The organism is Acinetobacter sp. IK40 (genome assembly GCF_035615075.1).
Taxonomy (GTDB): domain Bacteria; phylum Pseudomonadota; class Gammaproteobacteria; order Pseudomonadales; family Moraxellaceae; genus Acinetobacter; species Acinetobacter courvalinii.
This window is the reverse complement of record NZ_JANBOE010000011.1, coordinates 57,672-114,562: the sequence shown is the minus strand read 5'-3', so window position 1 is coordinate 114,562 and position 56,891 is coordinate 57,672. Positions and strand designations below refer to the sequence as shown.

At 43.6% G+C, this 56,891-nt stretch carries 58 protein-coding genes, 4 tRNA genes and 2 pseudogenes (1 of these 64 only partly in view); 44 read left to right on the top strand and 20 right to left on the bottom strand.

Annotated features, from left to right (window positions below; translation table 11 throughout):
• Positions 1 to 71 precede the first annotated feature (71 nt).
• From MSG93_RS17640 to MSG93_RS17625, 4 genes are all read right to left on the bottom strand, one after another.
• Positions 72 to 524, bottom strand: a complete 453-nt coding sequence (locus MSG93_RS17640; protein ID WP_005227427.1) for an RrF2 family transcriptional regulator — start codon at positions 522 to 524, stop codon at positions 72 to 74.
• An 80-nt stretch (positions 525 to 604) separates the two neighbouring features.
• Positions 605 to 1,816, bottom strand: coding sequence for an NO-inducible flavohemoprotein (hmpA, locus tag MSG93_RS17635; RefSeq protein ID WP_199973253.1), 1,212 nt, complete (start codon positions 1,814 to 1,816; stop codon positions 605 to 607).
• A 141-nt stretch (positions 1,817 to 1,957) separates the two neighbouring features.
• On the bottom strand, positions 1,958 to 3,508 hold the full coding sequence (locus MSG93_RS17630; RefSeq protein WP_032868656.1) for a helicase HerA-like domain-containing protein: 1,551 nt from the start codon (positions 3,506 to 3,508) through the stop codon (positions 1,958 to 1,960).
• A gap of 31 nt (positions 3,509 to 3,539) precedes the next feature.
• The gene (locus MSG93_RS17625) at positions 3,540 to 4,724 is read right to left on the bottom strand and encodes a PLP-dependent transferase (RefSeq protein WP_324622778.1); all 1,185 of its coding nucleotides are present in this window, start codon (positions 4,722 to 4,724) and stop codon (positions 3,540 to 3,542) included.
• Between the two features lie 169 nt (positions 4,725 to 4,893).
• On the opposite strand from MSG93_RS17625, the gene MSG93_RS17620 reads away from it, so the two are divergent.
• From MSG93_RS17620 to MSG93_RS17465, 32 genes and pseudogenes are all read left to right on the top strand, one after another.
• Positions 4,894 to 5,622, top strand: coding sequence for a type 1 glutamine amidotransferase (locus MSG93_RS17620; RefSeq protein ID WP_324622777.1), 729 nt, complete (start codon positions 4,894 to 4,896; stop codon positions 5,620 to 5,622).
• Between the two features lie 226 nt (positions 5,623 to 5,848).
• Positions 5,849 to 6,160, top strand: coding sequence for a 30S ribosomal protein S10 (gene rpsJ / locus MSG93_RS17615; protein WP_000070912.1), 312 nt, complete (start codon positions 5,849 to 5,851; stop codon positions 6,158 to 6,160).
• Between the two features lie 58 nt (positions 6,161 to 6,218).
• Positions 6,219 to 6,857 carry a 50S ribosomal protein L3 gene (rplC, locus tag MSG93_RS17610; RefSeq protein WP_004657674.1) on the top strand — a complete coding sequence of 213 codons (639 nt, stop codon included), beginning with the start codon at positions 6,219 to 6,221 and terminating at the stop codon, positions 6,855 to 6,857.
• Between the two features lie 11 nt (positions 6,858 to 6,868).
• Entirely contained in the window at positions 6,869 to 7,471 is a 603-nt protein-coding gene (gene rplD, locus MSG93_RS17605) for a 50S ribosomal protein L4 (protein ID WP_004641072.1), read from the top strand.
• Positions 7,468 to 7,788 (top strand): 50S ribosomal protein L23, encoded by a 321-nt coding sequence (gene rplW / locus MSG93_RS17600; RefSeq protein WP_004641070.1) that lies wholly within the window; start codon positions 7,468 to 7,470, stop codon positions 7,786 to 7,788. Before rplD ends, rplW begins: the two co-directional genes overlap by 4 nt.
• A gap of 11 nt (positions 7,789 to 7,799) precedes the next feature.
• Positions 7,800 to 8,624 carry a 50S ribosomal protein L2 gene (gene rplB / locus MSG93_RS17595; protein ID WP_004660349.1) on the top strand — a complete coding sequence of 275 codons (825 nt, stop codon included), beginning with the start codon at positions 7,800 to 7,802 and terminating at the stop codon, positions 8,622 to 8,624.
• A 13-nt stretch (positions 8,625 to 8,637) separates the two neighbouring features.
• Positions 8,638 to 8,913 (top strand): 30S ribosomal protein S19, encoded by a 276-nt coding sequence (gene rpsS / locus MSG93_RS17590; RefSeq protein ID WP_004775885.1) that lies wholly within the window; start codon positions 8,638 to 8,640, stop codon positions 8,911 to 8,913.
• A gap of 11 nt (positions 8,914 to 8,924) precedes the next feature.
• Positions 8,925 to 9,254, top strand: coding sequence for a 50S ribosomal protein L22 (gene rplV / locus MSG93_RS17585; RefSeq protein WP_004657676.1), 330 nt, complete (start codon positions 8,925 to 8,927; stop codon positions 9,252 to 9,254).
• Position 9,255: 1 nt separating this feature from the next.
• Positions 9,256 to 10,072, top strand: a pseudogene (gene rpsC / locus MSG93_RS17580) (30S ribosomal protein S3).
• Positions 10,012 to 10,425: a 50S ribosomal protein L16 gene (gene rplP / locus MSG93_RS17575; protein WP_004657678.1), complete on the top strand. Its 414-nt coding sequence runs from the start codon at positions 10,012 to 10,014 to the stop codon at positions 10,423 to 10,425. Before rpsC ends, rplP begins: the two are co-directional and overlap by 61 nt.
• Entirely contained in the window at positions 10,425 to 10,622 is a 198-nt protein-coding gene (rpmC, locus tag MSG93_RS17570; RefSeq protein ID WP_000849927.1) for a 50S ribosomal protein L29, read from the top strand. The genes rplP and rpmC overlap by 1 nt, the downstream gene beginning before the upstream one ends.
• Positions 10,619 to 10,876: a 30S ribosomal protein S17 gene (rpsQ, locus tag MSG93_RS17565; RefSeq protein WP_004657679.1), complete on the top strand. Its 258-nt coding sequence runs from the start codon at positions 10,619 to 10,621 to the stop codon at positions 10,874 to 10,876. The genes rpmC and rpsQ overlap by 4 nt, the downstream gene beginning before the upstream one ends.
• Positions 10,877 to 10,968: 92 nt before the next feature.
• The gene (gene rplN, locus MSG93_RS17560) at positions 10,969 to 11,337 is read left to right on the top strand and encodes a 50S ribosomal protein L14 (protein ID WP_004657680.1); all 369 of its coding nucleotides are present in this window, start codon (positions 10,969 to 10,971) and stop codon (positions 11,335 to 11,337) included.
• Between the two features lie 9 nt (positions 11,338 to 11,346).
• The gene (rplX, locus tag MSG93_RS17555) at positions 11,347 to 11,664 is read left to right on the top strand and encodes a 50S ribosomal protein L24 (RefSeq protein ID WP_004804115.1); all 318 of its coding nucleotides are present in this window, start codon (positions 11,347 to 11,349) and stop codon (positions 11,662 to 11,664) included.
• Positions 11,665 to 11,679: 15 nt separating this feature from the next.
• Positions 11,680 to 12,216, top strand: a complete 537-nt coding sequence (rplE, locus tag MSG93_RS17550) for a 50S ribosomal protein L5 (protein WP_004775884.1) — start codon at positions 11,680 to 11,682, stop codon at positions 12,214 to 12,216.
• Positions 12,217 to 12,225: 9 nt separating this feature from the next.
• A complete protein-coding gene (gene rpsN / locus MSG93_RS17545) occupies positions 12,226 to 12,531 on the top strand; it encodes a 30S ribosomal protein S14 (RefSeq protein ID WP_004641050.1) in 306 nt (101 codons plus the stop codon).
• Positions 12,532 to 12,542: 11 nt separating this feature from the next.
• Positions 12,543 to 12,938 (top strand): 30S ribosomal protein S8, encoded by a 396-nt coding sequence (gene rpsH / locus MSG93_RS17540; RefSeq protein WP_004775883.1) that lies wholly within the window; start codon positions 12,543 to 12,545, stop codon positions 12,936 to 12,938.
• Positions 12,939 to 12,951: 13 nt separating this feature from the next.
• On the top strand, positions 12,952 to 13,485 hold the full coding sequence (rplF, locus tag MSG93_RS17535; protein WP_004657685.1) for a 50S ribosomal protein L6: 534 nt from the start codon (positions 12,952 to 12,954) through the stop codon (positions 13,483 to 13,485).
• Between the two features lie 14 nt (positions 13,486 to 13,499).
• Positions 13,500 to 13,850: a 50S ribosomal protein L18 gene (gene rplR / locus MSG93_RS17530; protein ID WP_004775881.1), complete on the top strand. Its 351-nt coding sequence runs from the start codon at positions 13,500 to 13,502 to the stop codon at positions 13,848 to 13,850.
• A gap of 2 nt (positions 13,851 to 13,852) precedes the next feature.
• Positions 13,853 to 14,350: a 30S ribosomal protein S5 gene (gene rpsE, locus MSG93_RS17525; RefSeq protein WP_004657688.1), complete on the top strand. Its 498-nt coding sequence runs from the start codon at positions 13,853 to 13,855 to the stop codon at positions 14,348 to 14,350.
• 6 nt (positions 14,351 to 14,356) lie between these two features.
• A complete protein-coding gene (gene rpmD / locus MSG93_RS17520; RefSeq protein WP_000849088.1) occupies positions 14,357 to 14,533 on the top strand; it encodes a 50S ribosomal protein L30 in 177 nt (58 codons plus the stop codon).
• A gap of 3 nt (positions 14,534 to 14,536) precedes the next feature.
• Positions 14,537 to 14,977, top strand: coding sequence for a 50S ribosomal protein L15 (gene rplO / locus MSG93_RS17515; protein ID WP_005227407.1), 441 nt, complete (start codon positions 14,537 to 14,539; stop codon positions 14,975 to 14,977).
• A 45-nt stretch (positions 14,978 to 15,022) separates the two neighbouring features.
• Complete coding sequence (secY, locus tag MSG93_RS17510; RefSeq protein WP_171067682.1) at positions 15,023 to 16,342, top strand: preprotein translocase subunit SecY; 1,320 nt, start codon at positions 15,023 to 15,025, stop codon at positions 16,340 to 16,342.
• A gap of 21 nt (positions 16,343 to 16,363) precedes the next feature.
• Positions 16,364 to 16,480: a 50S ribosomal protein L36 gene (gene rpmJ / locus MSG93_RS17505; RefSeq protein ID WP_000867907.1), complete on the top strand. Its 117-nt coding sequence runs from the start codon at positions 16,364 to 16,366 to the stop codon at positions 16,478 to 16,480.
• Positions 16,481 to 16,587: 107 nt separating this feature from the next.
• Positions 16,588 to 16,944: a 30S ribosomal protein S13 gene (gene rpsM / locus MSG93_RS17500; RefSeq protein WP_000090815.1), complete on the top strand. Its 357-nt coding sequence runs from the start codon at positions 16,588 to 16,590 to the stop codon at positions 16,942 to 16,944.
• A gap of 19 nt (positions 16,945 to 16,963) precedes the next feature.
• Positions 16,964 to 17,350, top strand: coding sequence for a 30S ribosomal protein S11 (gene rpsK / locus MSG93_RS17495; protein WP_004281491.1), 387 nt, complete (start codon positions 16,964 to 16,966; stop codon positions 17,348 to 17,350).
• 12 nt (positions 17,351 to 17,362) lie between these two features.
• Positions 17,363 to 17,989 (top strand): 30S ribosomal protein S4, encoded by a 627-nt coding sequence (gene rpsD, locus MSG93_RS17490; protein ID WP_004775874.1) that lies wholly within the window; start codon positions 17,363 to 17,365, stop codon positions 17,987 to 17,989.
• Positions 17,990 to 18,007: 18 nt separating this feature from the next.
• The gene (locus MSG93_RS17485) at positions 18,008 to 19,015 is read left to right on the top strand and encodes a DNA-directed RNA polymerase subunit alpha (protein WP_004660372.1); all 1,008 of its coding nucleotides are present in this window, start codon (positions 18,008 to 18,010) and stop codon (positions 19,013 to 19,015) included.
• Between the two features lie 18 nt (positions 19,016 to 19,033).
• Positions 19,034 to 19,399, top strand: coding sequence for a 50S ribosomal protein L17 (gene rplQ / locus MSG93_RS17480; protein WP_004641032.1), 366 nt, complete (start codon positions 19,034 to 19,036; stop codon positions 19,397 to 19,399).
• A 263-nt stretch (positions 19,400 to 19,662) separates the two neighbouring features.
• Positions 19,663 to 20,181 carry a tetratricopeptide repeat protein gene (locus MSG93_RS17475; protein ID WP_324622688.1) on the top strand — a complete coding sequence of 173 codons (519 nt, stop codon included), beginning with the start codon at positions 19,663 to 19,665 and terminating at the stop codon, positions 20,179 to 20,181.
• A gap of 327 nt (positions 20,182 to 20,508) precedes the next feature.
• Positions 20,509 to 21,999: a flavin-containing monooxygenase gene (locus MSG93_RS17470; RefSeq protein ID WP_005227403.1), complete on the top strand. Its 1,491-nt coding sequence runs from the start codon at positions 20,509 to 20,511 to the stop codon at positions 21,997 to 21,999.
• 124 nt (positions 22,000 to 22,123) lie between these two features.
• Positions 22,124 to 22,627 (top strand): DUF2059 domain-containing protein, encoded by a 504-nt coding sequence (locus MSG93_RS17465; protein ID WP_324622687.1) that lies wholly within the window; start codon positions 22,124 to 22,126, stop codon positions 22,625 to 22,627.
• A 51-nt stretch (positions 22,628 to 22,678) separates the two neighbouring features.
• Here MSG93_RS17465 and MSG93_RS17460 read toward each other — a convergent pair whose 3' ends face one another.
• A complete protein-coding gene (locus tag MSG93_RS17460; protein ID WP_324622686.1) occupies positions 22,679 to 23,851 on the bottom strand; it encodes an acyl-CoA dehydrogenase family protein in 1,173 nt (390 codons plus the stop codon).
• 188 nt (positions 23,852 to 24,039) lie between these two features.
• Here MSG93_RS17460 and MSG93_RS17455 point away from each other — a divergent pair, with 188 nt between their 5' ends.
• The 6 genes from MSG93_RS17455 to MSG93_RS17430 all read left to right on the top strand — a co-directional run bounded on the left by MSG93_RS17455 (position 24,040) and on the right by MSG93_RS17430 (position 29,596).
• A complete protein-coding gene (locus MSG93_RS17455; protein ID WP_005227398.1) occupies positions 24,040 to 24,297 on the top strand; it encodes a succinate dehydrogenase assembly factor 2 in 258 nt (85 codons plus the stop codon).
• Positions 24,284 to 24,679 carry a hypothetical protein gene (locus MSG93_RS17450; RefSeq protein ID WP_324622685.1) on the top strand — a complete coding sequence of 132 codons (396 nt, stop codon included), beginning with the start codon at positions 24,284 to 24,286 and terminating at the stop codon, positions 24,677 to 24,679. The genes MSG93_RS17455 and MSG93_RS17450 overlap by 14 nt, the downstream gene beginning before the upstream one ends.
• Positions 24,680 to 24,886: 207 nt before the next feature.
• On the top strand, positions 24,887 to 25,090 hold the full coding sequence (locus tag MSG93_RS17445) for a hypothetical protein (RefSeq protein ID WP_004775862.1): 204 nt from the start codon (positions 24,887 to 24,889) through the stop codon (positions 25,088 to 25,090).
• A 358-nt stretch (positions 25,091 to 25,448) separates the two neighbouring features.
• The gene (locus MSG93_RS17440; RefSeq protein WP_324622684.1) at positions 25,449 to 26,552 is read left to right on the top strand and encodes a hypothetical protein; all 1,104 of its coding nucleotides are present in this window, start codon (positions 25,449 to 25,451) and stop codon (positions 26,550 to 26,552) included.
• A gap of 77 nt (positions 26,553 to 26,629) precedes the next feature.
• Positions 26,630 to 27,208, top strand: coding sequence for a rhombosortase (rrtA, locus tag MSG93_RS17435; RefSeq protein ID WP_324622683.1), 579 nt, complete (start codon positions 26,630 to 26,632; stop codon positions 27,206 to 27,208).
• A 183-nt stretch (positions 27,209 to 27,391) separates the two neighbouring features.
• Positions 27,392 to 29,596 (top strand): TRAP transporter large permease subunit, encoded by a 2,205-nt coding sequence (locus tag MSG93_RS17430; protein WP_005259810.1) that lies wholly within the window; start codon positions 27,392 to 27,394, stop codon positions 29,594 to 29,596.
• Positions 29,597 to 29,655: 59 nt separating this feature from the next.
• Here MSG93_RS17430 and MSG93_RS17425 read toward each other — a convergent pair whose 3' ends face one another.
• The gene (locus tag MSG93_RS17425) at positions 29,656 to 30,531 is read right to left on the bottom strand and encodes a DMT family transporter (RefSeq protein ID WP_324622682.1); all 876 of its coding nucleotides are present in this window, start codon (positions 30,529 to 30,531) and stop codon (positions 29,656 to 29,658) included.
• Positions 30,532 to 30,622: 91 nt separating this feature from the next.
• Positions 30,623 to 31,402, bottom strand: a complete 780-nt coding sequence (locus tag MSG93_RS17420; protein ID WP_324622681.1) for a helix-turn-helix transcriptional regulator — start codon at positions 31,400 to 31,402, stop codon at positions 30,623 to 30,625.
• 117 nt (positions 31,403 to 31,519) lie between these two features.
• Between MSG93_RS17420 and MSG93_RS17415 the strand changes: the two are divergent.
• A pseudogene (locus MSG93_RS17415) lies at positions 31,520 to 32,434 on the top strand (DMT family transporter).
• A gap of 49 nt (positions 32,435 to 32,483) precedes the next feature.
• On the opposite strand, the gene MSG93_RS17410 reads toward MSG93_RS17415, so the two are convergent.
• The 3 genes from MSG93_RS17410 to MSG93_RS17400 are packed head-to-tail and all read right to left on the bottom strand — an operon-like array spanning position 32,484 to position 35,232.
• Positions 32,484 to 32,936 carry a hypothetical protein gene (locus MSG93_RS17410; RefSeq protein WP_324622680.1) on the bottom strand — a complete coding sequence of 151 codons (453 nt, stop codon included), beginning with the start codon at positions 32,934 to 32,936 and terminating at the stop codon, positions 32,484 to 32,486.
• A gap of 11 nt (positions 32,937 to 32,947) precedes the next feature.
• Positions 32,948 to 33,154, bottom strand: coding sequence for a YheV family putative metal-binding protein (locus MSG93_RS17405; protein ID WP_004775846.1), 207 nt, complete (start codon positions 33,152 to 33,154; stop codon positions 32,948 to 32,950).
• A 38-nt stretch (positions 33,155 to 33,192) separates the two neighbouring features.
• Positions 33,193 to 35,232 (bottom strand): M3 family metallopeptidase, encoded by a 2,040-nt coding sequence (locus MSG93_RS17400; protein ID WP_324622679.1) that lies wholly within the window; start codon positions 35,230 to 35,232, stop codon positions 33,193 to 33,195.
• Positions 35,233 to 35,544: 312 nt separating this feature from the next.
• Here MSG93_RS17400 and MSG93_RS17395 point away from each other — a divergent pair, with 312 nt between their 5' ends.
• Entirely contained in the window at positions 35,545 to 35,958 is a 414-nt protein-coding gene (locus MSG93_RS17395; protein WP_324622678.1) for a putative four-helix membrane protein, read from the top strand.
• Positions 35,959 to 36,018: 60 nt separating this feature from the next.
• Here the strand turns inward: MSG93_RS17395 and rnr are convergent, their stop codons facing one another.
• A complete protein-coding gene (gene rnr, locus MSG93_RS17390; RefSeq protein ID WP_324622677.1) occupies positions 36,019 to 38,457 on the bottom strand; it encodes a ribonuclease R in 2,439 nt (812 codons plus the stop codon).
• Between the two features lie 260 nt (positions 38,458 to 38,717).
• Here rnr and MSG93_RS17385 point away from each other — a divergent pair.
• The 3 genes from MSG93_RS17385 (at position 38,718) to MSG93_RS17375 (ending at position 39,018) form a co-directional block, all read left to right on the top strand.
• Positions 38,718 to 38,807: transfer RNA gene (locus MSG93_RS17385), tRNA-Ser, on the top strand.
• Between the two features lie 11 nt (positions 38,808 to 38,818).
• Positions 38,819 to 38,895, top strand: a tRNA-Arg gene (locus MSG93_RS17380).
• Between the two features lie 46 nt (positions 38,896 to 38,941).
• A tRNA-Arg gene (locus MSG93_RS17375) sits at positions 38,942 to 39,018 on the top strand.
• A gap of 106 nt (positions 39,019 to 39,124) precedes the next feature.
• Here MSG93_RS17375 and MSG93_RS17370 read toward each other — a convergent pair.
• From MSG93_RS17370 to MSG93_RS17340, 7 genes are all read right to left on the bottom strand, one after another.
• Positions 39,125 to 40,171, bottom strand: a complete 1,047-nt coding sequence (locus MSG93_RS17370) for an AbrB family transcriptional regulator (protein ID WP_324622676.1) — start codon at positions 40,169 to 40,171, stop codon at positions 39,125 to 39,127.
• An 82-nt stretch (positions 40,172 to 40,253) separates the two neighbouring features.
• Positions 40,254 to 41,750 (bottom strand): tripartite tricarboxylate transporter permease, encoded by a 1,497-nt coding sequence (locus MSG93_RS17365; protein ID WP_005283043.1) that lies wholly within the window; start codon positions 41,748 to 41,750, stop codon positions 40,254 to 40,256.
• Between the two features lie 14 nt (positions 41,751 to 41,764).
• Positions 41,765 to 42,208 carry a tripartite tricarboxylate transporter TctB family protein gene (locus MSG93_RS17360; RefSeq protein WP_324622674.1) on the bottom strand — a complete coding sequence of 148 codons (444 nt, stop codon included), beginning with the start codon at positions 42,206 to 42,208 and terminating at the stop codon, positions 41,765 to 41,767.
• Between the two features lie 93 nt (positions 42,209 to 42,301).
• Positions 42,302 to 43,297, bottom strand: a complete 996-nt coding sequence (locus MSG93_RS17355; RefSeq protein ID WP_324622673.1) for a tripartite tricarboxylate transporter substrate binding protein — start codon at positions 43,295 to 43,297, stop codon at positions 42,302 to 42,304.
• Positions 43,298 to 43,695: 398 nt separating this feature from the next.
• Positions 43,696 to 44,802, bottom strand: coding sequence for a porin (locus tag MSG93_RS17350; protein WP_324622672.1), 1,107 nt, complete (start codon positions 44,800 to 44,802; stop codon positions 43,696 to 43,698).
• A gap of 388 nt (positions 44,803 to 45,190) precedes the next feature.
• Positions 45,191 to 48,838, bottom strand: a complete 3,648-nt coding sequence (locus MSG93_RS17345; protein ID WP_324622671.1) for a hypothetical protein — start codon at positions 48,836 to 48,838, stop codon at positions 45,191 to 45,193.
• A 601-nt stretch (positions 48,839 to 49,439) separates the two neighbouring features.
• Positions 49,440 to 54,083, bottom strand: a complete 4,644-nt coding sequence (locus MSG93_RS17340; RefSeq protein WP_324622670.1) for a hypothetical protein — start codon at positions 54,081 to 54,083, stop codon at positions 49,440 to 49,442.
• Between the two features lie 516 nt (positions 54,084 to 54,599).
• Between MSG93_RS17340 and MSG93_RS17335 the strand changes: the two genes are divergently transcribed.
• Positions 54,600 to 54,676, top strand: a tRNA-Arg gene (locus MSG93_RS17335).
• Between the two features lie 41 nt (positions 54,677 to 54,717).
• Here the strand turns inward: MSG93_RS17335 and MSG93_RS17330 are convergent.
• Together MSG93_RS17330 and MSG93_RS17325 are read right to left on the bottom strand one after the other, a co-directional pair.
• Complete coding sequence (locus MSG93_RS17330; protein WP_324622669.1) at positions 54,718 to 56,016, bottom strand: SRPBCC family protein; 1,299 nt, start codon at positions 56,014 to 56,016, stop codon at positions 54,718 to 54,720.
• A gap of 155 nt (positions 56,017 to 56,171) precedes the next feature.
• Positions 56,172 to 56,891, bottom strand: the 3' portion of a protein-coding gene (locus MSG93_RS17325) for a hypothetical protein (RefSeq protein ID WP_324622668.1). It continues 54 nt past the right edge of the window; the window shows 720 of its 774 coding nt (coding positions 55-774); its start codon lies off the right edge, out of view — the gene reads right to left on this strand; the stop codon is at positions 56,172 to 56,174.

Below are 56,891 nucleotides of genomic sequence, written 5' to 3'. Positions count from 1 at the left end.
TGAATTGAAATAGCAACGACCATTATAAAGGATGTAACGGCTTCGTGCGAATCTTGATGTTGAAGCGCTGGTTAGGCTTTCTGTGACAACTCTAAAAAGTTGATTTCTGAATGGATCGGAGAAGGAACAATACCGTGCTGAACCACTTCACCAAGCGTATATTGATTCAGGCTTTGATAAAAGCTTTCTAGTGCCTGATCTAAAATACCCTTCAGGCCGCAATGGGAACGTAATACGCAGGGTGGGGTATTGCACTCTACGATTTGCTGGTTGCCTTGCAGGGTGCGGACAATCTCGCCTAGTTTCAGGCTTTTGGCTTCCGGATTTAGGCGAAGACCGCCCCCTTTGCCACGAATGGTGACAATCCATTGCTGCTTGCCCATGAAGTGAACCACCTTCACCAGGTGATTTTGCGACACATGCAAGTCTTGCGCGATATCTGCAATCGTATAGGGTACATCACTCGGACGAGCGACATACATCAGGATTCTGAGTGCATAATCTGTAAACTTATTGAGTTGCATGGGGTTTGACTCAATCTGCCGCAATAAATGGAAAAGGCTAGTCTATCACAGGCTAGCCTTATACAAAAACGCGCCACAGCTTAGCTAAGCTTAACACCGCCAGTACCAAAGGCTTCGCTGTGAATATTTTCAGCTGGAATACCACGTGCTACAAGCGCCTGATGTTGCGCTGCCATAAATGGCATCGGCCCACATAAATAGTAATCGGCATTCACTGGCAGTAGCGCAGCATCCATCGTACTTAGATCCAGACGACCAGCGACATCATAATCTGCACCGAGCACATCAGATTCATGCGGGAACTCATAAGCAGTGAATGTACTCAAGCGTGGATATTTGCTTTTCAGTTCCTGAATATGCTGCTTCATGGCATGCACCTGACTACTGCGGCAGGCATGAATAAAGCTCACCGGTTGTGGCATATCTAAAGTCACCAGTTGATTCAGCATGGCAATCATTGGGGTTAAACCGACACCACCACTGATAAAGACATTGCGTTTATTGCTATCAATTAAATAGAAGTTGCCTGTAGGTGCAGATACTTCAATTTCTGAGCCTTCCGCTAAACCATGTAAGGTGCTTGAGACCCAACCACCAGCAAGTTCGCCTTTTTCATCCTCACGTTTCACCGAGATACGCAGGTAATCTGCTTGTGGGCTGGTTGAAAGGGTGTACTGACGCGGCTGTCTTAAGTTTAGTTCAGGCACAAATACGCGAACTGAAATGTATTGTCCTGCTTCATATTTGGGTAATTCGCCCCCATCCACAGGTGCAAGGTAGAACGAGGTGATTTCGTCGCTTTCTATAACTTTTTTGGCGATTTTGAAATTGCGCCAGCCCAACCAGCTACCTTTGGTTTGTTGATGCTGCTCATAAATTGCTTTTTCAGTACTGATAAATAAATCAGCCAGTTGACCATAAGCCGCAGCCCATGCACCAATTAGCGGATCTTCCATGGAAATATTCAGTACTTCACTAATCGAATGCAGCAGGTTTTCACCCACGATGCCGTAATCTGGTGACTGGATGTTTAAGCTGACATGTTTATGTGCAATCAGTTCAACCACAGGTAAAAGTACAGATGGATCTTCAATGTTTTCTGCATAAGCTAAAACTGCCCCCGCAAGCGCCTGTGCTTGCGCACCGCTACGTTGATGTCCCATGTTAAAGGTTTCTTTTAAATCAGGGTTATTACCCAACATGCGGTTATAAAAGTATCCAGTCAGCGCTACGCCGTTTTCACGGAGAACGGGAACAGTGGCTTTTACAAGGTCAATTTGCTGCGGAGTCATTGTTGATCTCTCTTGGCTATCATTTATAAGATGTATTTAAAATATACCTTTAAGAATGGATTTGCAATGCTAAATTAAATAAAAGCCATAAAAAAATTAAGGGATAATAAATTATCCCTTAATTTTCAAAGCAGTATCACTTTATTTTTTGCCGAAAAGAGAACCGAGTAGACCACGCACAATTTTCTGTCCAGTACTACCGCCTAGACTACGCGCGGCACTTTTGGCAAATGTTCCCACGATATCCTGTGTCAGTTTTTCACGGTCACGTTGTGCTTTTTCAGCAGCTTTTTGCTGTTCACGGGCAAAACGCTCTTGCTCTTTGGCTTGTTGCTTGGCGAGCGCTTCCTGTTCTTTACTTTGTTGTTTTGCCAGATCGTCAGCCTCTTTCTGCTGGGATTGTTGCAATACTTTCTTTTGCAACATTTCATAGGCGCTATCCCGATCTACCGCTTGATCGTAAACACCCGCGACGATGCTTTGTGAAATGATCACTTGACGTTCTTCGGGACTGATCGGCGTAAATGATGAGTAGGGCGGCATGACCCAGCCCCGCTCTACGATTTGCGGTGTGCCTTGTTCATCCAGACAGCTAATTAATGCTTCGCCAACCGCGAGCTCGGTAATGGCTTGATCCACTTTAAATTCTGGATTGGCGCGGAAGGTGTCCGCGGCAGTTTTAACAGCTTTCTGGTCTTTAGGGGTAAACGCACGTAAGGCATGTTGTACGCGATTGCCGAGTTGTCCTAAAACGCTTTCCGGTAGATCCAGTGGGTTCTGGGTAATAAAGTAAATCCCGACCCCTTTAGAACGGATCAGACGTACCACTTGTTCAATCTTCTGTTGCAAGGCTGGGCTGGCATTGTCAAAGAGCAGGTGAGCTTCATCAAAGAAGAATACCAGTTTGGGTTTGTCCATATCGCCGACTTCTGGTAGTTGTTCGAACAGTTCCGACATCATCCATAGTAAGAAAGTTGCGTACAGCTTCGGCGTGTTCATTAGCTTGTCGGCAGCTAAAATATTGATATAGCCATGACCATTGGTATCGGTCTGAATGAAGTCGAGAATATTCAGACTAGGTTCGCCAAAGAACTGTTCTCCACCTTGATCGCCTAAGGCCAGTAAATTGCGTTGAATGGCACCGAGGCTGGCAGGAGAGAGATTGCCATATTCAGCTTTTAGTTCGGCTGCATTTTCACTGACATAGGTCAGCATGGCTTTTAGGTCTTTAAAATCAATCAGGAGCAGGCCTTGGTCATCTGCAACACGAAACACGGCTGAAAGCACACCTTCCTGGGTGTCATTCAGATTGAGCATTTGTGCTAGAAGTAAGGGGCCGATTTCTGAAATGGTGGTGCGGATCGGGTGGCCTTGCTGAGCAAATAAATCCCAGAAAACCACAGGTGAAGCGGCAAATGGAATGGGTTCAAGTTGTAAGGTTTTCAGTCGTTCATCAAATTTAGGGTTACTCTCGCCAGCTTTGGCAAGGCTGGAAACATCGCCTTTGGCATCGGCAAGGAAAACCGGTACACCCAGTCGGGAAAAGCTTTCTGCCAGTACTTTGAGGGTCACGGTTTTCCCTGTGCCTGTTGCACCAGCAATCAAACCATGTCGGTTGGCGAATTTAGAATGCAAAACAATATCTTGTGTTGTATCTGTGGTTTTTTTAGCAATAACGATTGGTGTACTCATTCTTCACCTGTTGTTTTTGATCTCAATCGAGCTATTTTAATGCATTTTGAATATCTTGGATTAAATCTTCCGGATGTTCTAGTCCTATACAGAAGCGCACCAATAAACCTTGTTGTAAATGTGTATTGTCCAGCGAACGCATCTGCTTTAAGTCGTAGAGCATGGCCAGGCTGACTGGGCCACCCCAGCTAAATCCAAGTTTAAACAATTTCAAGTTATCACAGAATTGTCGAACCGCCGTCAAGTCATAATTAGCTTTAAAAATGACACTGACCAGACCTGCGCTTTTGCCGGTGGTACAGATTTCTGACCAGAACGAATGACCTGCTGAATCTGGTGAGCTCGGGTGTAAAACCTGACTAAATTGAGGCTGTTGCTTGAGCCATTCCAGCAACACACGGGCGCTTTGTGCTTGCTGTTCATAACGAAGCGACATGTGTGCCAGACTACGTTGAATCTGGGCCGTATCATCGCCTGACACAGAGATCCCTTGAATGGCATGCATGCGATACAGCTTGTGATGTAACTGTTGATCACGGGTCACCACTGAACCCATCAGAATATCGCCGCCGCCGCTTGGGTATTTGGTCAGTGCATGCACGGTGATGTCGACCGCCAAATGTTCATCAGAGAAATCGAAGGCATTAAACGCCAGTCCTGCACCCCAGGTGTTGTCTAATGCAGTCAGTACATTGGCCTGTTGTGCTTTCTTGACCAGATTTTTAAGATCGGGAAACTCTAGCGTGACCGAGCCTGCCGCTTCCAGCCAGATCAGTTTGGCTTTCTCAGTCGGTTGAAAGCTGGCGGCATCAACCGGATTATAAATTTTAACCCTAATGCCATAACGGTCTTGCAAATGATTCAAGTGTTCAAGATTGGGGCCATAGATATTGTCGGCGACCCAGACCTCATCCCCTGTGCTGAGAAATGTGCTGTTGACCAGATTGATGGCAGATAAGCCGCTGGGTGCAAGCAGGCAATAATTGCCGCCTTCTATTCTTGCGATATTGTCGCCTAAGGTAAAAGTGGTTGGGGTGCCGTGTGTACCATAACTATAGTCATAGGCATCGGTCCAGTGGCGATCAAAAAGGTGCGCTGTGCTTTTAAAAATAATCGTAGATGCACGAAATAGGGGAGGCTGGATGGTTTCTATGTATTGAGGGGCTTGGCGTGGTGCATGGATGAGATCAGTTTGTGCTTTATTGTGAGATGTCATAGGGCAAAATCAAATCGATATAATGCATCTCAGGTTTAGAGAAAATCATGAAAGCTGCTAGTGCTTTGCTGCTTTTGTACAGAATCGGTACAGATTCGGGTGATCAATAAAAACTGGCTTTATTTTTGCTAAGACTAAGCATCATTCTAACGATAATAGGTTTTCGCGCATGAAGTCGCATTTAAGAGTGCATTATTTTCAGCACATCGCTGGCGAAGGTTTTGGCAGTTGCTACGACTTTTTAAAAGCACATCACGCAAAAATTACCGCAACCGAATTTTTTGCTTTACCTGTCGATTTGCCCTTGGAACTGGAAGCTTTGCCACGCGTAGATGAGGTTGATTTATTGATTATCATGGGCGGCACCATGAGCGTAAATGATGAGGCGAATTATCCCTGGTTAAAATTAGAAAAAAGATGGCTAAGACGTTATCTGGCGGCTGGAAAACCAGCGATTGGCTTGTGTCTGGGTGGCCAGCTGATTGCTAATGCCTTGGGTGCAGCGGTGAGTCGCAACCCGCATCAGGAACTGGGCTGGATGGATGTCGGGCGAGCTGCTTACGTGCCAGAGGATTATTTTCAAATCCCGGAGCAATTGAATGTATTGCAGTGGCATAGTGAAACCTTTGAAATCCCTAAAGGTGCTGTACGTTTGGCCGAGAATAAGGTGTGCATAAACCAGATGTATCAAATTGGCCGTAATGTACTGGGTTTTCAGTTTCATCCGGAAATGACCCCTCATGCCTTGGCGCTGTTGATCGAGGGGGAGGAGGAGTTGGCAGTTTTTAATGGCACCTATGTACAACCCATGGCTGAATTGAAAAAAAGTTTGAAAAATAAATTTGAACAGGGAAATCGTTTGCTGAATCAGGCGATTGATTATGTGGTCAGTGCCTGAGCTGAGAAAATGCTTAAAAAATGAAAAGAAGAATTGCATAAGACTTAAACAATCGTTATAATGGGCGACCCTCAAAAGGAGGGCGTTTACTACGAAGAAAGTAGTTAACGCATTACAGTCGTGGCATCGATCACGACCATAGTGATTTTCACTGCCCTTGACACTTACCAAAAGGTGAGGTGCGTCATGGGTGATTCTTTATATATTTGGCTTGGAGTTTACTGGTATGTCTAACCAGAGAATTCGTATCCGTTTGAAGTCTTTTGATCATCGTCTGATTGATCAATCTGCTCAAGAGATCGTAGAAACCGCTAAGCGTACTGGCGCACAAGTGTGTGGTCCAATTCCGATGCCTACTCGCATCGAACGCTTCAACGTTCTTACTTCACCACACGTCAACAAAGACGCTCGTGATCAGTACGAAATCCGCACTTATAAACGTTTGATCGATATCGTTCAACCAACAGATAAAACTGTTGATGCATTGATGAAGTTAGATCTTGCTGCTGGTGTTGATGTTCAGATCGCTTTGGGTTAAGGCTTTCGGTTGATTAACTTTTAAGTTAATTAGGCCGCTTTATTAGAGGTTTATGCACATGGCTATTGGTTTAGTCGGTCGCAAATGTGGTATGACTCGCGTCTTTACAGATGCTGGTGTATCTGTACCTGTTACAGTTATCGAAGTCGATCCAAACCGCATTACGCAAATCAAAACACTTGAAACTGATGGTTATCAAGCAATTCAAGTAACTACTGGTGAACGTCGCGAATCGCGCGTAACTAACGCTCAGAAAGGTCACTTCGCGAAAGCGGGTGTTGCTGCTGGTCGTTTAGTTAAAGAGTTCCGTGTTACTGAAGCTGAGCTTGAAGGCCGTGAAGTTGGTGCTTCTATCGGTGTTGATTTGTTCACAGTTGGTCAAATTGTTGACGTAACTGGTCAATCAAAAGGTAAAGGTTTCCAAGGTGGTGTTAAGCGTTGGAATTTCCGTACGCAAGATGCTACTCATGGTAACTCTGTATCTCACCGTGTATTAGGTTCTACAGGTCAAAACCAGACTCCTGGTCGCGTGTTCAAAGGCAAGAAAATGGCTGGTCACTTAGGTGACGAACGCGTAACAGTTCAAGGTCTTGAAATCGTATCTATTGACGCTGAACGTTCTGTTTTAGTTGTTAAGGGTGCTATTCCTGGTTCAACTGGCGGTGACGTTATCGTACGTCCTACCATCAAGGCCTGAGGGGAAATACTGTGAATTTAAAAACTGTTTCCGGCTCTGCTGTTGAATTGTCTGAAGTTGCTTTCGGACGTGAATTTAACGAAGCTCTTGTACACCAAGTTGTTACAGCTTACTTAGCTGGTGGTCGTCAAGGTACTCGTGCTCACAAATCACGTGCAGATGTTTCTGGCGGTGGTAAAAAGCCATTCCGTCAAAAAGGTACTGGTCGCGCTCGTGCGGGTTCTATTCGTAGCCCGATCTGGGTTGGTGGTGGTAAAACTTTTGCTGCTCGTCCACAAGATTGGTCTCAAAAAGTAAACCGTAAGATGTACCGCGGTGCAATGCAATGTATCTTAGCTGAACTTGTTCGCCAAGATCGTCTTGTATTAGTTGAAGAGTTTGCTGTTGCAGCTCCAAAAACTAAAGAATTGCTTGCAAAGCTTACTGACTTGAATGCAACTCGCGCATTGATCATTACAGATGCTGTAGATGAGAACTTGTATCTCGCAGCTCGCAACCTTCCACACGTTGATGTGGTTGATGCTACTGCTATTGATCCTGTTAGCTTGATCGCATTCGATAAAGTTGTAATGTCTGTAGCTGCTGCTAAGAAAATTGAGGTAGAACTCGGATGAACAACGAACGTATCTATCAAGTCCTATTAGGACCAGTATTCTCAGAAAAAGCACAAGTTTTAGGTGATACTGCTGGTGTTCAAGTGTTCAAAGTTGCATTAAATGCAAACAAACTTGAAATCAAGAAAGCAGTTGAGCAACTCTTCGGTGTTGAAGTTGTAAAAATCAATACAACGATCACTAAAGGTAAAACAAAACGCTTTGGTAAAACATTAGGACGTCGTTCTGATGTGAAAAAAGCATACGTCACCCTGAAAGCCGGCCAAGATGTAGAAATGGCTGACTTGGGCGATACCGCTGAAAACGCAGCGGAATAAGGACGAGAATTATGCCAATTCAAAAATGTAAGCCAACGTCTCCAGGACGTCGCTTTGTAGAGAAAGTGGTTCATGACCACCTTCACAAAGGCGCGCCTTATGCACCGTTGGTAGAAGCTAAAAAACGTACTGGTGGTCGTAATAACAATGGTCACATCACTACACGTCACGTGGGTGGTGGTCATAAGCAAAACTACCGTATTGTTGACTTTAAACGTAACAAAGATGGTATTCCAGCGACTGTAGAGCGCATCGAATACGATCCTAACCGTACAGCGCATATTGCTTTATTGAAATATGCTGACGGTGAACGTCGTTACATCATTGCACCTAAAGGCTTACGTGCTGGTGATAAAGTTCAATCTGGTAACGATGCTCCAATTCGTCCAGGTAACTGCTTGCCACTTCGCAACATGCCAATCGGTTCTACACTTCACAACCTTGAACTTAAAATCGGTAAAGGTGCTCAATTAGCACGTTCTGCTGGTACTTCAGTTCAGTTGTTGGGTCGTGATGGTTCTTACGCTATCGTTCGTTTACGTTCTGGTGAAATGCGTAAAGTCCATGTTGAATGTCGCGCTGTAATTGGTGAAGTTTCTAACCAAGAAAGCAACCTTCGTTCATTGGGTAAAGCTGGTGCTGCGCGCTGGCGTGGTATTCGTCCTACCGTTCGTGGTATGGCGATGAACCCAGTAGATCACCCGCACGGTGGTGGTGAAGGGCGTAGTAAAGGTATTCAACCTGTAAGCCCATGGGGTCAAAAAGCTAAAGGGTACAAGACACGTACCAACAAGCGTACGACTAAGATGATTATTCGCGACCGTCGCGTCAAGTAAGGGAATCTGAATAATGCCTCGTTCATTAAAAAAAGGTCCATTCGTCGACGCACATTTGTTCGCTAAGGTTGAAGCTGCTGTAGCTGCTAACAACCGTAAGCCGATCAAAACTTGGTCACGTCGTTCAATGATCCTTCCAGACTTTGTTGGTTTAACAATTTCTGTTCACAATGGCCGTAACCACGTTCCAGTAATTGTTACTGAACACATGGTTGGTCATAAATTGGGTGAATTCGCGCCAACTCGTACCTATCGTGGTCACGGTGTTGATAAGAAGTCTAAACGTTAATAGGTGCTATGATGGAAGTAACTGCTAAATTACGCGGTGCCGCTATCTCGGCACAAAAAGCACGTTTAGTTGCTGATTTGATCCGTGGTAAGTCGGTTGCACGTGCGATAGACATTTTAAACTTCAGCAACAAGAAAGCAGCTGTGCTCGTTAAAAAAGCACTTGAATCTGCAATCGCGAATGCTGAACACAACAACAGCTTAGATGTTGATGACCTTAAAGTAACTACGATTTACGTTGATGAAGGCATGAGCCTTAAACGTATCATGCCACGTGCTAAAGGCCGTGCAGATCGTATTACTAAGCGTACTTGTCACATCACCGTTAAGGTAGGGGTTTGATATGGGTCAGAAGGTTCATCCAATCGGTATCCGCCTAGGTGTTGTGAAACGCCATAACGCTAACTGGTATGCGAATCCGAAACAATACGCTGAATACTTGCTTAAAGATCTTCAAGTTCGTGAGTTTTTAATCAAAAAACTTAAAAACGCGATGATCAGCAATATTCTTATCGAACGTCCTACAGGCGCTGCTAAAGTAACTATTAGCACTGCTCGTCCTGGTATCGTTATCGGTAAAAAAGGCGAAGATATTGAGAAATTACAGCGCGAACTCACCAACATCATGGGTGTTCCGGCTCAAGTTAGCATCAATGAAATTGATCGCCCTGACTTGGACGCACGTCTAGTTGCTGAAGCAATTGCTTCTCAATTGGAAAAGCGTGTTATGTTCCGTCGTGCTATGAAGCGTGCGGTTCAAAACACAATGCGTGCTGGCGCTAAAGGTATCAAAGTTGAAGTTTCTGGCCGTTTAGGTGGTGCAGAGATCGCTCGTACTGAGTGGTATCGTGAAGGTCGTGTACCTTTGCATACGCTTCGTGCTGACATCGACTATGCAACTATGCGCGCAGAAACAACATACGGTACGATCGGTGTTAAAGTTTGGATTTTCCGTGGCGAGATCTTAGGTGGCATGAAACAAGTCATGAACCCTGCTCCTGCTGAAGAGCGTCCAGCTAAACGCGGTCGTGGTCGTGGTGAAGGTCAAGAGCGTCGTGGTCGTCGCGGTGACCGTGCTGCTGACAAGGGAGAATAATCCATGTTGCAACCTAAACGTACCAAATTCCGTAAAGTGCACAAAGGCCGTAACACTGGTCTAGCGCATCGTGGTAGTACAGTATCATTTGGTTCGATTGCAATTAAAGCAACTGAACGTGGTCGTATGACTGCGCGTCAGATTGAAGCTGCACGTCGTACCATTAGCCGTCGTATCAAACGTGGTGGTAAAATCTTCATCCGCGTATTCCCAGACAAACCAATTACCGAAAAACCATTAGAAGTTCGTATGGGTAAAGGTAAAGGTAGCGTGGAATACTGGGTTTGTCAGATCCAGCCAGGTAAGATCCTGTACGAAATTGAAGGTGTTAGCGATGAGTTAGCGCGTGAAGCTTTTGCTTTAGCTGCTGCTAAACTCCCGTTTAAAACCACTATCGTGACTCGGACGGTGATGTAATGAAAACTAAAGATCTACGTGAAAAGTCGGTAGAAGAGTTGAAAGCTTTGCTTGATGAGCAACAGCTTAACCAATTCCGTCTTCGTATGGCGAAAGCAACTGGTCAGCTAGGCAAATCGCATGAAGTGCAAATTGCTCGTAAGACAATTGCTCGTATCAAGACACTCCTTACCGAAAAACAGGGGAACGGACAATGAGTGAAAAAACAGTCCGCACGTTAACCGGCAAAGTCGTAAGCGACAAAATGGACAAGTCTATTGTTGTGCTTATTGAACGCCGCGTTCAACACCCGTTGTACGGCAAATCAATCCGCCGTTCAACTAAATTACACGCTCATGATGAGAACAATGTTGCTAAATTAGGCGACTTGGTAACCATCAAAGAAAGCCGCCCAATTTCTAAAACTAAAGCTTGGACTTTAGTGGAAGTAGTTGAAGCTGCTGCTGAGTAATTAGACGTTCTTGTTGCATCATCGGACAATTTCGAGTACTCTTTGAGCCTTTCGAAATTGTGACCGGTGATGCTCGGTTTTGGAGTAGGGCAATGATTCAAACCGAAAGTATGCTCGACGTAGCAGACAACAGTGGTGCACGCCGCGTACAATGTATTAAAGTACTTGGTGGTTCACACCGTCGTTATGCTTCAGTTGGCGACATTATTAAAGTTACTGTAAAAGAAGCAATCCCACGCGCACGTGTTAAAAAAGGTGACGTGATGAATGCTGTAGTTGTTCGTACAAAATTCGGCATCCGTCGTCCAGACGGTTCAGTGATTCGTTTCGACGATAACGCAGCTGTTATTTTGAACAACAACAAAGCTCCGATTGCTACTCGTATCTTCGGACCAGTGACTCGTGAACTTCGTACTGAACAGTTCATGAAAATCATTTCATTGGCTCCTGAAGTTCTATAAGAGGCAATCATGGCTAAGATTAAAAAAGGCGATCAAGTAATCGTGATCGCAGGTAAAGAAAAAGGCAAACAAGGTATCGTTTTGTCTGTTTCTGAAGATCGAGTTAAGGTTGAAGGCCTTAACTTAGTGAAGAAGCATCAAAAGCCAAACCGTGTAACTGGCGCTGAAGGCGGCATCGTTACTCAAGAGGCGACGCTTCATATCTCAAACGTGGCAATTTTTAATGCTACAACCCAAAAGGCTGACCGTATTGGTTACCAAGTGATTGATGGCGCGAAAACTCGTGTTTATAAATCAAATGGTGAATCAGTGGCGGTAGCGAAGTAATAGGTTGAATAGGCAATGGCCAGACTTAAAGCACGTTACAACGACGAACTTAAAGCAAAGTTAAAAGAAGAACTTAGCGTTAAGAACGTGATGGATATTCCTCGCATCACGAAAATCACCCTGAACATGGGTGTAGGCGCAGCTGCAACTGATAAGAAATTATTAGATGGCGCTGTTGCTGATATGCAACTCATTGCTGGTCAAAAACCAGTTGTGACTCTTGCTCGTAAATCAATCGCTGGTTTCAAAATCCGTGACGGTTGGCCGATCGGTTGTAAAGTTACTTTACGCGGCGACCAAATGTACGAATTCTTGGATCGTTTGATCTCGATCGCAATCCCTCGTATCCGTGACTTCCGTGGTTTCTCTGCGAAATCATTTGATGGTCGTGGTAACTACTCTATGGGTTTAAAAGAGCAAATCGTTTTCCCTGAAATCGATTTTGACAAAATTGATCGTATCCGTGGTTTAGATATCACTATTACGACCACTGCTCGTAGCGATGACGAAGGCCGTGCGCTTATGCGTGCATTCGGCTTCCCGTTCAAATAAGAGGTCGATATGGCTAAGAAAGGTATGATTAATCGCGAATTGAAACGCGAAAAGACAGTTGCTAAATACGCTGCAAAACGTGCTGAATTAAAAGCAACGATTGCAAATGTAAATGCGAGTGACGAAGAACGTTTCGAAGCGACATTAAAGTTACAGGCATTGCCACGTAACGCATCTCCAGTACGTCTTCGTAACCGTTGTGGTTTAACTGGTCGTCCTCATGGTTACTTCCGTAAGTTCGGTTTAAGCCGTAACAAATTACGTGACACAGTAATGCAAGGTGATGTACCGGGCGTTGTTAAGGCAAGCTGGTAAGGAGCGACTAAATGAGTATGCAAGATACCGTTGCCGACATGTTAACCCGTGTTCGTAACGCACAAATGGCAAAGAAACAAACTGTTTCTATGCCTTCTTCTAAGTTGAAAGTTGCGATTGCAAACGTTCTTCAACAAGAAGGTTATATTTCAGATGTAGCCGTTGCTCAAGAAGAGACAAAAGCTACACTGACAATTACGTTAAAATATTTCGAAGGCAAACCAGTTATCGAAACCGTTAAGCGTGTAAGCCGTCCAGGTCTTCGCCAATACCGCGGTAAAGATAAAATTCCTAGCGTTAAGCAAGGTTTAGGTATTGCAATTGTTTCTACAAGCAAAGGCATCATGACTGATCGCGCTGCACGTGCTGCGGGCATCGGTGGTGAAGTTATTGCTTTTGTTTCTTAATAGGTGATTCCTCATGTCTCGTGTGGCTAAAGCCCCAGTAACTGTACCTAATGGTGTAACAGTTACTCAGAACGGCCGGCAGGTCGAAGTGAAAGGCAGCAAAGGTACATTGTCTTTCAACCTGCATGCGCTGGTCGAGCTAAAACAGGAAGAAGGTAAACTTCAACTTGCTCCGGCTAAAGAGTCGAAAGACGCTTGGATGCAAGCTGGTACTGCTCGCGCTGTATTGAACAACCTTGTGAAAGGTGTTAGCGAAGGCTTCGAACGTAAGTTACAGCTTGTTGGTGTTGGTTATAAAGCTGCGGTTAAAGGTACTTCTGTAAACCTTAACCTCGGTTACTCACACCCAATTGACTACGCTTTACCTGAAGGTGTAACAGCGGAAACTCCAACTGCTACTGAAATCATTTTGAAATCAGCAAACAAGCAGTTGTTAGGTCAAGTGGCAGCGGAAATCCGTGCATACCGTGCTCCTGAACCATATAAAGGTAAAGGTGTTCGTTATTCGGATGAAGTTATTCTTCGTAAAGAAGCTAAGAAGAAATAAGGCGCGAGGTTCTTATGAACGAAAAGAAACAAACCCGTTTGCGTCGTGCGAAAAGCACACGCTTGCACATTCGTGCATTGGGTGCGACTCGTTTGTGTGTAAACCGCACTCCGCGTCACATCTATGCGCAAGTTATTTCAGCAGATGGTGGCAAAGTTTTAGCGCAAGCTTCAACTTTAGATGCATCTTTGCGTAGCGGTACTACGGGTAACGTAGATGCAGCTACAAAAGTTGGTGCTTTGATCGCAGAACGTGCTAAAGCAGCTGGTGTTACTAAAGTTGCATTTGACCGTTCTGGTTTTAAATATCATGGTCGTATCAAAGCCTTGGCTGATGCTGCTCGTGAAGGCGGCTTGGAGTTCTAATCATGGCGAAAGTTGAACAAAACGAAGGTCTCGTTGAAAAGCTGGTTGCCGTTGATCGTGTAGCCAAGGTTGTTAAAGGTGGTCGTATCTTCTCTTTCACAGCATTAACTGTTGTGGGCGACGGTAACGGTCGTGTAGGTTTTGGTCGTGGTAAAGCACGTGAAGTTCCAGCTGCTATTTCTAAAGCACTTGAAGCTGCTCGTCGTAACATGATCACTGTAGACCTCGCGGGTACTACTTTACAACACCCTGTGAATGCTCGTCATGGCGCAAGCCGTGTATACATGCAACCTGCTTCAGAAGGTACTGGCGTAATTGCTGGTGGCGCTATGCGTGCTGTTCTTGAAGCTGCAGGTGTACATAACGTACTTGCTAAATGTTATGGTTCTACAAATGCTGCTAACGTAGTAAACGCAACTTTCAAAGGTTTGCGTGATATGACTTCTCCTGAGAAAGTCGCTGCGAAACGTGGTCTTTCAGTAGAACAAATTCAAGGGTAATCAATCATGAAAACGATTAAAGTTACCCAGACTAAATCTTCATCGCATCGTTTAAAAAATCATAAACTTTGCCTTCAAGGTTTAGGTCTGCGTCGTATTGGTCATACTGTAGAAGTGCAAGACACGCCTTCTAACCGTGGTATGATCAACAAAGTTTACTATATGGTTAGTGTAGAGGAATAAGCCATGACTCTGCGTTTAAATGAACTTTCACCTGCAGAAGGTGCAAAACGTGAAAACCGTCGTCTAGGCCGTGGTATCGGTTCTGGCGTAGGTAAGACTGGTGGTCGTGGTATCAAAGGTCAAAACTCACGTAAAAGTGGTGGTACTCGTCCAGGCTTTGAAGGCGGTCAAACTGCGTTATATCGTCGTTTGCCTAAATTCGGTTTCACTAGCCAAATCGCTTTGAAAACTGCTGAAGTACGTTTGTCTGAGCTCAATAAAGTTGAAGGCGATGTAGTTAGCCTTGAAACTTTGAAAGCTGCGAATGTTGTTCGTCGTGACCAAATTCGTGCTCGCATCGTTCTTTCTGGTGAAATCACTCGCGCATTCACTGTTAAAGGTGTTGTGTTGACTAAAGGCGCTAAAGCTGCTGTTGAAGCTGCTGGCGGTAAAGTCGAGGAGTAATCTCGAGTGTCTATGACTCCTAGTTCTTCAGGTCATGTCAACATGATGAAAGGCCAACCGTTTCATGTGAAATACCGTGAAATTATTCGTCGATTAATGTTCTTGATTGGCGCGTTGTTGGTCTTTCGACTAGGAGCGCATATTCCGTTGCCGGGGATTGATAATGTAGCGCTAGCACATTTTTTTAAAGCTAATGAAGGTACCTTCTTAGGTTTATTTAACATGTTCTCTGGCGGTGCATTAGAACGCATGTCGATTCTGGCGTTAGGGATCATGCCGTACATTTCTGCATCGATTATCGTGCAGTTAATGTCTACGGTGGTTCCTTCGCTGGAAGCTTTGAAAAAAGAAGGCGAGCAAGGCAAACGTAAGATCAATCAATATACGCGTTATGGCACCTTATTTCTTGCACTAGTGCAAGGTGTAGGGATGTGTGCCGGCTTGATCAGTCAAGGTATTACCTTAACCTCAGGTCTGGCATTCTATGTTCCGGCAGTGACTTCGTTAGTTGCTGGAACCATGTTCTTGATGTGGTTGGGCGAGCAGATTACCGAACGTGGTGTTGGTAATGGAATCTCGATGATCATTTTTGCAGGAATTGTGGCAGGTTTGCCAAATCTTGTGATTCAGTCGTTTACGTCTGTACAGAATGGTCAGGGTAGTTTAATTGGTTTAGTTGTCTTCGGCTTACTCTCATTAGCCGTTTTAGCTGCGATCGTGTTTATTGAAAAAGCACAACGTCGTATTCCAGTGAACTATGCTCAAAAACAGCAAGGCCGTCGTATATTTACTGCACAGCAGACGCATTTGCCATTAAAAATTAATATGGCGGGTGTAATTCCAGCAATTTTTGCAAGCTCATTGTTATTATTTCCAGCGAGCTTGGGACAATGGTTAGGAAGTGCTGATCCAAATGCAGGGATTGTGAAGCGTAGCCTACAAGATCTGGCATTGGTGTTATCGCCTGGACAGCCGTTGTATCTAATGCTCTTTGGCGCGTTAATTATCTTCTTCTGTTATTTCTATACGGCGCTTGTATTTAGCCCAAAAGAAGTTTCGGAGAATTTAAAACGTAGCGGGGCATATGTGCCTGGTATCCGCCCAGGTGAGCAAACGGCTCGTTATTTAGATCATATTCTTAACCGTTTGACCTTCATTGGTGCAATCTACATCACTGTAGTGTGTTTAATGCCTATGGTGCTACAAAGCTCGTTCGGTATTCCATTCCATCTGGGTGGGACATCGTTACTGATTGTAGTGGTAGTGGTAATGGACTTTATGGCGCAACTCCAAGCGCACCTTACTTCGCATCAATATGATAATCAAACGTTAATGAGAAAAACGACTGCTCATCCTAAGGGATAAGCGCACTTAGAAGGTTTCATCATGAAAGTACAAGCTTCTGTAAAGAAAATTTGTGGTAGCTGTAAAGTTATCCGTCGTAATGGGGTAATTCGCGTAATTTGTAGCGCAGAACCTCGTCATAAGCAGCGTCAAGGTTAATTTAATTAAGACCTGTTGATTTCAGTAGGCTAATTAGGTTATTATCCGCCCCTCAAGATTTTTGTGGGGCGGTTGATTATCTTGACTGCCTTTTTGGAGAAAATTGAATGGCTCGTATTGCCGGTGTAAACATTCCGGATAACAAGCATGCTGTTATCTCTCTCACGTATATTTTTGGTATCGGTCGCCACACTGCTAAGAACATCTTGGCTGCTGTAGGTATCACTGAAACTACAAAGATCCGTGAATTAGATGATGCTCAGCTTGATGCGATTCGTGCAGAAGTTGCTAAGGTTCCGACCGAAGGTGACTTACGTCGCGAAATTTCCATGAACATTAAACGTTTAATGGATTTAGGCTGCTACCGCGGTCTTCGTCATCGTCGCAGCTTGCCTGTTCGCGGACAACGCACCAAAACTAACGCACGTACCCGTAAAGGTCCGCGCAAACCGATTAAGAAATAAGATTTCTGGAAGCTAAAAGATGGCTAAAGATACTCGCGCACGCAAGAAGGTCACTCGTACCGTCTCTGAAGGTGTCGCACACATTCACGCTTCTTTTAATAACACCATTGTTACGATTACCGATCGTCAAGGTAATGCATTGGCTTGGGCTACCTCAGGTGGACAAGGCTTCCGTGGATCACGTAAATCAACACCGTTTGCTGCTCAGGTAGCTGCTGAAGTTGCTGGTAAAGCTGCTTTAGATTACGGTTTGAAAAACTTGGACGTCCTTGTAAAAGGTCCTGGTCCTGGTCGTGAATCTGCGGTTCGTGCATTAGGTGCAGTGGGTTATAAAATTAACAGCATTACCGATGTGACTCCAATTCCGCACAACGGTTGCCGTCCACCTAAAAAACGTCGCGTGTAAGGAGAAACATTCATGGCTCGTTATATTGGTCCAAAATGCAAACTCTCTCGCCGCGAAGGGACAGACCTGCAATTAAAATCTGGCGTTAAACCATTTGACGTTAAGACTAAAAAACATGCTAAAGCTCCTGGCCAACATGGCGGAGCTCGTGGTAGCAAACAATCTGAGTACTCACTACAATTACGTGAAAAACAAAAAGTACGTCGTATGTACGGTGTGTTAGAGCGTCAATTTAGTAACTACTATAAAGAAGCTGCTCGTGTTAAAGGCGCAACAGGTGAGAACTTGTTGAAGTTGCTTGAAAGCCGTCTTGATAACGTTGTTTATCGCATGGGTTTTGGTTCTACACGTGCAGAAGCTCGTCAGTTAGTATCTCACCGTAGCATCACTTTGAACGGTCGTCGTGTTAACATTGCATCTATCCAAGTTAAAGCTGGTGATGTAATTGCAGTACATGAAGGCGCTAAACAACAATTACGTATTAAAAGCGCAATTGAATTAGCTGCTCAACGTGGTATCCCTGCTTGGATGGAAGTTGATCATTCTAAGTTAGAAGGTACGTTTAAAGCTGCGCCAGATCGTTCTGATTTACCTGCTGAAATCAACGAAAGCTTGATTGTAGAATTGTATTCTAAATAATCCTTGAGGTAGCAATAAATGACGCGTACTGCAAACGAGTTTCTAACTCCGCAAGCGATCAAGGTCGAAGCGGTGAGCGGGACCTCGGCAAAAGTGATTCTGGAACCTTTAGAGCGTGGCTTTGGTCATACTCTAGGTAATGCTTTACGTCGCATTCTATTGTCTTCTTTACCTGGCGCTGCTGTGGTTGAAGTAGAAATAGAAGGTGTCGAGCACGAGTACAGTACTTTAGAAGGCTTGCAGCAGGACATCGTCGAGCTCTTGCTGAACCTAAAAGGATTGTCTATTAAGCTGTTCGATCAAAATGAAGCATATTTAACATTAGAGAAACAAGGGGCAGGTGACGTAACTGCAGCTGACCTTCGTTTACCTCATAATGTTGAAGTGGTTAACCCTGATCATTTAATCGGTACTTTGAGTTCTTCTGGTTCATTAAAAATGCGCCTAAAAGTTGCTCAAGGTCGTGGTTATGAAACATCTGACTCACGTTTCCCTGAAGGTGAAACACGTCCAGTAGGTCGTTTACAGTTAGATGCTTCTTATAGCCCAATCAAGCGTGTTTCATACACAGTAGAAAATGCTCGTGTTGAACAACGTACCGATCTTGATAAGTTAGTGATCGATCTTGAGACTAACGGAACTGTTGATCCAGAAGAAGCAATCCGCAAAGCGGCAACAATCTTGCAACAACAAATTGCAATTTTTGTTGATCTTCAGAAAGATCAAACTCCGGTTGCTCAAGAACCTCGCGAAGAAGTTGACCCGATTTTGCTTCGTCCAGTAGATGATCTCGAGCTAACTGTTCGTTCTGCTAACTGTTTGAAGGCAGAAAATATTTACTACATTGGTGATCTTGTTCAACGTACCGAAGTTGAGTTGTTAAAAACTCCTAACCTAGGTAAAAAATCGTTAACAGAGATCAAAGATGTTTTGGCATCGAAAGGTTTACAACTCGGCATGCGTTTAGAGAACTGGCCACCAGCTAGTCTCCGTATGGATGACCGTTTTGCCTATCGTAGCCGTTAATTAAGTAGGACTATCACCATGCGTCATCGTAATAGTGGTGTGAAATTAGGCCGTACAAGCAGCCACCGTAAGGCGTTGTTCCAAAACTTAACAAATGCTTTAGTTGAGCATGAGTTAATTAAAACAACTTTGCCTAAGGCGAAAGAACTTCGCCGCGTTGCTGAGCCTTTAATCACTTTGGCAAAAAACGATACAGTAGCAAACCGTCGTTTAGCGTTTGCTCGTACTCGTTCTGCAGCAACTGTTGGTAAATTATTTACCGTTCTTGGCCCTCGTTACAAAGAACGTAACGGCGGTTATCTTCGTGTTCTTAAAGCGGGCTTCCGTGCAGGTGATGCTGCACCGATGGCTTACGTTGAACTCGTTGACCGTGAAGTAAAATAATACTTCTACGTGTAGAACAGTCAGTTGTTCCAAAAAAGGCCGGTGTAATAACCGGCCTTTTTTATTGTTTATTTAAAGAAGACTGCATTTAGCATCAAAAAGCTATTAATTTCTTTCTAAATCATTATAAGTTGGTTAGATAGACTCATGATTTCTATATTTATAAAGTATTATCAAAACTCAAAGAACGAAAAAATTTAATTTAAAGGCAGAAAATGAAAATTTTCGGGTTCATATCTATTATTTTAGGACTAATTATCTCTATGCATACATCAGCTAATCCAACCTTCTCAAATGAGCTATTAATTAAAGCAGAGAATGGTGATTCATCAGCGCAATTAGAATTAGCAGACGTTTATATACATGGTTATGGGATTGAGGAAGATGAGGAGCAAGCAGAATCTTGGGCGATGAAGTCTGCTGAAAATGGTAATGTAAATGCTATGTATTGGCTAGCCGACGGGTATGCAACATATGCAGGTTTGGTTGAAGATACAGATCCTATAGACGCTGAAGATCATTATAAAAAAGCGTTTATTTGGTTTTCAAAAGGATCAGAACTCGATCATATTGATTCTATGGTCGGCTTAGCTAGGTTATATCGGAATGGTGAGGGAGTTACAAAAAATATTGAGCAAGCATTAGATTTACTTAAAAAATCTGCTGCTAGAGGAAGTAAAGAGGCTATGAGAGAGATAGAGTTTATGTATCAATATGGAATAGGTGTAGAACAAAATTTAGATACTGCAAAATTTTGGGAAGATAAAGCAAATGCTAATTAATATATTTTAAATTATTGATTTAATTTAATATTTTTGTATGAGTCATTCAAGTATAAAAGATTCTAGAATGGTTTTCATTTTTATGAATGTTTTAAATATTATTTTTCTAATGAACTCGAGCCGATAAGGTATCTAAACACTACTATCTTTCCACCTAAGAGCCTCTAATAAAACAAATCCAAGCAAAAATCTCACATTTTTGCCAGCAAATTTTTATCAAATTGTCCCGAACTGATATAAAAAAACCGATGAATGACTAAACTTGACATTGTGTATTGTCAAATTTGTGCTTTAATAAAGACATGGTTTATACAGGGTATAAAAAAAATGGAAAAGCAAGTTGATGTATTAATTATTGGTGCAGGGATCTCAGGAATCGGATTAGCTGTACACCTCTCTAAGAACTGTCCACAACGTAAATTTGAAATCTTAGAACGTCGTGACAGTTTTGGTGGAACTTGGGATTTATTCCGTTACCCGGGTATTCGCTCCGATTCGGATATGTCGACCTTTGGTTTTAACTTCAAACCGTGGGCAAAAGAAAAAGTGCTTGCGAGTGGCGCTGAAATCAAAAGCTACTTAAGCGATGTGATTAGCGAAAATCAGTTGAAAGAAAAAATCCATTTTGGTCATCGTGTGCTTTCTGCAAATTACGATTCAAGCAAGAAAAAATGGTCTGTTGAGATTGAAGATAGCAACAAGAAAAAGCAAACTTGGTCAGCAAACTTTGTGATGGGCTGTACCGGTTATTATAATTATGATCAGGGTTATGCACCAAAATTCCCGAAACAGGAAGATTTCAAAGGTCAGTTTATTCATCCGCAACATTGGCCTGAAAACCTGGATTACACTGGTAAGAAAGTCGTGATCATTGGTAGTGGTGCAACTGCAATTACCTTGGTGCCTTCAATGGTCAAAGGTGGGGCAGGTCATGTAACCATGTTACAGCGCTCACCAACCTATATTGCAACCGTGCCTTCAATTGACTTTATTTATGAAAAAACCCGTAAATTTATGTCTGAAGAAACGGCTTATAAATTTACCCGTGCACGTAACATCGGTATGCAACGTGGTATTTATGCGCTTGCACAGAAATATCCAAAAACAGTACGTCGCTTATTGCTGAAAGGGATTGAATTGCAGTTGAAAGGTAAAGTCGACATGAAACACTTTACCCCTAGCTATAACCCTTGGGATCAACGTTTATGTGTGGTACCGGATGGCGATTTATTTAAAGCATTACGTCAGGGGCAGGCCAGCGTAGAAACAGATCAAATTGAGAAGTTCACGGCCAATGGCATCCAGCTAAAATCTGGTAAGCATCTTGAAGCGGATATCGTCATTTCTGCAACCGGTCTGGAAATTCAGATTCTGGGTGGTGTGAAAGGTTCAATTGACGGTAAGCCGATGAATACTTCGCAACATATGCTCTATCAAGGGGTGATGGTCAGCGATGTACCAAATATGGCCATGATCATTGGTTATATCAATGCGTCGTGGACCTTAAAAGTTGATATTGCAGCTGAATATATTTGCCGTTTGCTGAATCATATGGACAAGAATGGTTTTGATGAAGTGATTGCGCATGCAGACCCATCACAACTGGAACACGACACGATTATGGGTAAAATGTCTTCTGGCTATATTGCGCGTGCCGCAGATGTGATGCCGAAACAAGGCAAGCAAGCGCCTTGGAAAATTACCAATAACTATCTGGCAGACCGTAAAGAATTGAAAGATGCTAAATTTAATGATGGCGTTCTACAGTTTCACAAACGTGATGAACATGCTGACCGTAAACCAAAACTGGTCTCGTAATTTAGTAACCTGATCATTGAAAACCCTATGTCGATACATAGGGTTTTTTATTGGAAATAGGCTTTGAATTCTAAAAATATCACGTATATTGGGCAGATTAGAAAATTAAGATAGGGATAATTTGATGAAAAAACTCATCATTTTGGGGATTATGTTATCAAGCAGTCTAGCTTTTGCCGATGATGCAAAACAGAAGGCAGCGATTGCACAAAAACTGGTATCGGTCGATGGCACGGAACAGGGGTTGCAAAACACCGATAAAATGATTCTAGAGCAAATCCGGATGCGTTTGCCCAAGGATTTGCCAGAAAGCTTCTATACTGATTTAACTAAGAATCTGGATAGTGAGCAACGGAAGCAGTTTATTGTACAGCGCTATGTCGAAAGCTTTAGTGAAAAAGAATTACAGGCTGCATTGAATTTCTATCAATCTGCTGAAGGGAAGGTCTGGGCCAAGAAAGCCAGTGATGTTGGCAGTGAGGTAGCACATTTCACCACGCAAAATGCGCGCAATGCATTGAATACCACCATGCAACAGTATAGTGAAAACCCTAAGGTCAAGCAGTTAATGCAACGGATGAACCCGCAAGCTGCCCAGACGGGCAATGAAAAAACAGAAATTAAGTAAATAAAAAAGGGATCCTGCTTTAAGCACGATCCCTGTAGGGTTTTCCTGTTCTTAGAGGGTACGGGAAATCAATTCTTTCATGATTTCATTGGTACCTGCATAAATACGGTTAGCACGGTTGTCGATATAGGCACGTGCAATTGGATATTCCAGCATGTAGCCATAACCGCCGTGTAACTGTAAACATTCATCCACCACTTTCGAGAACATATCGGAAATTTTATATTTTGCAGCGGCAGCAGCATCAACACCTAAGCTTTCTTCGAGTTGTAACTCCATACAGCGATCTAAATAAGTGCGACAGAAATCAATTTCAGTCCGTAATTCAGCCAGTTTAAAACGGGTGTTCTGGAAGGTGCTAATGGCTTTGCCGAAGGCTTTACGGTCTTTGGTATATTGCACAGTATGCGCAAAAGCAGCTTCAGCACCAGCCTGACAAATGATGGCAACTAGCATACGTTCCCATGCCAATTCTTTCATTAGCATCATAAAGCCCATGCCTTCCATACCGAGCAGGTTTTCTTTCGGAACGCGGACATTGTCAAAGAACAGCTCGCAGGTATCCTGTCCTTTCATCCCGATTTTATTCAGAGGCTTGCCTTTACTGAAGCCCGCACGATCGGCTTCCACAATAATTAACGACAGATTGGCAGAACCTTTATCACTATTGCCAGTCTTACACACCACGATGGCCATATCGCATAGATAGCCATTGGTAATAAAGATTTTTGAGCCATTAATCACATAGTCATCGCCATCCAGTACCGCGGTAGTACGAACGGCTTGCAGGTCTGAACCTGTCCCGGGTTCAGTCATGGCAATCGCGGTGACCGCTTCACCCGTTGCCATTTTTGGCAGCCAGTGCTGCTTTTGTGCTTCATTACCAAAGTTGTTGATATAGTTGGCCACGATATCTGAATGTAATGAAAAACCTGTGCTGGAGTCCATGGCATAGGCTTGTTCTTCAATCAGAATCATACTGTAGAGGCGATCAACACCTGAACCGCCATATTGCTCTGGCATGGTGGTACACAGCAAGCCAAGCTCACCGGCCTTATTCCATAAGTCGCGGTCAACATGTTGTTGTTTTTCATATTTTTCAATATTTGGAACAACTTCTTTTTCATAGAATTTACGTACAGTTTCACGAAAGGCTTCATGATCAGAAGTAAAAAGTTTACGCGCGAGCATGTTTGGAACTGGACGAATTGCACCTGATTGCATTTGTTATATTTTCCCTGGTTTGTTGAATGTAGATCATCCTCTTCACCATACAAGAAAGGGAAAATAGTGAACAATGTGATCAATGCTCAATTTGATTGATGTATTTGGTCACTTGAGAAAAAACGCTGCGAAGTTAAAGGGGGATCAGGTACACTATCAGAGTAAATGGTTGCATAGTGGAACAGATAATGTCTGATGAAATGACACTGGAAGAACGTAAGGTCGTGTATCGCGCACGTCGTGGTTTAAAAGAAATCGATGTATATTTTGACCCATATGTTAAAAATTACTATCTCACTGCAGATCCTGCCGAAAAGGCCTTGTTTGCAGAGCTGGTTGATCAGGAAGATCCGGATTTGCTGGACTGGTTCATGGAAGTTGGGGAGCCTCCAAGGACTGAACTAAAAGCATTTATTCTCAAACTAAAACATTATGTCCACGGCTGATCGTGTTTTTGAGTTGCAATACAGTCGTTTTTCGATGGTATTGCAACTGTTTATGCTACTGTTGATTGTTAGCCTGACTTATTCTTTGCTTTCTTTGGCGGTATGGTTAGGCAGTTGCTTCATATTGGCATTGAGCTGGTTTCTATTTCTGCAACAACCCCGATTAAAACGTTTTGAGCATCTCGACCAACAGGCGTGGTCATTTGAATTTTACGATTCATCTCTTCCGATCCAGACCCGATCCATCACAAGAATAATTGATCATCAAGCTTATATCGTGCTGTGTTTTTCTGATCCAAAACATAAAAATTTCATCATCTGGTGGGATCAGTTATCATTTTTACAGTGGAAATCCTTAAAATTACAGGCAAAACTGGGCTAATTGTTTGACAATTCTATATCTGTGTATAATTAATTATTTTATAAATTTCAATAATATATGATTTTTAAACGTGTATTTTGCTTCGATTGTTAGATTAAATACTCTAAAAAATAGTGAAAATTATGATTGTCAGACAATCTGCCCCTCAAGACCGATTTATTTTCGTTAAAGTACAAACACCAACGTAAAGTGTGGTGGAGGTCCAAAATGGAAATTCCAACATGGTCGTTTCTGGTGATCGCAATTGTTTTTGCGATTGTAGTAGGAAGAGCAGGAACTTTACTCAGGGAATATCTTGAATCACATCAACCTGTTGCTGTGACCAAGAGAAAGAGATTGAAAGTATCATCAATATATCACTCTCCCGTGAATATCGATGGTGAACGCCAATCTAGTATCTATCAAAAGTAGATACAAAAGTGTAGGAGGTCTCTATGGAGATTTCAATGTGGATGTTTCTGGTAATTGCGATCGTTATGGCGATTGTAGTAGGAAGAGCTGGAACATTACTCAAGGATTATTTTCAACAAAACTAAAATATAAAGAGTTTCACGATTTTACCAGTTAATAAGTAGCATGTGCTGAACCGTCGCAATGCTACTTTTTTTTGCCTGAAATTTCTGTATTCCCGCAGATCTGTCAATTCATTCATGTGTGAAGTATGTCAAAATGTCCCCGTGAAATTAGAGCAATTACTCTTTAATTCAAGTATTGCATCTGATAATGTACAGCTAAAAGGAAAAAACAAATTATTAGAGGGACAGGAAGTATGTCTAAACTCCATAAAATGGGACAGGGCGTAGCGGTTGCTTTGCTGACAACAACAATGTTATCTGGATGTTCATACGTCGTTAAAACTGGAGCGAATGTCGCCTTAGGTTTTGGTGAAAAACATATTGTTCCACCAATTTTGGCAATGGATGATGCTGAAATGGTGTGTAACTCGGGCAATGCATTAACACCGGCAGTGATGTCGACCAAAGATATGGGTGCCGATCCAACACGTATGGCTGTGCTGCTGTATACCGCAGCAGGAATTTGTGCTGAGAATCAGGCATTGGAAGCAGAATTACGTTATTTACGTGCATCTAAAGCAGGTCAGGTTTCGGAAGCTCAAGACGCGCGTATCGAGCAGAAACGTTGGGCTGGGATTGCGGCTGAACGCCAATATGCAGGCTATCAACTTTTTGCAAATCGTTGGGAATCAAAATACAAATATAAATTAGGTGATTCATGCCCAACCATGCGTAATGATCTGGATCAGACTGTTTATTTGTTAGGTATGGTAAGTGGTTTACAAGCCATGACCAATGACATTAACTCTGGCGGTGCAATCAATGTTCCTAAGGATATTGCCGGGATTGTTGAGCGTGGCATGACCTGTCTGGACAATGAAAAATTCTGGGGTGCGCCAATGGCGACTCGCGCCGTGATCTGGACATTATTACCCGGCGCGGGTGACGGTAAACCTGAACCGTATGCCACCATGAAACAATCGATGGCGATTGGCGAGAAGAAAGGTGTCCGCTTATCGCATGCTTTATATGCCGTGGCAGCACAGGCCAGCGGTGATGATGCAAAATTACGTGATGCGCTTCGTTCTTATGCAGCAGCAACAGGTGATGACAAACCTGCAAATCCTCAGTTCAGACTGATTGATAAAATGGCAGGTTTGATGGTTCGTGGTATTGCAGACCGTTACTGGACTGAAAATACCGGTGTCAGAGCAAGCGATGAAGGCATGACCACATTCTGGGATGACAAACAAGAAAGCTCGGCTGAGCTGGATTCACTCTTTGATGGAGGGGGCGAGGCAGCCTCTGCACCAGCACAGGATGAGGCTGCTCCAGCGCAAGAAACGCCAGCTGAGTAACCTGAATTAAACGGCCTTTTACATTACAAACATCTACACTTTGTAAAAGGTCTGTTTTTTCAAGAGGTGGTCAATCAATGAAAGATCAAATATGGATAGAAAAAGTCATTTTGATCGCGATATGTGTTTCGATATCGGCATGTCTGCAAGTTTTTGCTGACCATTTCATTTACTGGAGACCGAGTTTACTCACTGAGTTCTGGCGGTTATGGACCGCACACTGGGTACATGTTGGCTGGATTCATTTTCTTTTAAATATGCTGGCATTTGCGTGTTTACCTTTCATTTTTCCGCATGTTCGCAATTGGCATTTATGGGCATTACTGCTGATTTTGCCGCCATTCATTAGTTTAATTTTCTATTTCTACTTACCTTATATTGATGCCTATGCCGGGCTTTCTGGTGTGCTACATGGTCTGTACACCGCCGTAGGGCTGGTTTATCTGCAATATAAGAAAGAACGTAAGTTTGCAATACTGGTTTTAGCCCTGATTGCAGCAAAACTGATTTGGGAAAATACCTTTGGACAGACTGGAACAGCTCAGTTGATTGGCAGCCCAGTCCTGACTGAAGCACATTTAATTGGTGCTATCGGTGGCCTCCTATGTGGGTTAAGTTATTTATTTGTAAGAAGGAAAAAAATAGAGAACACATAAATTGATAAAAACAACCAATAAAAAAGTGATTGTAGTCATTCTTTTTTGAAAAAGATTGATTCAAATTTAAGCGGTTTAAAGGGATTGGTTAATAAGAGGGTAAATTCATTTATCTATCAACCATGGACAGCGCATGATTCAACATCTTTGGATGGATGTTGATAAGAATAAACTGGAATAGACATGCAAAATGATCAAGAGAAAAAGTCTGGATTAGCCCGGTTAGGCTATATCTGGAATGATTGGATATCAACATTCATCATTCTTGCTTTGTTGCTAATGACCTTGCTTATTGGTACTGGCGAGATGATTCACGGTCAAATGCTCCGTATGGGGGAGCGGCTTTACGGTGATCAAACCACAGGAATGCAATATTCGTTTTTACGGGCCGAGCCTGAAAAACCATCTTGCGATCGACATCCTAACATTGATGCACAAGTTCAAGAGCAGATGAAGGCCAATGCTGCGGATGAATTTGCCAGTATGTTCGGGGCTGCTTCTGAGTCTGATGTGCGTACCTCATTATTGGCAGCACAGCAGCAGTGTGAAGAAAAATATCAATTCTATGATAAAGCCATGAAGCATTTGGAAGCACATCCAAGTATTCGTACTTATCGTAAAGTTGAGACCACATTCTTCGGAATTTTCAAATTAGGTTCTGAAAACCAGACTGTAATTCTACTGGTTATGGTTTTATTTGCTTCAATTACAGCGTCTTTGCGTTACCACCACATTGGTTTACGTGCACCAAAAACCAGAATCGACTTCCGTGTTTATTCAGCGTTGATGGTGGCGGGGAATGCATTACTGAGTTATTCGGTCTTAAGCCAATATCATTCAGTCTTGAATTCAGGCGTTGAAGTTGCTGGTAAAACCACAGTCTTATACTGGTTATGGATTGCGTTATTCGTATCACTGACCATTATCAGTATCTTCCAGTTTATCTTTATACCGAAAACGGCTCAGCCGAAGGGTAACTTTGGTTTAGCCTTACTTAGTGTGCCGTTGTATGCCTTCATGTCTTTGGTGACAGGTATTGTATTTACCTTCTTCATGGACTATCCAATGGGGCAAGGGATCTACTTGGGTATTCTGGTTGAGTTCTCGGGTATTTTCTTAAATCTTGCACTATTTATTTGGGCAGGTATGTTGCTGACCCAAACCCGTGTCATGGATTTATTCTTAAATATCCTGCGTCCATGGAACTTGGCACCTGAAACGTTAACTTGGTTAATCTTGATTGCAGCAGCGATTCCAACAGCCTATACCGGCGCTTCAGGGATTTTCGTTATTGCAGCGGGTGCAATCATCTATAAGGAAGTCTGGAATTCGGGTGCTCGTCGTCAATATGCATTGGCTGTATCGGCAATGTCAGGTTCTTTAGGTGTGGTGATTCGTCCATGTCTACTGGTGATCCTGATCTCAATGTTAGACAGTCGCCATGTGACATCTACCGAATTATTTGATCATGGTATCTATGTCTTCTGGCTAACAGCGTTTATTTTCCTTGGCGTTTCCTTGATTCTTGCCGAAGAAAAATTCCGTGTGAATTCACCTAAAGTCGCGGTACCGGGCATGTTACGCGCATGTGTCCCTGTCATTCCTTATGTGATTATCGGTTTCGCCGTCGTGATGTTCTATAAGCTGGCTTTAGATACGTCTATCAATGAATTCACTGCACCAATGATTTTACCGTTGGTGTTGATTGCAATGATCTTGTTTGACAAGTTATTTGCATCAAAAGTGGCACCAGCGCCTGTGGTTGATCCTAAGCATGAAGCTTTGGTTCGTGAACATGAGAAAAAATCTGAGTTCCTGAAATCACATGATCCACATGGCGGTAAGCACTTAGGTTTTGGTGGTGCATTACGTTTTGCAACCTCAGAAACAGTTGGACATATCGGTGCGTTGATTCTGCTAATGGCCTTGTCTGCAAGCGTCGGTGGCTTAATCGAACGTGCTGAAGTGGTGGAGTTATTACCAACACACTTGGGCAATATCTATATTTCACTTGCCTTTATTGCACTGTTACTGGCGATTATTGGGATGACCACCGATCCATTCGGTGCGGTGATTCTGGTGGCGGCAACGGTTGCACCTGTGGCCTACGAGAATGGTATTCATCCGATCCACTTCTGGATGATTGTACTAGTCGCCTTCGAATTTGGTTATGTAACGCCACCGGTTGCCTTGAACCACTTGCTGACGCGACTCTCCGTCGGGGATGAGGAGGTCTCGGCCGCCGACAGGGAAGCGAAAGAGAAATACACCAGTTTCTACTTCCGTTATGAACGTTGGTTATTGCCGATTATCGTATTGTTCTCATCGTTGGTGCTGGTGACCTATGCACCTTATATCTTCCAGATGTTTGGCTGGTATAAGCACTAACAATTGAAATTAAAAGCACCTACGGGTGCTTTTTTTTTAACGTCTTTATTTTTTATTTATTAAGTCTGCTTTTGCCTTTGGATTAGTGGACTGCATAATAGAATTGCCAATAAAATAATGCCGAAACCAATCACACTGTATAAATCTGGCACTTCATTCCAGAGTAAAAAGCCCCAAATTCCGGCGAAGATAATCGCAATATAATTCACAGGGGCAATTTGTCCAGCAGGGGCAAGACGGTAGGCATGAGACATAAAGATCTGGCTGACATTGGCTAAGACGCCTGCCGCGACCAGGAAAAATAATTCATACAGATGATAAGATCGCCATACCCAGAACATCGGAATCACCGAAAGCAGGGAACCAATCAGACAGAAATAAAATACGATCCGTTCAGGTGGTTCGGTTTGGGTCAGGGCACGAACGGTGACAAAGGCCATAGAGGCCAATAGACTTGAACTGATGCCGACAATGGAGATCCAGTTCAATAAGCCTTGATCTGGTTTTGCTACACAAAATACGCCAATAAATCCCAGCCCTGCAGCGCACAGCATCGCCGTGGTAACTTTTTCTTTCAGGAATAGCCAAGCAATTAAAGGAATAAAAATCGGGGAAGAATAGGTAAATACCATGGCATTGGAGAGTTTTAGATGCGCGATGGCATAGAAGAAGCCATACATGGCTGCAAGTCCCACGATACTGCGCCATGTATGCATCCAGAGTTTTTCCGTTTTTACAAATCCCATGCCTTGCTTAAAAATAAAAGGCAGAAACAGGATCAGCCCTACCACATTACGGAAAAACACAATGGTGTAATTATCGACCGTATGAGAAGCATAACGAATACAAATGCCCATCACAGAGAAAAGTAGTGCAGAAATCGTTAGGCAACCAATCGCCACAAAGAGATTGCGATTCGTTTGGGAAGTATCCATAACCAGGGCAGTATCGAGAATTTGGGCTTATTTTATGCCTGTGCGGAAGTGAAGGGAATGCGTATTTTTCTGATAGGAATGTTTGATGCACTTAAACTGCTTGATCAGAAAATTGTTTCAGATAATCACTCGGTGTCATGCCAGTTTCGCGTTTAAACATGGCACTAAAGGCGCTGGGACTATCGTATCCCAAATCTAAGGCCACATTCAGCACGGGTTTATACATGGCTAAATCAATCATGGCCTGCATCAGTTTTGCCTGTCGAACCCAATGGGAAAAATGTAGGCCAGTTTCTTTTTGAAAATGACGTGCTAGTGTTTTAGTGCTGATATGTAAGTGTTGCGCACTTTGTTCCAGACTCCATTCCCAAGCCAGATTTTCTTTAATGCGCTGGCATAATTGCTGAAGCTTGGGGCTTTGTGGTTCGGGCAAATTAAAGGCCAGTGCGGGTAAGAGACGAACTTCGTCCAGAATAAGCTGTAGCAGCCTTTCATTGCGACTAGCTGGTTGAATAGTGCTTTGTATATGCATCGCACTACTGATCAATTCACGTAATAACGCTGGAATTGCAACCACGCGACATTGGTCTGGCAGATCATTTTGAGTTGAGCTTTCAATAAAAACGCCTCTTGCTTTGACTTCACCACTGCTCAGTAGCGCATGGGGTTTGTGTGCAGGTATCCAGACGCCTCTTCCAGGCGGTGTAATCCAGATGCCTTTATGGGTTTGTACCCGGATCACGCCAGTCAGGGTATGGATTAACTGGATACGATCATGGCTATGCCAGTCTTCAATATGGCCATGCGGATAATTCTCCGAGAAGGCATAGACCGGATAATCCAGAAAACCATGTTTAAAGTTTTTTCCCATACTCAGCTAAACCCAAAATAATTTGTCCTTTTTGCGATAGTTATCGTCTTTTTATCGAGCAACTATAAGCTGATTATTTTTTAGCATGATCGGTACGGCAATGTACAGGTCTAGATTATGTTTCAGAAAGCTTATTTTTATCCATTGTTCGCCATTTTATTTTGGGCTGGCAATGTTGTCGTTTCCAAAATGGCGAGTCATGCCATTTCTCCTGTGGCAATTACCTTTTATCGTCTGGTACTGGCGCTCGCCGTGATGAGTACCTTTGTGTTGATTCCGGTCTGGAAAAACCGCCACACCATCCAGCAATACTGGAAGCAATTGGCATTGGGCGGTTTCTTGTCGGTGTCATTATTTCAGTTTTTATCCTATCAGGCAGCAGCAACGACCACGGCAACCAATATGGCGATCGTCACCGCCTTGATTCCATTACTCACCATGATCTTGAGCAGCGTGATGCTTAAAGACCGGATCAGCTATGGCATGCTATTCGGCGGCGCACTGTCTTTTTATGGCATTTTATATTTATTGGGTCATGGCAGTATTCGCAATGTATGGGGGTAGGGCGTACATCTCGGCGATGGTTTAATGCTGATTGCAGCAGCAGGCTATGCTTTATATGGGGTGTTATTAAAACGCTGGAAAATGCCGATTCCGGCTTGGCAATCTAATTTCGTCCAATCCAGCTTTGCGATTTTATATGTCTTACCTTTCTTTGTGTTTTTACCCGCCCAAGATATACAGTTGAATCAGCAAACCATTCCGTTGATTGTGTATGCCAGTATTTTCTCATCGGTATTGTTATCTTATTTATGGATTGAAGGGGTCCGACATTTAGGACCGAATCGCAACAGTATCTTTATGAACCTGTTGCCTTTATTTACTGCCTTGATTGCAGTAGCCCTACTCGGCGAACATTTACAAATGTTCCATTATATTGGTGGTGGTTTGACTTTGGTGGGAATCTTGATTGCACAAACGATTCAGAAACCAATTCAGTTGAAATCGCGTTCTGAACAAATTTTAGATTAAAACGTTCGGCAATAAAAAAGCTTTAACGAAAGTTAAAGCTTGTTCGGTTTCAAGAGTGATTCTGGGCAGCAAGTTGCGCTTCTAATAACTTGATCTGCTCTTCCTTCAGTTTAAGCATTTGATCAACATCTTCATGTTGCTGCTTAAGCTCATGTTGCTGGTCTTGAAGTTGCAGGTGAATATCATCCAGTTTTGCAATTTCTTCCTTGGCCAGACTGTCATTGGTTGGAAGAGGCGCTTTAATAATCGATTCTTCAACCAGTTTGATTGGTTCAGCAGGCTCATTTTCCGCAGTCACTGTTTCATTGCTGACCGTCGTGTCTGGTTGAGAGCTTGTAGCTGTGGTTTGAGCTGCAACAGGTTGTGTTGGCGTTGTTGTCGATTGCTGATCTTTTTGTGCTAAAAACCATTGGACAGCAAGGAACAGAACCACAACAACACTTATTCCACCGATTATCATCCATAATAATCTGGAATTTTCAGTTGGATATGTGGACATCATTTTTAACCTTTCTAGTCAAAATGACGAGGTTTGAACTGTATCACCCCAATTTCATCTGGCTCAGCGGGTTGTTGCTCTTCCACGTGGGTTGGGCGCTTCTCGCTATAAGCACAGTCGATACATTCAATCCACTCGTCATCCACAGTGATGATCTTAACCACACGATCTAACGCTCCACATTTGGGACATTTTGCACCCGCGATGAATTGTCTTTTCATGTCAGTTCATTACACCCTGTGAATAATAATGACATAGTTTAAGCGGTTTTATCTGTGTTCGTCCAACCTTGATGACGTAATAACGCATCTATTTTAGGCTCTCTTTTTCGGAAATTGCGAAACGCATCAAGTGCTGTATCTTTTCCGCCAACTGCTAGAATAAACTTTCTAAACTCTTTTCCAGTCTCGGTATTAAAAATACCTTCGCTTTCGAAACGGTCAAAGGCATCACTGGCTAAAACTTCTGCCCATTTATAAGAATAGTAACCCGCAGCGTAGCCACCCGCAAAAATATGACTGAAACTGTGCTGGAAACGGTTATATGGTACGGCAGGAACAACGGCAAACTTATCGCGAATTTCATCCAGCGTGTCCTGAATTTGCTGGCTGTTTAAAGCTGGAGCTTGGCGGTGAATGGTCAGGTCAAACAGCGCAAATTCAATCTGACGCAGGGTTTGCATACCAGACTGGAAGAAACGTGCATTTAATAATGCTGAGAGCAGTTCTTGCGGCAGGGTTTGTTTGGTTTCGGTATGTTCACTCAGGACATCCAGACTTTCATTGTCCCACGCCCAGAATTCCATGAACTGACTTGGTAATTCCACTGCATCCCACGCCACGCCATGTGTACCTGCAACCGAGATGTTATCCACTTCGGTGAGCATGTGATGTAAGCCGTGTCCAAACTCATGGAATAAGGTAATCACTTCATCGTGGGTCAGCAGGGCGGGTTGATCGCCAATCGGCGGAGTAAAGTTACAGACCATATAGCAAATCGGTTTTTGCAGACCATTGGTGGTTTGTACGCGGGAACGGAAGCCGCTCATCCATGCGCCACCACGTTTACCATTACGGGCATATAAATCGAAGTAGAAACCACCGACCACTTGACCTTGATCTTCAATTTCAAAATAGCGCACATCATCCTGCCAAACGGGTGCCTGACGTTCGATGATCTGGATACCGTACAGGCGTTGCACGATCTGGAATAAACCTTGTACTACTTTTGGTGCAGGGAAATATGGCTTAAGCGCTTCTTGAGAAAGGTTGAATTGTTGTTGTTTCAACTTTTCAGAATAATAGGTTGCATCCCATGGTTTAAGTTCATCAACACCATCTTGTTGTGCAATGGTCTTAAGCTCTGCAATTTCAGCCAGTGCTGGGGTGCGCGCATGTTCTGCCAGATCGACCAGAAATTTATCCACCGTTTCGACATCTGGTGCCATTTTGCTGGCAAGTGAATATTCAGCGAAATTATTGAAACCTAGCAGTTGTGCCATTTCCTGACGTAAGCTGAGGATTTCTTCCATCACTGGGGTATTATCAAACTCAGTCTTGTCGGACTGCTCAGACGCGCGGGTGACATAGGCCTTATACAGCTCTTCTCTTAGTTCACGATCCTCGGCATAGGTCATAATTGCAAAATAGGCAGGGAAGTCGAGTGTAGCAACGGCTTGCTCTAGCTCACGCTGTTGTCCGTATTGTTTTAACAGTTCAAGGCTGCTGTGGGGTAAGCCTTTGAGCTGTGCTTCTGTTAAAGGCTTAAAGTAGGCCTGGGTTGCATCAAGCACATGATTGGAGAAGTCCGAAGACAACTGCGATAAACGTGCCGAAATTTCTGCATAACGTTTTTTCGCTTCGCCTTCGAGAGCCACACCAGACAGTTTAAAGTCACGAAGTGCGAGCTTAATAGCACTTTGTTGGGCTTCACTGAGTGTTTGAAATGCAGGGCTATCATGAATCTGCTGATAGGTTTGATATAGCGCCGTGTGTTGTCCAAGCTGGGTGTAGTATTCGCTTAAACTTGGTAAAAGTGCCTGATACACTTCACGGGTTTCGGCATTGTTCATCACAGCATTGAGATGCGACAAAATGCCCCAAGACTCACTCATATTATTTTCAAGCTGATCGACTTCACTTAATGTCGCCAGTTGTGCTTCGGTACCTTGTGGGACCTCATTGAGTTGATTCAGGAAGTCTTGACCGTTTTGAATCGTTTGTTCGATCTGTTGTTTTAAGTCGGCAAGTTGAATCTGATCAAACTGGGGAGTGGGAAGTGTCGCTTGCTGTAGTGTCATTGTATTTTTGCCATATCATTTCTAAACATAGTTATAGATGTAGGGCTTAGCGGGAGAGAAATCAAGTGTAACTATGCTTCATCTCTTATATCTGGATTCATTTTTTTATTCATAAACGCCTGTAGGCTGTTTAGGAGCGTGGTTTGCATGGCGGCTGAAAAGCTTGATAAGCTCTGGTAATGGAAAGGTATTTTATCTACGGTGCAAATGTCTTGATGAAAACCAATTTCTTGCTAAACTCATGATCAAAGAAAAATCTAGCGAAGAAAATTTTCTAGCACAATGCGTAACTAGATGGGTTAAACCGTAATCATGAGATTAAAAAATATCAGTGCTTTTTTCTTCACTTTTTGTGTATCTGCTCAGGCCAGTGCTACATTAAACAATGCGGTATATGTGGGCTCTAGGGGGATTGGAAGTCCATCTGCCAATAGTCCAGCCTCGACCTTGTTCTTTCTTGTATGTGGCGCTGGGGCACTATATGTCTACTATAAATTATTCCTAAACTGGTTTAAACGTAAGAAAAGTGGTGAAGAACCGGAACGGTTATATGGTTTTACGGACTGGGCAACCATGCTGGCAATATTTGGACTACTTGCATTGTTTGCGTCTGGACTGGTCTTTATAATACTCTGCCTTTTTGGGGGAAGGGAGCTGGTACAACAAACCTGGTACTTTATTTATCCTGGTTTTCTGGGGCTGCTTCTGCTGTTACATCGAACCTGATCGATAAAAACTTAAACCGGAAAAAAATAAGAGAGCCGAAGCTCCCTTATCTTTTATCCATTACTCAGCCTTTGCTTTCGCATTCGACTTTTTCTTTTTCACTTTCTTTTTGGTCTTCTCTTTCGTTTCAGGCTTAGCAGCTGCTTTTTTAGCTGGCTTTTTGCTATAAGAACTTGGTTTGTTCTTATCTTTTTTCTTGCGCACAGGTTTTTCGCCGTCTTCACTGACTTTGGCTTTTGTCGATGAAGGTGCTTTGCCAAATACTTCTTCCGTTGTTGACGCGCGATTCGAGCTAGAAGGATTCGCAGTACGAGGTGCTTTCTGGCGAATCACACGACCGAGATGGGTTAATTGCTGAACTAACTGGAAGTCAATTTTACGTTCTTCCAGATTTACGCCTGCCACTTGAATCTTGACTTCATCACCAAGGCTAAATGATTGACCACGATTCTGACCGATGAGGCTTTGGCTGGCCTGATCATACAGGAAGAAGTCTTCACCGAGCTGACTCACATGAATCATGCCATCCACATACAAGTCTTTGAGGGTGACAAACAGGCCGAATTCGGTTACTGCACTAATCACACCGACAAACTCGTCGCCCAAATGCTGTTGCATATAATGGCATTTCAACCAGGTGGTGACGCTGCGTGAGGCTTCATCGGCACGACGTTCAGTTTGTGAGAAATGCTCACCCGCATCATCTAATGCTGCACCTGAAAGCGGGTAAGGTTTCTTATCAAGATAAGCCTTAATCGCACGGTGTAACAATAAATCCGGATAACGACGAATTGGCGAAGTGAAATGCGTATAGGCTTCATAAGCCAGACCGTAATGTCCCGCATTGTTCGCACCATAATAGGCTTGCATCATTGAACGTAACAGTACTGCATGAATACTTGGTGCATCCAGACGATCTTTGGTCGCTTCAATCACGGCTTGGTAGTCGGCCTGAGTTGGCTGTTCAGGGAACGGTAAGCCTAGTAATTTGACGAAATCACGCACTTTTTGAATACGGGAGAACTCGGGTGCTTCATGCACACGATACAACATCGGAATATCATGCTTTAATGAATACTCTGCTGCGGCAACGTTGGCCAGCAACATGCATTCTTCAATCAGTTTATGCGCATCATTACGGGTACGTGGCAAGATTTCCTTGATTCCGCCTAGCTCATCAAAGGTCATGTAGGTTTCAATGGTTTCAAACTCCATTGCATGACGTTTGGCCCGTAACTCTTTCAGCGTTTGGTAAAGCTGGAATAAAGTGTTTAATGATTTATGAATAGTTTTATCTGCCGGGATGGCATCTGTGGCACCTTCAAAATATTGACCGACTTGGGTATAGGTCAACCGTGCCTTGGAATGCATCACCGCAGGGTAGAACTCATAACCAGTCACTTTACCGGCACGTGACAGCTTTAAATCGCAGACCATACACAGACGGTCTACATGCGGATTTAAAGAGCATAGGCCATTGGATAAAGCTTCAGGCAGCATCGGTAACACGAAGTGCGGGAAATAAACCGAGGTCCCACGCTCTTCAGCTTCTTCATTTAAAGGTGAATCTAAACGGACATAATGGCTCACATCGGCAATCGCGACCACCACGCGATAACCACCACCTGCACGTTTTTCTGCAAATACTGCATCATCGAAGTCGCGTGCATCTTCACCATCGATCGTCACGAGGGGTAAATCGCGTAAATCAACACGACCTTTACGATCCTGTTCCGAAGGTTCTTTAAAGCTTTCGGCTTCCTTAATCACAGCTTCTGGAAATTCATAAGGCAAACCAAATTCTAGAATGGTCTGCGGAATAATGATTTCTGTATCGGCTTTATCCGCCATCGACTGCACCACATGCCCGGTCGCCAGTTCTTCACGGGTCGGGTAGTCATCAATAGCCACGCGTAGCATATCGCCCACTTTGGCATTGGCATGTTCAATCAATTCTTTTTCTAAGGTAATCGGTTGATGCTGATTGGGATTGCCCGGTTGAATAAAATACTCACCTTCATGCTCAGCCACTTTACCAATAATCTGTTTAACCCGGCGCTGTACCACTTCGGTAATAAAGCCCCACGCTTTACCTTTACGGTCAACGGAGGTCTGGCGGACTTTAACGCGATCGCCATTAAAGACCAGACGTAATTCGCGTTCAGGCAGGAGCACATCATCCTGACCTGCAATGTTGGCAGTCCCCAAACCCTTACTATTGATATAGACCGTGGCTTCATGGCTCGGTAAATCGGTTGCAGGCTGGTATTTGAATCCATCCTTCATCAATTGCCCATCACGTACCATCGCACTTAAACGATGATTTAATGCATCAATACTTTTCTGATCGGGGATATTGAAGTGGTCAACCAACTCTGCATGAGACTGGGCAGCTTTTAATTGTTCTAATGTAGTTAAAATAAGAGTTCGGCTAGGAATAGGATTATCGTAACGTTGCGCTTCTGCTTTTGCTTCGGGATCGGCCCAATTTTTAGTCATATCGTTTCATTTCACATCTGGCAGATCGGTTTAGCATAAGTCATTCAAACTCTAACTGCACGTCAAAGATTGCAAGATTCTGTTTATTGGCCCGATCCAAATAAAGGAGATAACGCTATATTAACAAGCGTAGAACTAAAAAATGCTGAAAAAATACGAAAATTGATTAAAAAGTATTTGATTGAGCTGAAATAGTGGAAAAAAATAGGAACATCCCTTGTGTAATGTGGTTTTAGTTTGTATTATTGCGCTCGTGTTACGGTGAGATGGGTGAGTGGCTGAAACCACATCCCTGCTAAGGATGCATACGGGTAACTGTATCGAGGGTTCGAATCCCTCTCTCACCGCCACTTTACTTAAGGCGCTCATAGCTCAGCTGGATAGAGCACTTGGCTACGAACTAAGGGGTCGGGAGTTCGAATCTCTCTGAGCGCACCAAGTAAAGATTTAAAGTAACACACGCCTGAATAGGCAGATAAGTAATGCGCTCATAGCTCAGCTGGATAGAGCACTTGGCTACGAACTAAGGGGTCGGGAGTTCGAATCTCTCTGAGCGCACCAACTTAAAGTGAAGAAACCGCTTAATTGCGGTTTTTTTGTGCCTGAATTCTGTGTTTATACAAATTTACCTTATTTAGAAAGCCCTAACTTTATTATTTGTATTCAACTATTTAAGTTGAAATTTATGTTTATTCCTTTCTAAAAGTTGATAAAGATAACCAACGGTCCCAAGCACACCTACCATACGGATTACATGAAATGCGGTCACCAGAGGCACCCCGAGCTGTAACACATTGGCGGTTAATGCCATTTCAGCTACCCCACCTGGTGCAATCCCTAAACCCAATGTAGGTAAGGGAATGTCTGTCCAGAAGGTGAGGGCATAGGCGAGCAAGCCAGCCAAAAGAATAGCGCTTAGATTACTCAAGGCCACAATACTTAAATAATGTGGTGCAGTTTTGAAAAATCCTGGCTTAAATTTATTACCTAAAGACCAGCCCAGTAAGACCTGACCTAAATGTAAAATTGTTGTTGGCATCGCTGACAGGTGAATATCTTGTGTGGTAAATAAAATTGCAACCAGTAGTGCACCAAAGGTCCAGGGGTTCGGAAGCTTGTAATATTTAAAAAAACGGCTGACAAAGTAAGCCAAACTTGCTAACAGAGCAAGACCAAACCAATTCACGTCTCCATGACGATGAAGCGTACTGTGATCAAGGCCGTGCCATCCCATAAATTGATAAAAAAATGGAACGATGACCACCACCATTAATACACGTAAGGTGTGGGCAGAGGCAACTTTATCGACGCGGGCTTGATAATGTTCAGCCAAGTTAGACATTTCATTTGCACCACCGATTGCGGAAGCAAACCAAGCAGTTTTAAAGTCAACATTTCCCCAGCGATACAATATGGCAGAGCCGATTGCACCCAAGAATAAGGCAAAGAGTAGCCCGCCCAGCAGAAAAGGCCACTGCGTTGCAATCAGTTGAATCATTTGAGGAGTAAAATAGAGACCCAGTGTTAATCCTAAAATCGACAAGCCGATATTACGTGCGCTGTGATGGCATTCGATCGGCGCATGATTCATTTTAAGAAAGGCAGTAATGAATAAAGGCCCAAGCAGCCATGGAAGTGGCAGCTGTAACCATTCCGCCAAGTGGGCACCTAAAAAGGCAATCGCTAGACTTGAAACATACTTGAAGTAGATCATGAATAAAGTCGCCTATATAGGATGATTGGTAAGAGCCGAGAAGCCAATAACGATGAATGGTCGCTATCGGCTAACGAGATGATTAGCTCACTTGCTGGCGGCTGCGTAACCAACGGATCAGTGGTAAAACAATCATGATTCCGGCCAGCATCCAGAGTGTTTTAGTGATATAGCCTTCAAACAAAATCGACAGTTCTCCGTGAGAAATAGAGAGTGCTCGACGCAAACTCGACTCCATGAGTTCACCCAGTACAAAACCGAGAATAAGGGCCGAAAGCGGGAAGTTCAACTTACGTAAAATATAGCCAAACACTCCGAGTGCAACCATCAGAACCAGGTCGAACATGGTGCTATGAATCGCATAGACACCAACAAAACTCACGGCTGCGATTGCGGGCAGTAAAATAAAATTGGGGACACTGAGCAACTTGGCAAAGTATCGAACCAGTGAAATATTCATAAACAGCAATAGCACACTAGCAATAAAGAGCGAAGCAATTAGGCCCCATACGATCGTCGGCTGTTCAGTAAATAGTTGTGGTCCAGGAGTGATGTTATAGAGGGTCAAGGCACCCAGCATTACCGCGGTTGTTCCGGAACCCGGTACACCTAAGGTCAGCATTGGAATAAATGAACCACAGGCAGATGCATTATTTGCAGCTTCAGGGGCAGCAATACCACGTAAATCACCATCACCAAATTTACTGTTTTTGCCTGCAAGTTTACGTTCGCTGGTATAGGCCATTGCACTGGCGATGGTTGCACCTGCTCCAGGCAAAATGCCCACGATAAAGCCAAGCAATGAACTGCGGATAGTTGAACCTATCGTGAAACTAAACTCTTTGAGGTTAAATAGACTGCGTTTACCCTGACCTAAGGCTTTTTGTCCAATACTGGTTTTTTCCAGCATGATGAGAATTTCACTAATACTGAAAAAGCCAATGACAATGGTGGTAAATTGGATACCATCACTTAAACTGACTGAATCAAAAGTAAAGCGATAGACGCCAGTGACTGCATCCACTCCCACTGTGGCTAAGAGTAAACCAATTAAGGCGGAAACGGCTGTTTTAATGGGTTGATCACTGACGAGACCGCTTAAGCAGGTCAGGGCAAAAACCATCAGTACAAAATACTCCGCTGGACCAAATACGATGGCCCACTTGGCTAAAAGGGGAGCAAATAAAATAATACCGAAAATGGCAATCATGCTACCAATGAATGAGCTCATGGCAGACAGTGAAAGCGCGATCCCTGCTTTGCCTTGTTTGGCCAATGGATAGCCATCAATCGTGGACATAATGGCCGCGGCATCTCCTGGTACATTAATCAGAATCGCAGAAATTCGTCCACCAAATTCACAACCTAAATAGACGGCTGCGAGAAGAATCAGTGCACTTTCAGCAGGGAGGCCAAGTGCATAGGCAAAAGGTAATAGCAACGCTACACCATTAATTGGTCCCAGCCCAGGCAGTAAGCCCACAATGGTCCCGATAAATGCCCCAATAAGTGCGATAAGCAGATTTTGAGGCGTTAGAGCGACTTGAAAACCATAGATTAAATATTCAAAAACATCCATTTATTCTTCCTTGATTAACTCAAAAATCCGAGCGGTAATGGCACATCCAAAACGTAATCAAATAAACCGTATAAGAGGCAGCCAAATACAAAGCCTGAAACGGCAGAGGCTTTAGCACTTCCCCCAAACAGCATGCCGACTACAAAAAACATCAGTGCAGTTGCAATTGGAAATCCTAATAATTCAAAGGTCAGGGCATACAACAGCATAAAGAGCATCATTAAACTGATTTTTTTCAGGACTGAAGCGGTATACCCTAGGTCTAGTTGTTCGGTCAGTTTTTGGGGTCTAAATGTCAGGTAAAGACAAGATAAAATTAAAACGATTAAGAGTAGAACAGGGTAAGGTCTCGGACCTAATGGATCGTAAGCAATCGGAGCGACATAGCCCCAAGCCAAATATAAAAGACCGAGGCTGACGAGGCCTAAAATCCCGGAGAAAATCCTTTCCACGGACATAAAATATTCCTTTTGTATTAAAAATTAAGCGTATTTCAACCGGTTCTTCTCGTTAGGGAAGAGGAGTGATCAAAAACTTTTGTTGTTTTCAGGTTATTGGGGAATAAGATCAAATTCTCTAGATAAGACTCTCAATTGATTGGTTTGTTGCATGACAAACTTATCAAGTTCTTCGCCGGTCATAGAGAGTGGAAGTAAATCGAATTGGGCTCTGGATTTGGCAAACTTAGGATCTGCCATCATTTTGTCAAAGGAGGTTTTCCACCATTGATAAGCTTCATCACTGACTTTGGGGCCGACATAATAACCACGTACTACGGGCCATTGAATGTCATAGCCCTGTTCTTTTGCTGTAGGAATATCTGCCAAGGCATTTGGAAGCCGTTCAGGGGCGAAGACAGCGAGTGCACGTAACTTTCCTGATTTGACGTGAGGAATTACTTCAGCAATTCCAGCACTGACCACTTGGATATGGTTACCTAGAACAGAAGTTACAGCTTCGCCACCGCCTTCTAAGGCAATATAGGTCATTTCTTTGGGATTAACGCCTGCTGCTTTGGCGAGCATTGCCGTTTGCATCCAATCTTGACCGCCTACACTACCGCCAGCACCAAAGCTAACAGATTTTGGATTTTTCTTTAGGGCCAAGATTAGGTCGTTCAAATTCTGATAAGGGGAGTCTTTATTGACTGCAACAACTCCATAATCGGTTCCGATGACAGCTAGCCAACGGACATCCTTTTCCGTGTATTGTCCAAACTTTCCTTGGGCCAGGTTCAGTAATGAACCTGTTGAAAAGGCGACAATCGCGTTGTTATTTGCAGGATCATTGGCAACAATTTTATTGTAGGCAACAGCCCCAACACCACCTAGCATATAAGTGACACGCATTGGCGATTTTAATAACTCAGTTTCTTTGAAAGCATTCTGGGTTAGTTTACAAGTGAGATCAAAGCCACCCCCCGGTTTGGCTGGAGCAATACATTCGGGGCGCTTAGGTTCTCCAACCACAGTTTTCTTCTTTTCACATGCAGTAAGGCCTAAGCCTAAAAGGATCAAGGTACTGGTAAAAGTAATTCTTCTTAACATATTCCGTATATCTCCAATTATGATTATCTTTATGTACGAAATGTACATATATTATCTCGGTATCACTGCTTAATTATTGAGGTGAATAGAGAATGGATTTATACCTGATTTGTTCTCTATTCTTTTTAATTTAAGTTGTGATTTAAAATGTTAGCATTGTCATTTGAATTGTTGAGATTCTTTTTTTGAATATTGTTTTTTTATTAATTTATTTTTGAAATAAATATTGTTTTTATTGGTTAAATAAAAAATTATTAATTTTTGGATTATCAATATGGGACTATTTATTTAACATTTTGGGTTATTGATTTTTTTTGAGTTTGTAAATGTTTTTATTGGTATATAAAACCTAAAGTCGATGGACTTTAGGTTTTTTTGAAATGATTATGTTTTTTGAATTAAAATTTAAATTCTAAACCAGTCCCAATCACAGGTTGTCGATCTTCTAAATCTGCCTGTTTGAATGTCGAATAAGCTGTGTAGCTATAAGCCTTCACTTGCTTGTTAAACAGATAATCAACACCTGCCATAATCTGTTTAGCATCATAGTTTGCATTATCATTGTTAAAACGGGTTGAGTTCTGACTATATTGAGCTTTTACATTCCATTTCGAATTATTTGGCAAACGATACTCAGCACCTACGAGCCAACCTATCGATTGATCAATATTGGTTGCATTGTCATTGCCACTGGCTTTTTCAACCTCTGATGTTTGTATCAGTGCCTTTAATGCCATTCCTTCGACGGGTTTAATCAGGCCAGTTAAACGTAGAGTATTGGCGGCAGCAAAGACGCGATTAATGTCAATATATGGATCCGAGGCATTTAGGAAACCACGACCTAAGAAGTTACTTGGAATAGCTTTGTCATACGCAATTCCCGCTAAAAACATTGGATTCATATAAGTTAGGGAGGTTGACCATGCGTCACCTAAACCGCGGCCATCTACAGTAACGCCCCCTTGACTGCTTGCAATACCTTGGGCCTCACCTGTGGCTAATAAAATACTAAATGTAAGATTGGCTTCATTATCAAGTGTGATTTTAGGTGAATCATAAACCACGGAATTATTAATGCGGTTTTCACCAGGCATGATACCTCTTACATCAGCCGTGTTGCGCATATAATTATTAAAGCTATCTACAGCACTTGACAGTTTTTTTAAGGGAGAATTGTTCTTACCTACTTTTAAGCTGCCAAATTTTTCATCTTTTAAACCAATATATCGATCTCGATGGGACCAGTCTGCTCCATCTCCATCAGCATTAAATGCCCACTCGATTAAATACAGTGCACTTAAGCGGTCAGTTAATTTTTCTTCCCCTTTAACTCCAAGAAAAGAACTATTACTATTCATTTTCCATGCATCATGGTTAGTCGAATTTGCATTTTTTTCCGGTATATAGTCAATACTGGTATCAATTTCACCATAAAATTTTGGTGAGGAATATACTGAACTGGTAACCGTGCAAAGTATAGTGGTTAATAAAAAATTAATTTTCATTGATGTCATCCTAACAATTTAAAAATTTCAGCGAGTAATCCTTATCTCTTTTTAACTGAGACTTTAAGATGGTTGATTTTTGCAGTTGAGTGTTTTTAATTAAGTAATATAAATTTAAACAACTCTTGGAAATTTTATTTAATTTTGAGGGGTTTTGATATTTTATTGTTTTATGCTTTTTTGAGAGATATTTTTATAATCTTATAAGTGTTTAAATATATAGCGTTGGTTGATTTTTTGTTTTTAGCTACAAACTTTTTGTGCCATAATTATAAACATAATATGTTAAATTGAAAACTATAAGGGCAATGATAAAATTAAAATTAAGCTTGAAAAGTACTTCAAATAAAAAAGCCGCTGTTATCAGCGGCTTTTTTATTTGATCTATTTAGAAGTGATTTACAGAGCTGAAGAGATGATCTGTAAGATTGTTGAGTGGAGATTGCAGTGAAACAAGATCTGTTAAAGCACCACTATTTGGATTTGGTTCGCCAACAGCAATGCCTGAAGATACAGTACCCGTCAATGCATCCAAGATGCCATCGATACTTCCATCAATACTATAATCACCATTGCCAGCACTTACACTGATGAGGTTATTAATACCGTCAAATGAACCGTCACTGAACAGTGTGCTGACATGATCTTGCAAGCTATCAATCGTCACATTTCCATTACTGATTACGGTCTGAATCGGTTGAGCAATACCAGAAATAATATCTCCGCTATTTACACCGCCGCTGATACCTCCTGTAATACCGCCGATAATGTCAGTGATTGAACCTAGAGGACCGCCTTCACCGCCGTCGATACCACCCGTAATACCACCGATGATGTCAGTGATCGAGCCTAAAGGACCACCTTCACCACCACCGATGCCGCCAGTAATGCCACCGATGATGTCAGTGATCGAGCCTAAAGGACCGCCTTCACCACCACCGATACCGCCAGTAATACCACCGATGATGTCAGTGATCGAGCCTAAAGGACCGCCTTCACCACCACCGATACCGCCAGTAATGCCACCGATGATGTCAGTGATCGAACCTAAAGGACCGCCTTCACCGCCGCCAATACCGCCGGTAATACCACCGATGATGTCGGTGATCGAACCTAAAGGACCGCCTTCACCACCGCCGATACCGCCTGTAATGCCACCAAGCAAGCCGCCGACATCAGTCAGGTCACCAACTGCATGTTGAACCAAACCAGAAGCGGTTGAACCATTGGTAATCAGTGTGCCGACAACGCCAGTAAGAGAGCCTGCCGCACCGCCAATATCAGCGCCTGCTAAATCAGAGATGGCTTCAAGTGTGCCGTTTACGGTATCGCGAGAAGTTTCAAAGGCGAGGGTACCGAGATTGGTCAGGTCAGTCACTGGATGAACACCTGGAAGTACGCTGCCAATTGCACCGCCAACCGTGCTAATACCGGTGTTGATAATATCTGTTTTCAGGCTTTCGACACCTTGTAGTACATCAATACCAGTTTGAATTACGCCTGTAACTGGATTATTGCCTAGGTCACCGCCTGTGATACCACCGATAATGCCTGTGATAGCGCCTAAAGGACCACCTTCGCCGCCGCCGATACCACCAGTGATTCCACCAATAATGTCAGTGATTGAACCTAAAGGACCACCTTCACCACCACCGATACCACCAGTGATTCCACCAATAATGTCAGTGATTGAACCTAAAGGACCGCCGTCACCACCACCGATACCACCTGTAATGCCACCGATAATGCCTGTGATAGCGCCTAAAGGACCACCTTCACCACCACCGATACCGCCAGTAATGCCACCGATGATGTCAGTGATTGAACCTAAAGGACCACCTTCACCACCACCGATACCGCCCGTAATACCGCCAATGATGCCTGTGATTGCGCCTAAAGGACCGCCTTCACCGCCACCGATACCACCGGTAATACCACCAAGCAGGCCACCGACATCAGTCAGGTCACCGACTGCATGTTGAACCAGACCAGAAGTGGTTGAACCATTGTTGATCAATGTACCCACCACACCAGTAAGTGAACCGGCAGCACCACCGATATCAGCGCCTGCCAGATCAGAAATGGCTTCAAGTGTGCCGTTTACGGTATCGCGAGAAGTTTCAAAGGTGAGGGTACCGAGATTGGTCAGGTCAGTCACTGGATGAACACCTGGAAGTACGCTACCAATTGCACCGCCGACCGTGCTAATACCAGTATTGATAATATCTGTTTTCAGGCTTTCGACACCTTGCAGTACATCAATACCAGACTGGATTACACCAGTAACAGGATTGTTGCCTAAGTCGCCACCGGTAATTCCACCGATGATGTCAGTGATTGCACCAAGAGGACCGCCATCACCGCCACCGATACCACCGGTAATGCCACCGATAATTCCATTGATCGCACCAAGAGGACCGCCTTCACCACCACCGATACCACCGGTAATACCACCAATGATGCCAGTGATTGCGCCCAGAGGACCACCTTCACCGCCGCCAATGCCGCCAGTAATGCCACCGATAATGCCTGTGATAGCACCTAAAGGACCACCTTCACCACCACCAATACCGCCAGTAATGCCACCGATAATGCCAGTGATCGCGCCTAGAGGGCCGCCTTCACCGCCACCGATACCACCAGTAATTCCACCCAGCAGGCCGCCGACATCAGTCAGGTCACCGACTGCATGTTGAACCAGACCGGAAGCCGTTGAACCATTGGTGATCAGTGTCCCGACAACGCCAGTAAGAGCACCCGCAGCACCACCAATATCAGCGCCTGCTAAATCAGAAATGGCTTCAAGTGTGCCATTTACAGTGTCGCGAGAGGTTTCAAAGGTGAGGGTACCCAGATTGGTCAGATCCGTAACAGGATGGACACCCGGAAGTACGCTACCAATTGCACCGCCGACCGTGCTAATACCGGTATTGATAATATCTGTTTTCAGGCTTTCCACGCCTTGGAGTACATCAATACCAGTTTGAATTACGCCTGTAACTGGATTGTTACCTAGGTCACCGCCTGTGATACCACCGATGATGCCTGTGATTGCACCTAAAGGACCACCTTCGCCACCACCGATACCACCGGTAATGCCACCAATGATGTCAGTGATTGAGCCTAAAGGACCGCCTTCACCACCGCCAATGATTCCACCAGCATTGGTCAAATCACCCGCAATATGCTGAACCAGACCAGAAGCCGTTGAACCATTGGTGATCAGTGTGCCGACAACGCCAGTAAGAGAACTTGCAGCACCACCAATATCAGCAGCAGCTAAATCAGAAATGGCTTCAAGCGTACCGTTTACTGTATCGCGAGAGGTTTCAAAAGTAAGTGTTCCCAAATCTGCAAGATCACCAATTGGATGCTCGGATTGATGAACTGCCCCAATAATCGTACCTGCAACTGTATCAATACCGGTATTGATCACTTCTGTTTTTAAGCTCTCAAGGCCTTGTAGTACATCAATACCAGACTGAATCACACCTGTGACCGGATTATGACCAAGGTCACCGCCAGTAATGCCACCAATGATATTCGTGACCGCGCCAAGCGGGCCGCCTTCTGTACCGCCTGTAATACCACCGATAATGCCTGCTACAGCGCCTAGTGGATTGCCACCAGCACCTCCTGTGATACCGCCAACAATATTTGTAACGGCGCCTAATGGACCACCATCGGTTCCACCTGTAATGCCACCGATGATATTTGTTACCGCGCCTAGCGGATTGCCAGTAGCACCGCCTGTAACTCCTCCAATAATATGTGTGACCGAATCAAGTGGACTACCGCTTGTTCCGCCAGTCACACCACCAAGAATATTTGTCACTGCCCCGAGAGGATTGTTGGCTGCTCCGCCAGTAATACTGCTAACCGTATTGGTGAGTGTATTGGTTGAAACGATATTGGTAATGCTAGAGAGAGACAGGGGAGCGAGGAGTGAACCGCCAACATGTGATGTTGAGCTATTACTATCGACGAGACTCGAAGTAATGCTTTTAATGGGTGATAGAAGACTTTTAAAAAGCATAATGATACCTATATTCTTAAAGTTGTGTTGTTCTAAGTAATTATTAGCGTGCTATGATTATTTTGTGATTAAAGTCACATTAATCGCTTTTAGTGTTATATGTGGCAATTCTTTTGTCAATCTGTAACGTGAGTGAACTGGATTGTTAAATTTGAGTTTAAGTTGCTGAATTATATTAATTTAATTCAGAAAAACATTCTATTAAATCTACATATGTATTTTATTCTAAAAATTATTATAAACATTATAGGATGAAATATAATCAAATATATCAGGCAATTAAAATGATTTTTTCTTTTAAAATTGCTTTTTACTTAGACAAATGGCCAGAAGTTTATAAAATTTGTAACTCATTTGAAATTAAATATTTCTAGTTTGATGATTTTAATAAAACATATAATTATTAATTACTTACAAATATTACATCACTCTGTTTTAAAATAAAAATCCAGTAAAAATGTTGCCTACTTATAGGGTTATGTCGGGTTGTTAAAAAAAACTTATTAATCAACACTTATATCGTTGCTTAATCACATTCAAATGATGATTCCAGAGGAAGAGAAAAGCCACTGATCCCAGCAGCTTTTCTACAGTTTAGAGATTAAAAGTGATGAACAGAACCGAATAGATGATCGGTTAAACCTGATAATGGTGAAGTGATGGAGATGAGATCTGTTAAAGCGCCACCATTTGGATTTGGTTCACCTACAGCAATGCCTGAACTTGATGAAACGGTTCCTGTAATCGCAGTTAAGATATTATCCACACTACCATCTTCATTATTGACATGAACAAGGTTGCTAATGCCATCGAATAGATTGCCATTTGATAGGCTACCCAGACTGTCTTGCAGAAGATCGAGCGTTAAGCTACCACTACCAACCACAATTTGAATAGGTTGAGCGACTCCGGAAATCACATCACCGCCGCCGATGCCACCCGTAATGCCACCGATGATGTCAGTGATCGAACCTAAAGGACCGCCTTCACCGCCACCGATACCGCCAGTAATACCACCGATAATGTCAGTGATTGAACCTAGAGGGCCGCCTTCGCCACCACCGATACCGCCCGTAATACCGCCGATAATGTCAGTGATCGAACCTAAAGGACCACCTTCACCGCCACCGATACCACCCGTGATGCCACCAATGATGCCTGTGATTGCACCTAAAGGTCCACCTTCACCACCACCGATGCCACCCGTAATACCACCGATAATTCCAGTAATTGCACCTAAAGGACCGCCTTCACCGCCGCCGATACCACCAGTAATACCACCGATAATGCCAGTGATTGCGCCCAGAGGCCCACCTTCACCGCCGCCGATACCGCCCGTAATACCGCCGATGATGCCTGTGATTGCGCCTAAAGGACCACCTTCACCACCAAGACCACCTGTGACTCCGCCCACAACACCTGTCACGGTACCGAGTAGGCCTGTGCCACCTTCGCCATCACCTGCCACAATATGAATAATGTTGGTGACTGGGCTAAGCGGATTAAATTCACCTTCACCATTTAAACCGCTGAGGTCGAGTACCGAGATGGCATTGCCTGAGAAGTTAATTGGAATCGTAATCGGTGTCACGATACTGGCATCATCACCAATTCCATTGCCAATACCATAATTATGCTCACCATTGCCTGCGCCAATACCGCCGAGTAAGCCGCCTGAGCCATTACCACTGCCACCATTGCCAGTACCGTTACCATTGTTGGTACTGTCATTGTCCTGAACATGATTGTTGGTTGTGGTGGATGAATTATTGTGAGAATTGGCGGTTGCGCTACCAAACAAGGAGATTGCATTACCTGACAGGTTAATCGGAATGGCAATCGGGGCGACGATGCTGGCATCATCTGCAATCCCATTACCGATACCATAGTTATGTTCACCATTGCCTGCTGCAACACCGTTGAGTAAACCACCTAGTCCAAGCAGCCCGCCTGAACCACCGCCTACGCCATTACCGCCACTATTACTATTGTCTGTTGAATCATTGTCCTGAACGTAGTTATTGGTTGTGGTCGAGGAGTTATTGGTTGAATTGGCTGTTGCATGACCAAAGATCGAGAAGGCATTACCCGATGCATTGATTGGTGTCGTAATCGGGATCACTACACTGGCATCATCGGCAATCCCGTTACCAATACCGTAGTTATGTTCGCCATTACCTGCGGCAACACCATTTAATAATCCGCCTCCTGTGCCATTGCCTGAACCGCTGCCAGTACCGTTACCACCGCTATTACTGTTATTGGTTGTGTCGTTATCCTGGAAGTAATTATTGGTTGTGGTTGATGAGTTATTCACTGAGTTTGAAGTGGCATTACCAAAGATTGAGAAGGCATTTCCCGATGCATTGATCGGTGTGGTGATTGGTGCCACCACACTGGCATCATCGGCAATCCCGTTACCAATACCGTAGTTGTGTTCACCGTTGCCTGCACCGACACCATTTAATAAACCACCACCGACACCATTCCCTGCCGTACCACCAACACCACTACTGCTATTGCTATTATTAATGCTGTCATTGTCCTGGAAATAGTTGGTGGTTTTGGTCGATGAGTCATTGACCGAGTTTGAAGTGGCATTGCCAAAGATTGAGAAGGCATTTCCTGAACCACTGATTGGCGTTGTGATGGGTGCAACCACACTTGAATCATTGCCAATCCCATTGCCAATACCATAGTTATGATCACCATTCCCTGCAGCAGGGCCATTACCCCAACCACCTACGCCATTGCCAGTAGCACCGTCTGTCAGCCCCGTACCACTGTTACTATTGTCAGTCGTGTCATTGTCTTCATAATGATTGACGGCTGTGGTTGATGAATTGTTGACTGAGCTTGTGGTTGAGTTTCCAAAGACCGAGAAGGAGTTGCCCAAGCCGCTGAGAGGGGTGGTGATTGGCATAACCACACCAACGTCATCACCATTACCGTTGCCAATACCGTAATTATGTTCGCCGTTGCCAGCGCCGACACCATTGAGTAGGCCACCAATGCCATTGCCTGCACCACTGCCAATACCGCTACCACCGCTGTTGCTATTGTCTGTTGTATCATTGTCGCGGACAATATTGGTGGTGGTGGTCGAAGCATTGTTATGCGATGCGTTATTGGCATCCCCAAAGAATGAGAATTCATTGCCTAGGCCATTGATTGGCGTCGTGATCGGGGTGGTAATGCCGACGTCATCGCCGTTACCATTACCGATGCCATAGTTTTGCTCACCATTGCCTGCGCCAATACCGCTCAGTAGACCTCCGATGCCATTGCCGGCAGCACCTGCGCCACTATTACTATGGTCGATATGATCATTGTCTTCGACGATGTTGGTAGTATTGGTTGAGCCATTATTGACCGAGGTATTGCCGGTATGAGTCGGATCATTGCTGCCAAACCAGGAAACATTATTTCCCATGGCATTGATCGGAGTCACCACAGGCGAAGTCCAGTCTGCGTCATCACCGTTACCATTGCCGATGCCGTAGTTGTGTTCACCATTACCAGCGCTGATACCGTTGAGTAAGCCACCCAGACCATTGCCAGTGCCGCCGGTACCTGTACCACTATTGCTATTATCCGTGCTGTCATTGTCCTGAACATGGTTCAGTGTGGTGGTCGGTGCCGAATTGGTTGATGAATTATTGCCACCACCGCCAACAGAATTGCCGAGTACATTTAAAGGTGTGGTCCAAGGCACCGTAATGTCGACATCATCTCCATTACCGTTACCAATACCATAGTTTTGTTCGCCATTGCCTGCAGCAGGACCATTGCCTAAGCCCCCCACACCATTACCGACGCCACCCGTACCTGTACCACTATTACTGTTATCGGTCGTGTCATTGTCCTGAATAATATTGGACGTGGTTGTAGGAGCGGTATTGGTTGAGTTCACATCGCCATCACCCAAACCTGCAAAGGAATTGCCAAGTACATGCACAGGTGTGGTCCATGGTACGGTTACGCTGGCATCGTCACCGTTGCCATTGCCAATACCGTAATTGTGTTCATCATTGCCTGCACTAATACCATTCAGCAATCCGCCCAGTCCGTTACCGCTACCCCCTGTACCTGTACCGCTGTTGCTATTATTGGTGATGTCATTGTCCTGGATATTGGTCGTTGATGTGGTCGGTGCGGTATTGACGGAATTCACATCTCCACCGCCAAGACCTGCAACTGAATTGCCGAGTACCTGAAATGGTGTAGTGACGGGTGTCGTGACACTGGCATCGTCACCGTTACCATTGCCAATGCCATAGTTTTGTTCACCGTTACCAGCGCCCACGCCGTTTAACCAGCCACCATTACTGCCATTACCCGCGGCACCGGTGCCAGTATTGCTGTTATTAATGCTGTCATTGTCCTGAATATTGGTGGTCGAAGTGGTTGGTGCAGTATTAACCGAATCAATATCGCCACCACCCAGACCCGCAATCGAATTGCCCACCGCTTGAACGGGTGTGGTCCATGGGATGGTGACTGTGGCATCGTCGCCGTTGCCATTACCGATACCGTAATTATGTTCGCCATTTCCAGCTGCTACGCCATTGAGCAAGCCGCCACCGTTGCCGTTGCCAGCTCCTGTACCCGTATTACTATTATTGGTGGTGTCATTGTCCTGAATATTGACGCTAGAGGTAGTTGGTGTGGTATTAACCGAGTCCAGTCCGCCTTGACCCAGTGCGGCAACTGAATTGCCCAAGGCCTCGAATGGCACTGTGACCGGGGGGGTCAGGTTGGCATCGTCACCGTTGCCATTACCGATACCGTAATTATGTTCGCCATTTCCAGCTGCTACGCCATTGAGCAAGCCGCCACCGTTGCCGTTGCCAGCTCCTGTACCCGTATTACTATTATTGGTGGTGTCATTATCGTGAACCTGGGTCGAAGCGCTGGTGGTGGCGGTATTAATCGATGAAAAATTGGCCGACCAGGGAAATGAATTTCCTAAAGAGTGAAAAGCTGTGGTGAAAGGAAGGGGAAAATTAAGGTCTTGGGCATTACCAACGCCAACGCCGTAGTTTTGAGGACCATTGCCTGTAAGTACACCGCCGAATAAACCGTCACCAGAACCATTACTGTTATTGGTGATGGTGGTATCTTCGACCTGAACATGATTTGTTGTCGATACGGTGTTGACAGGAACTGGCGCCGTTGTTGGGCTATTACTACTCGAAAATGAGAGAATACCCGTAATTGGTGATAAAATATTTTTAAATAACATGTCGATATACCTATAATTATTGGAGTTTTGTTTTATTTAGCTTAATAATTATGTGACTCCTGTCGCATAATATACCAATTAGTATTGGTTGAATAACACTTTAATGTCAATATTGCAGTATGTATCATATTTTTTAATGAGCTATAAATATTATATAAAACAAAGAATTGGATTTTGATTTTGGAACTTGGATTTTTAATTGCTATTAATATTATGAAATTATAGATTATTTATAAAAATTACAGAGTGGTTTGAAGTGCCTTTTATAGACTGTTATTTATTTAATTGAATTTTAATCGTTAATTTATATCCAATAGTTTGCAAGTGCTGATTTGATTTGGCCTGTTGTGAAATTTCGGGGAGTAGGACTGATTTCTGGCATGGTTCGGTCGATTTGCCACAGTAGTCGTGATTTAATCTGAATAAAACGCTGAATCTATAGCCAGTTGATCATTCATGCTTGAAAAAGGCCTTATCTTTTACCAAAAAGTGCGTATAATGCCCTCCATCAAATATGCGCTCATAGCTCAGCTGGATAGAGCACTTGGCTACGAACTAAGGGGTCGGGAGTTCGAATCTCTCTGAGCGCACCAATTTGAAAAAAGAAACCGCTTAAATGCGGTTTTTTTGTGTCTTAAATTTTTGCCTTGAGCTTCTGTACAAATACCGCATTCCCACCAACCGCAGGTAGAACGTCATGATAAGGCAGGCTTCGCATTGCCCTGAGCAAAAAAGGTGCCTTTTCATCGATTTTCATGCTTGTTGTCATTTTAAATAAGGTCCCTTGATCTTGAGCAGCAAGGCGCATTTCCCCTTTGATAAAGCGTAAGTCTCCGCCATTGGCATAAAAACTATTTTCAGTCGTGTTGGGATAATTAAAATGCAGTTTAAAAGCAAAGGGAATATTGATCACGCCCAAACCGACATTGACCTGTAGATCTGCATCCTGCGCCTGATTCTGAACAGGTGTCGTGACCACTTTTTTGAGCTGGCGGGGGAACAGTTCCTGATAGGCATTAGGACTCAACCATTTTTGTAAGGGTTGAGGGGATTGTGTATAAAAACGATAGGTTGTGGTAAAGCGCATGGCTTCACGTCCATGGGTATAGAGTACACTGGTGGGCGCATGTAGAAAGCTCACCGGCTGCTGGGCATTCTGGCTCAGTTGTGCGATTTTTAGCAATTGTGCGCGATTCAGTTGCGGGCTGGGAATTTGTCCGGCATTCAGGGCGATTATATTTTGCTGATTAAAACGTTTTCTGAGCGCCTCCATTACAAAAGCATTGGTACCGCTGGGAATACCGAGCTTGACTTCAGGAATGGCATTCAGAATTTTCTTAAAAATAAATCCTTTGGGTTGGTTCAGATCTCCCCATTGGGTTAAGGTGATTAAGGTGTGGTGCTCATCTAGGGTAAACCATTCAAATTTACCTACGCCATAAGGAATGGGCGCATCAATCACCAGACTGGAAATACTATTGGGTTGAATCTGATGCTGTAAGGTGACGTCTTCATTGAAGTTCAGCACGGGAATAGGTGTCGGAATCGAGACCCGATATTTCATCTGTACAATATTGCCTGAGTGTTCCAGTGCTTTTGCGGATTTCAAGGTCGGGAATAAACCGACATATTGATTAAAATCAGTTAAGGTTTTGGCCACCTGCTGGGCGTTGACGGGTACAATCATCGCAGCCGAATTGAAACTCACGCTGGGTTGAGGATTGGTTTTTAAGGTGGGGAGTGCCGTTTTTGTGACAGGATGCCCATAGATAAAAATCGTGTTTTGGGCATAACCTGCCAGTATTTTGGGGTTGTTTTGAAATGGCTGTAAAGCACTGGGGATATTGTCATTCCACGACAACAGTTGAGCAAAACAACTTTGTGTTGTGCTTAGGAAAATACAAGAGATAAGTAGTCCATTCAAATAACGCATCACATTCCTTTGATTTTTATTCGTGATTTAGCGGGCATTAACACCCTGTGCTTGAGTGTATCCACGCCCATTATTAATAAGATTTTTTAGCGTTAAAAAATAGTCGTATTGTGTAAAACCCACTCAAGTGTCAGTTTGAGTGGGATAGATAATATTTAATCTTTAGTGGTCAGGCTACGACGTCGATAAAGAAACAGAATGGCACCAAACGGTAAAGAGATTTGTAAAATGATTGGATTGTATAGATTGTCTTGGAAATAACCCGCACCTAATAGTAAAAAGCTCATCGGCTGAATTGCATAACTACCACTGGTCCAGTTCAGTGAAAATTTAATAAAACCTAAACTGATAAAAAGCAGCCACAACCATTTACGTTTTTGCATTGGCGTTCTGATACATAAGATAAATACATAAATAATGAAGAGGGGAATAAAAATGGCCAGAATAAAGGTGAGATAATGTATGAATCCCTTGTCCTTAAATGTAAATGCATTAACTTTACTCAGTGCACGATCAACTGGTTCCGTATGCATGCCGATAATGCTAATGGTATTGTCATGTTGACGTAAGGATATTTTATTAATCAACCATTGATCAGAATATTCATATTCAAATATTAAGTGATAAGTGACATCATCTTTAAATAGCGTCTTCTGGGCGTGGATTAAGTTGACTTCTTTAACGGTTTCCTCAGGGAAAAAAGCGGCCATTTTAACCAACGTCGTGCGTGTTGATTCATCTTGTAACTCAGGGCTTAGGTACTTTTCAACAGCTACATAATTCTTTTGGCTGAGCTGGGTGAACATCTCTTGAGCAAAGGTATTTTCTTCTTGGGGCACGATTTTGTCGAAGAAAGCTTGTTGGCTACAGGCTGT

Excerpts from the sequence above, each read along its gene's own strand:
- rpmJ (WP_000867907.1), top strand. The coding sequence starts at position 16,364 with ATGAAAGTACAAGCTTCTGTAAAGAAAATTTGTGGTAGCTGTAAAGTT.
- MSG93_RS17395 (WP_324622678.1), top strand. The coding sequence starts at position 35,545 with ATGAGATTAAAAAATATCAGTGCTTTTTTCTTCACTTTTTGTGTATCT.
- MSG93_RS17410 (WP_324622680.1), bottom strand. The coding sequence starts at position 32,936 with ATGATGTCCACATATCCAACTGAAAATTCCAGATTATTATGGATGATA.
- MSG93_RS17430 (WP_005259810.1), top strand. The coding sequence starts at position 27,392 with ATGCAAAATGATCAAGAGAAAAAGTCTGGATTAGCCCGGTTAGGCTAT.
- rplF (WP_004657685.1), top strand. The coding sequence starts at position 12,952 with ATGTCTCGTGTGGCTAAAGCCCCAGTAACTGTACCTAATGGTGTAACA.
- rplO (WP_005227407.1), top strand. The coding sequence starts at position 14,537 with ATGACTCTGCGTTTAAATGAACTTTCACCTGCAGAAGGTGCAAAACGT.
- MSG93_RS17470 (WP_005227403.1), top strand. The coding sequence starts at position 20,509 with ATGGAAAAGCAAGTTGATGTATTAATTATTGGTGCAGGGATCTCAGGA.
- MSG93_RS17455 (WP_005227398.1), top strand. The coding sequence starts at position 24,040 with ATGTCTGATGAAATGACACTGGAAGAACGTAAGGTCGTGTATCGCGCA.
- MSG93_RS17640 (WP_005227427.1), bottom strand. The coding sequence starts at position 524 with ATGCAACTCAATAAGTTTACAGATTATGCACTCAGAATCCTGATGTAT.
- rrtA (WP_324622683.1), top strand. The coding sequence starts at position 26,630 with ATGAAAGATCAAATATGGATAGAAAAAGTCATTTTGATCGCGATATGT.
- rplP (WP_004657678.1), top strand. The coding sequence starts at position 10,012 with ATGTTGCAACCTAAACGTACCAAATTCCGTAAAGTGCACAAAGGCCGT.
- rpmC (WP_000849927.1), top strand. The coding sequence starts at position 10,425 with ATGAAAACTAAAGATCTACGTGAAAAGTCGGTAGAAGAGTTGAAAGCT.
- MSG93_RS17620 (WP_324622777.1), top strand. The coding sequence starts at position 4,894 with ATGAAGTCGCATTTAAGAGTGCATTATTTTCAGCACATCGCTGGCGAA.
- rplB (WP_004660349.1), top strand. The coding sequence starts at position 7,800 with ATGCCAATTCAAAAATGTAAGCCAACGTCTCCAGGACGTCGCTTTGTA.
- MSG93_RS17630 (WP_032868656.1), bottom strand. The coding sequence starts at position 3,508 with ATGAGTACACCAATCGTTATTGCTAAAAAAACCACAGATACAACACAA.
- MSG93_RS17425 (WP_324622682.1), bottom strand. The coding sequence starts at position 30,531 with ATGGATACTTCCCAAACGAATCGCAATCTCTTTGTGGCGATTGGTTGC.
- MSG93_RS17400 (WP_324622679.1), bottom strand. The coding sequence starts at position 35,232 with ATGACACTACAGCAAGCGACACTTCCCACTCCCCAGTTTGATCAGATT.
- rpsJ (WP_000070912.1), top strand. The coding sequence starts at position 5,849 with ATGTCTAACCAGAGAATTCGTATCCGTTTGAAGTCTTTTGATCATCGT.
- rpsM (WP_000090815.1), top strand. The coding sequence starts at position 16,588 with ATGGCTCGTATTGCCGGTGTAAACATTCCGGATAACAAGCATGCTGTT.
- MSG93_RS17420 (WP_324622681.1), bottom strand. The coding sequence starts at position 31,402 with ATGGGAAAAAACTTTAAACATGGTTTTCTGGATTATCCGGTCTATGCC.
- MSG93_RS17465 (WP_324622687.1), top strand. The coding sequence starts at position 22,124 with ATGAAAAAACTCATCATTTTGGGGATTATGTTATCAAGCAGTCTAGCT.
- rpsS (WP_004775885.1), top strand. The coding sequence starts at position 8,638 with ATGCCTCGTTCATTAAAAAAAGGTCCATTCGTCGACGCACATTTGTTC.
- MSG93_RS17345 (WP_324622671.1), bottom strand. The coding sequence starts at position 48,838 with ATGCTTTTTAAAAGTCTTCTATCACCCATTAAAAGCATTACTTCGAGT.
- MSG93_RS17350 (WP_324622672.1), bottom strand. The coding sequence starts at position 44,802 with ATGAAAATTAATTTTTTATTAACCACTATACTTTGCACGGTTACCAGT.
- rpsH (WP_004775883.1), top strand. The coding sequence starts at position 12,543 with ATGAGTATGCAAGATACCGTTGCCGACATGTTAACCCGTGTTCGTAAC.
- MSG93_RS17460 (WP_324622686.1), bottom strand. The coding sequence starts at position 23,851 with ATGCAATCAGGTGCAATTCGTCCAGTTCCAAACATGCTCGCGCGTAAA.
- rplN (WP_004657680.1), top strand. The coding sequence starts at position 10,969 with ATGATTCAAACCGAAAGTATGCTCGACGTAGCAGACAACAGTGGTGCA.
- rpmD (WP_000849088.1), top strand. The coding sequence starts at position 14,357 with ATGAAAACGATTAAAGTTACCCAGACTAAATCTTCATCGCATCGTTTA.
- MSG93_RS17355 (WP_324622673.1), bottom strand. The coding sequence starts at position 43,297 with ATGTTAAGAAGAATTACTTTTACCAGTACCTTGATCCTTTTAGGCTTA.
- MSG93_RS17485 (WP_004660372.1), top strand. The coding sequence starts at position 18,008 with ATGACGCGTACTGCAAACGAGTTTCTAACTCCGCAAGCGATCAAGGTC.
- rplE (WP_004775884.1), top strand. The coding sequence starts at position 11,680 with ATGGCCAGACTTAAAGCACGTTACAACGACGAACTTAAAGCAAAGTTA.
- MSG93_RS17440 (WP_324622684.1), top strand. The coding sequence starts at position 25,449 with ATGTCTAAACTCCATAAAATGGGACAGGGCGTAGCGGTTGCTTTGCTG.
- rplV (WP_004657676.1), top strand. The coding sequence starts at position 8,925 with ATGGAAGTAACTGCTAAATTACGCGGTGCCGCTATCTCGGCACAAAAA.
- MSG93_RS17370 (WP_324622676.1), bottom strand. The coding sequence starts at position 40,171 with ATGATCTACTTCAAGTATGTTTCAAGTCTAGCGATTGCCTTTTTAGGT.
- rpsN (WP_004641050.1), top strand. The coding sequence starts at position 12,226 with ATGGCTAAGAAAGGTATGATTAATCGCGAATTGAAACGCGAAAAGACA.
- MSG93_RS17445 (WP_004775862.1), top strand. The coding sequence starts at position 24,887 with ATGGAAATTCCAACATGGTCGTTTCTGGTGATCGCAATTGTTTTTGCG.
- rplW (WP_004641070.1), top strand. The coding sequence starts at position 7,468 with ATGAACAACGAACGTATCTATCAAGTCCTATTAGGACCAGTATTCTCA.
- rplX (WP_004804115.1), top strand. The coding sequence starts at position 11,347 with ATGGCTAAGATTAAAAAAGGCGATCAAGTAATCGTGATCGCAGGTAAA.
- hmpA (WP_199973253.1), bottom strand. The coding sequence starts at position 1,816 with ATGACTCCGCAGCAAATTGACCTTGTAAAAGCCACTGTTCCCGTTCTC.
- rnr (WP_324622677.1), bottom strand. The coding sequence starts at position 38,457 with ATGACTAAAAATTGGGCCGATCCCGAAGCAAAAGCAGAAGCGCAACGT.
- rplC (WP_004657674.1), top strand. The coding sequence starts at position 6,219 with ATGGCTATTGGTTTAGTCGGTCGCAAATGTGGTATGACTCGCGTCTTT.
- secY (WP_171067682.1), top strand. The coding sequence starts at position 15,023 with ATGAAAGGCCAACCGTTTCATGTGAAATACCGTGAAATTATTCGTCGA.
- MSG93_RS17330 (WP_324622669.1), bottom strand. The coding sequence starts at position 56,016 with ATGCGTTATTTGAATGGACTACTTATCTCTTGTATTTTCCTAAGCACA.
- rpsD (WP_004775874.1), top strand. The coding sequence starts at position 17,363 with ATGGCTCGTTATATTGGTCCAAAATGCAAACTCTCTCGCCGCGAAGGG.
- rpsK (WP_004281491.1), top strand. The coding sequence starts at position 16,964 with ATGGCTAAAGATACTCGCGCACGCAAGAAGGTCACTCGTACCGTCTCT.
- MSG93_RS17365 (WP_005283043.1), bottom strand. The coding sequence starts at position 41,750 with ATGGATGTTTTTGAATATTTAATCTATGGTTTTCAAGTCGCTCTAACG.
- MSG93_RS17450 (WP_324622685.1), top strand. The coding sequence starts at position 24,284 with ATGTCCACGGCTGATCGTGTTTTTGAGTTGCAATACAGTCGTTTTTCG.
- MSG93_RS17360 (WP_324622674.1), bottom strand. The coding sequence starts at position 42,208 with ATGTCCGTGGAAAGGATTTTCTCCGGGATTTTAGGCCTCGTCAGCCTC.
- MSG93_RS17405 (WP_004775846.1), bottom strand. The coding sequence starts at position 33,154 with ATGAAAAGACAATTCATCGCGGGTGCAAAATGTCCCAAATGTGGAGCG.
- rpsE (WP_004657688.1), top strand. The coding sequence starts at position 13,853 with ATGGCGAAAGTTGAACAAAACGAAGGTCTCGTTGAAAAGCTGGTTGCC.
- MSG93_RS17625 (WP_324622778.1), bottom strand. The coding sequence starts at position 4,724 with ATGACATCTCACAATAAAGCACAAACTGATCTCATCCATGCACCACGC.
- MSG93_RS17475 (WP_324622688.1), top strand. The coding sequence starts at position 19,663 with ATGCATACATCAGCTAATCCAACCTTCTCAAATGAGCTATTAATTAAA.
- rpsQ (WP_004657679.1), top strand. The coding sequence starts at position 10,619 with ATGAGTGAAAAAACAGTCCGCACGTTAACCGGCAAAGTCGTAAGCGAC.
- rplR (WP_004775881.1), top strand. The coding sequence starts at position 13,500 with ATGAACGAAAAGAAACAAACCCGTTTGCGTCGTGCGAAAAGCACACGC.
- MSG93_RS17340 (WP_324622670.1), bottom strand. The coding sequence starts at position 54,083 with ATGTTATTTAAAAATATTTTATCACCAATTACGGGTATTCTCTCATTT.
- rplQ (WP_004641032.1), top strand. The coding sequence starts at position 19,034 with ATGCGTCATCGTAATAGTGGTGTGAAATTAGGCCGTACAAGCAGCCAC.